62 protein-coding genes (1 of these 62 cut by a window edge) are annotated in these 54340 nt (G+C 64.0%); 36 read left to right on the top strand and 26 right to left on the bottom strand.

Annotated elements, in window-relative coordinates; translation table 11 throughout:
* Positions 1-210, top strand: the 3' end of a protein-coding gene (locus F3H41_RS08990; RefSeq protein ID WP_149738341.1) for a M48 family metallopeptidase. The gene continues 903 nt to the left of window position 1, outside the view; the window shows 210 of its 1113 coding nt (coding positions 904-1113); its start codon lies beyond the left edge, outside the window; the stop codon is at positions 208-210.
* Positions 211-313: 103 nt separating this feature from the next.
* Here F3H41_RS08990 and F3H41_RS08985 read toward each other — a convergent pair whose 3' ends face one another.
* Positions 314-1312, bottom strand: coding sequence for a Fe(3+) ABC transporter substrate-binding protein (locus F3H41_RS08985; protein ID WP_244616156.1), 999 nt, complete (start codon positions 1310-1312; stop codon positions 314-316).
* A gap of 218 nt (positions 1313-1530) precedes the next feature.
* On the opposite strand from F3H41_RS08985, the gene rirA reads away from it, so the two are divergent.
* Complete coding sequence (gene rirA, locus F3H41_RS08980) at positions 1531-1995, top strand: iron-responsive transcriptional regulator RirA (RefSeq protein ID WP_149738339.1); 465 nt, start codon at positions 1531-1533, stop codon at positions 1993-1995.
* Positions 1996-2033: 38 nt separating this feature from the next.
* On the opposite strand, the gene F3H41_RS08975 is transcribed toward rirA, so the two are convergent.
* Complete coding sequence (locus F3H41_RS08975; RefSeq protein WP_149738338.1) at positions 2034-2438, bottom strand: response regulator; 405 nt, start codon at positions 2436-2438, stop codon at positions 2034-2036.
* Positions 2439-2618: 180 nt separating this feature from the next.
* Positions 2619-3332 carry a helix-turn-helix transcriptional regulator gene (locus F3H41_RS08970; RefSeq protein WP_188129401.1) on the bottom strand — a complete coding sequence of 238 codons (714 nt, stop codon included), beginning with the start codon at positions 3330-3332 and terminating at the stop codon, positions 2619-2621.
* A 293-nt stretch (positions 3333-3625) separates the two neighbouring features.
* Here F3H41_RS08970 and F3H41_RS08965 point away from each other — a divergent pair, with 293 nt between their 5' ends.
* The 7 genes from F3H41_RS08965 to F3H41_RS08935 all read left to right on the top strand — a co-directional run bounded on the left by F3H41_RS08965 (position 3626) and on the right by F3H41_RS08935 (position 9833).
* The gene (locus F3H41_RS08965; protein ID WP_149738336.1) at positions 3626-5221 is read left to right on the top strand and encodes an ABC transporter substrate-binding protein; all 1596 of its coding nucleotides are present in this window, start codon (positions 3626-3628) and stop codon (positions 5219-5221) included.
* Positions 5222-5326: 105 nt separating this feature from the next.
* Positions 5327-6331, top strand: a complete 1005-nt coding sequence (locus F3H41_RS08960) for an ABC transporter permease subunit (RefSeq protein WP_149738335.1) — start codon at positions 5327-5329, stop codon at positions 6329-6331.
* A 10-nt stretch (positions 6332-6341) separates the two neighbouring features.
* Positions 6342-7229 carry an ABC transporter permease subunit gene (locus F3H41_RS08955; RefSeq protein ID WP_149738334.1) on the top strand — a complete coding sequence of 296 codons (888 nt, stop codon included), beginning with the start codon at positions 6342-6344 and terminating at the stop codon, positions 7227-7229.
* The gene (locus F3H41_RS08950; RefSeq protein ID WP_149738333.1) at positions 7229-7594 is read left to right on the top strand and encodes a hypothetical protein; all 366 of its coding nucleotides are present in this window, start codon (positions 7229-7231) and stop codon (positions 7592-7594) included. The genes F3H41_RS08955 and F3H41_RS08950 overlap by 1 nt, the downstream gene beginning before the upstream one ends.
* On the top strand, positions 7594-8448 hold the full coding sequence (locus tag F3H41_RS08945) for an ABC transporter ATP-binding protein (protein ID WP_149738332.1): 855 nt from the start codon (positions 7594-7596) through the stop codon (positions 8446-8448). The genes F3H41_RS08950 and F3H41_RS08945 overlap by 1 nt, the downstream gene beginning before the upstream one ends.
* Complete coding sequence (locus F3H41_RS08940) at positions 8445-9272, top strand: dipeptide ABC transporter ATP-binding protein (RefSeq protein ID WP_149738331.1); 828 nt, start codon at positions 8445-8447, stop codon at positions 9270-9272. The genes F3H41_RS08945 and F3H41_RS08940 overlap by 4 nt, the downstream gene beginning before the upstream one ends.
* Before the next feature lie 216 nt (positions 9273-9488).
* A complete protein-coding gene (locus F3H41_RS08935) occupies positions 9489-9833 on the top strand; it encodes a RidA family protein (RefSeq protein WP_149738330.1) in 345 nt (114 codons plus the stop codon).
* A 69-nt stretch (positions 9834-9902) separates the two neighbouring features.
* On the opposite strand, the gene F3H41_RS08930 is transcribed toward F3H41_RS08935, so the two are convergent.
* Positions 9903-10253, bottom strand: coding sequence for a hypothetical protein (locus F3H41_RS08930; protein ID WP_244616155.1), 351 nt, complete (start codon positions 10251-10253; stop codon positions 9903-9905).
* 266 nt (positions 10254-10519) lie between these two features.
* On the opposite strand from F3H41_RS08930, the gene F3H41_RS21235 reads away from it, so the two are divergent.
* Both F3H41_RS21235 and F3H41_RS08925 read left to right on the top strand, forming a co-directional pair.
* Complete coding sequence (locus tag F3H41_RS21235) at positions 10520-10693, top strand: hypothetical protein (RefSeq protein WP_188129400.1); 174 nt, start codon at positions 10520-10522, stop codon at positions 10691-10693.
* A 91-nt stretch (positions 10694-10784) separates the two neighbouring features.
* Positions 10785-11921, top strand: a complete 1137-nt coding sequence (locus F3H41_RS08925) for an AI-2E family transporter (RefSeq protein WP_149738328.1) — start codon at positions 10785-10787, stop codon at positions 11919-11921.
* 77 nt (positions 11922-11998) lie between these two features.
* Here F3H41_RS08925 and F3H41_RS08920 read toward each other — a convergent pair whose 3' ends face one another.
* Positions 11999-12796, bottom strand: a complete 798-nt coding sequence (locus tag F3H41_RS08920; RefSeq protein ID WP_149738327.1) for a response regulator — start codon at positions 12794-12796, stop codon at positions 11999-12001.
* A gap of 249 nt (positions 12797-13045) precedes the next feature.
* On the opposite strand from F3H41_RS08920, the gene F3H41_RS08915 reads away from it, so the two are divergent.
* Entirely contained in the window at positions 13046-13255 is a 210-nt protein-coding gene (locus F3H41_RS08915) for a NepR family anti-sigma factor (RefSeq protein ID WP_149738326.1), read from the top strand.
* Positions 13256-13333: 78 nt separating this feature from the next.
* On the opposite strand, the gene F3H41_RS08910 is transcribed toward F3H41_RS08915, so the two are convergent.
* Together F3H41_RS08910 and F3H41_RS08905 are read right to left on the bottom strand one after the other, a co-directional pair.
* On the bottom strand, positions 13334-13582 hold the full coding sequence (locus F3H41_RS08910; RefSeq protein ID WP_149738325.1) for a glycine zipper domain-containing protein: 249 nt from the start codon (positions 13580-13582) through the stop codon (positions 13334-13336).
* Positions 13583-13647: 65 nt separating this feature from the next.
* Complete coding sequence (locus F3H41_RS08905) at positions 13648-13800, bottom strand: DUF3309 family protein (RefSeq protein WP_149738324.1); 153 nt, start codon at positions 13798-13800, stop codon at positions 13648-13650.
* A 216-nt stretch (positions 13801-14016) separates the two neighbouring features.
* On the opposite strand from F3H41_RS08905, the gene F3H41_RS08900 reads away from it, so the two are divergent.
* Positions 14017-14346, top strand: a complete 330-nt coding sequence (locus tag F3H41_RS08900; RefSeq protein WP_149738323.1) for a hypothetical protein — start codon at positions 14017-14019, stop codon at positions 14344-14346.
* Positions 14347-14476: 130 nt separating this feature from the next.
* Here F3H41_RS08900 and F3H41_RS08895 read toward each other — a convergent pair whose 3' ends face one another.
* Positions 14477-14686, bottom strand: a complete 210-nt coding sequence (locus tag F3H41_RS08895; RefSeq protein WP_149738322.1) for a hypothetical protein — start codon at positions 14684-14686, stop codon at positions 14477-14479.
* Positions 14687-14966: 280 nt separating this feature from the next.
* Here F3H41_RS08895 and F3H41_RS08890 point away from each other — a divergent pair, with 280 nt between their 5' ends.
* From F3H41_RS08890 to F3H41_RS08880, 3 genes are all read left to right on the top strand, one after another.
* Positions 14967-15131 carry a DUF1328 domain-containing protein gene (locus tag F3H41_RS08890; RefSeq protein ID WP_149738321.1) on the top strand — a complete coding sequence of 55 codons (165 nt, stop codon included), beginning with the start codon at positions 14967-14969 and terminating at the stop codon, positions 15129-15131.
* 166 nt (positions 15132-15297) lie between these two features.
* Positions 15298-15804 (top strand): TIGR00645 family protein, encoded by a 507-nt coding sequence (locus F3H41_RS08885; RefSeq protein WP_149738320.1) that lies wholly within the window; start codon positions 15298-15300, stop codon positions 15802-15804.
* Positions 15805-15849: 45 nt separating this feature from the next.
* Positions 15850-17103, top strand: a complete 1254-nt coding sequence (locus F3H41_RS08880) for an FAD-binding oxidoreductase (protein ID WP_149738319.1) — start codon at positions 15850-15852, stop codon at positions 17101-17103.
* Between the two features lie 75 nt (positions 17104-17178).
* Here the strand turns inward: F3H41_RS08880 and F3H41_RS08875 are convergent, their stop codons facing one another.
* Positions 17179-17739, bottom strand: coding sequence for a hypothetical protein (locus F3H41_RS08875; protein ID WP_149738318.1), 561 nt, complete (start codon positions 17737-17739; stop codon positions 17179-17181).
* 200 nt (positions 17740-17939) lie between these two features.
* Between F3H41_RS08875 and F3H41_RS08870 the strand changes: the two genes are divergently transcribed.
* The gene (locus F3H41_RS08870) at positions 17940-19100 is read left to right on the top strand and encodes a fumarylacetoacetate hydrolase family protein (protein ID WP_149738317.1); all 1161 of its coding nucleotides are present in this window, start codon (positions 17940-17942) and stop codon (positions 19098-19100) included.
* Here F3H41_RS08870 and prmB read toward each other — a convergent pair.
* Positions 19097-20032, bottom strand: a complete 936-nt coding sequence (prmB, locus tag F3H41_RS08865) for a 50S ribosomal protein L3 N(5)-glutamine methyltransferase (protein ID WP_149738316.1) — start codon at positions 20030-20032, stop codon at positions 19097-19099. The two genes, F3H41_RS08870 and prmB, sit on opposite strands and share 4 nt — an antisense overlap.
* A 184-nt stretch (positions 20033-20216) precedes the next feature.
* Between prmB and F3H41_RS08860 the strand changes: the two genes are divergently transcribed.
* The gene (locus tag F3H41_RS08860; RefSeq protein WP_244616147.1) at positions 20217-20981 is read left to right on the top strand and encodes a pseudouridine synthase; all 765 of its coding nucleotides are present in this window, start codon (positions 20217-20219) and stop codon (positions 20979-20981) included.
* A 69-nt stretch (positions 20982-21050) separates the two neighbouring features.
* Here F3H41_RS08860 and F3H41_RS08855 read toward each other — a convergent pair whose 3' ends face one another.
* The 5 genes from F3H41_RS08855 to F3H41_RS08835 form a co-directional block, all read right to left on the bottom strand.
* Positions 21051-21341: a hypothetical protein gene (locus tag F3H41_RS08855; protein WP_149738314.1), complete on the bottom strand. Its 291-nt coding sequence runs from the start codon at positions 21339-21341 to the stop codon at positions 21051-21053.
* Positions 21342-21810: 469 nt separating this feature from the next.
* Entirely contained in the window at positions 21811-23403 is a 1593-nt protein-coding gene (locus tag F3H41_RS08850) for an ABC transporter ATP-binding protein (protein WP_244616146.1), read from the bottom strand.
* A gap of 31 nt (positions 23404-23434) precedes the next feature.
* Entirely contained in the window at positions 23435-24559 is a 1125-nt protein-coding gene (locus F3H41_RS08845) for an ABC transporter permease subunit (protein WP_149738312.1), read from the bottom strand.
* Complete coding sequence (gene oppB, locus F3H41_RS08840) at positions 24552-25475, bottom strand: oligopeptide ABC transporter permease OppB (RefSeq protein WP_149738311.1); 924 nt, start codon at positions 25473-25475, stop codon at positions 24552-24554. Before oppB ends, F3H41_RS08845 begins: the two co-directional genes overlap by 8 nt.
* A 165-nt stretch (positions 25476-25640) precedes the next feature.
* Positions 25641-27242, bottom strand: coding sequence for a peptide ABC transporter substrate-binding protein (locus F3H41_RS08835; protein ID WP_149738310.1), 1602 nt, complete (start codon positions 27240-27242; stop codon positions 25641-25643).
* 179 nt (positions 27243-27421) lie between these two features.
* On the opposite strand from F3H41_RS08835, the gene F3H41_RS08830 reads away from it, so the two are divergent.
* The 5 genes from F3H41_RS08830 to arsK are packed head-to-tail and all read left to right on the top strand — an operon-like array spanning position 27422 to position 30943.
* Positions 27422-27781, top strand: a complete 360-nt coding sequence (locus F3H41_RS08830) for a metalloregulator ArsR/SmtB family transcription factor (RefSeq protein WP_149738309.1) — start codon at positions 27422-27424, stop codon at positions 27779-27781.
* Positions 27782-27787: 6 nt separating this feature from the next.
* A complete protein-coding gene (locus tag F3H41_RS08825; protein WP_149738308.1) occupies positions 27788-28480 on the top strand; it encodes an MIP/aquaporin family protein in 693 nt (230 codons plus the stop codon).
* 17 nt (positions 28481-28497) lie between these two features.
* On the top strand, positions 28498-28923 hold the full coding sequence (gene arsC / locus F3H41_RS08820; protein WP_149738307.1) for an arsenate reductase (glutaredoxin): 426 nt from the start codon (positions 28498-28500) through the stop codon (positions 28921-28923).
* A 16-nt stretch (positions 28924-28939) separates the two neighbouring features.
* Positions 28940-29692: an arsenical resistance protein ArsH gene (arsH, locus tag F3H41_RS08815; protein ID WP_149738306.1), complete on the top strand. Its 753-nt coding sequence runs from the start codon at positions 28940-28942 to the stop codon at positions 29690-29692.
* Positions 29693-29710: 18 nt separating this feature from the next.
* Positions 29711-30943, top strand: coding sequence for an arsenite efflux MFS transporter ArsK (gene arsK / locus F3H41_RS08810; RefSeq protein WP_149738305.1), 1233 nt, complete (start codon positions 29711-29713; stop codon positions 30941-30943).
* 240 nt (positions 30944-31183) lie between these two features.
* Here arsK and F3H41_RS08805 read toward each other — a convergent pair whose 3' ends face one another.
* On the bottom strand, positions 31184-32698 hold the full coding sequence (locus F3H41_RS08805; RefSeq protein WP_149738304.1) for an aldehyde dehydrogenase (NADP(+)): 1515 nt from the start codon (positions 32696-32698) through the stop codon (positions 31184-31186).
* 216 nt (positions 32699-32914) lie between these two features.
* Here F3H41_RS08805 and F3H41_RS08800 point away from each other — a divergent pair, with 216 nt between their 5' ends.
* The 9 genes from F3H41_RS08800 to F3H41_RS08760 all read left to right on the top strand — a co-directional run bounded on the left by F3H41_RS08800 (position 32915) and on the right by F3H41_RS08760 (position 43618).
* Positions 32915-33820 (top strand): LysR family transcriptional regulator, encoded by a 906-nt coding sequence (locus F3H41_RS08800; protein ID WP_149738303.1) that lies wholly within the window; start codon positions 32915-32917, stop codon positions 33818-33820.
* A gap of 139 nt (positions 33821-33959) precedes the next feature.
* Complete coding sequence (gene mgrA / locus F3H41_RS08795; RefSeq protein WP_149738302.1) at positions 33960-34994, top strand: L-glyceraldehyde 3-phosphate reductase; 1035 nt, start codon at positions 33960-33962, stop codon at positions 34992-34994.
* Between the two features lie 61 nt (positions 34995-35055).
* Complete coding sequence (locus F3H41_RS08790; RefSeq protein ID WP_149738301.1) at positions 35056-36117, top strand: aldo/keto reductase; 1062 nt, start codon at positions 35056-35058, stop codon at positions 36115-36117.
* A 344-nt stretch (positions 36118-36461) separates the two neighbouring features.
* The gene (locus tag F3H41_RS21230; RefSeq protein WP_188129399.1) at positions 36462-36746 is read left to right on the top strand and encodes a hypothetical protein; all 285 of its coding nucleotides are present in this window, start codon (positions 36462-36464) and stop codon (positions 36744-36746) included.
* Between the two features lie 421 nt (positions 36747-37167).
* On the top strand, positions 37168-38919 hold the full coding sequence (locus F3H41_RS08780) for an MFS transporter (protein ID WP_149738619.1): 1752 nt from the start codon (positions 37168-37170) through the stop codon (positions 38917-38919).
* Between the two features lie 217 nt (positions 38920-39136).
* Positions 39137-39958 (top strand): bifunctional allantoicase/(S)-ureidoglycine aminohydrolase, encoded by an 822-nt coding sequence (locus F3H41_RS08775; RefSeq protein WP_149738300.1) that lies wholly within the window; start codon positions 39137-39139, stop codon positions 39956-39958.
* 561 nt (positions 39959-40519) lie between these two features.
* A complete protein-coding gene (gnd, locus tag F3H41_RS08770) occupies positions 40520-41524 on the top strand; it encodes a phosphogluconate dehydrogenase (NAD(+)-dependent, decarboxylating) (RefSeq protein ID WP_149738299.1) in 1005 nt (334 codons plus the stop codon).
* A 10-nt stretch (positions 41525-41534) separates the two neighbouring features.
* Positions 41535-42905 (top strand): glucose-6-phosphate dehydrogenase, encoded by a 1371-nt coding sequence (zwf, locus tag F3H41_RS08765; protein WP_149738298.1) that lies wholly within the window; start codon positions 41535-41537, stop codon positions 42903-42905.
* A gap of 17 nt (positions 42906-42922) precedes the next feature.
* On the top strand, positions 42923-43618 hold the full coding sequence (locus F3H41_RS08760) for an ROK family protein (protein ID WP_188129398.1): 696 nt from the start codon (positions 42923-42925) through the stop codon (positions 43616-43618).
* 23 nt (positions 43619-43641) lie between these two features.
* On the opposite strand, the gene F3H41_RS08755 is transcribed toward F3H41_RS08760, so the two are convergent.
* Positions 43642-44571, bottom strand: coding sequence for a LysR family transcriptional regulator (locus F3H41_RS08755; RefSeq protein ID WP_149738297.1), 930 nt, complete (start codon positions 44569-44571; stop codon positions 43642-43644).
* 139 nt (positions 44572-44710) lie between these two features.
* Between F3H41_RS08755 and F3H41_RS08750 the strand changes: the two genes are divergently transcribed.
* Together F3H41_RS08750 and F3H41_RS08745 are read left to right on the top strand one after the other, a co-directional pair.
* The gene (locus F3H41_RS08750; RefSeq protein ID WP_149738296.1) at positions 44711-45040 is read left to right on the top strand and encodes a nuclear transport factor 2 family protein; all 330 of its coding nucleotides are present in this window, start codon (positions 44711-44713) and stop codon (positions 45038-45040) included.
* A complete protein-coding gene (locus F3H41_RS08745) occupies positions 45037-45816 on the top strand; it encodes an SDR family oxidoreductase (RefSeq protein WP_149738295.1) in 780 nt (259 codons plus the stop codon). Before F3H41_RS08750 ends, F3H41_RS08745 begins: the two co-directional genes overlap by 4 nt.
* A gap of 60 nt (positions 45817-45876) precedes the next feature.
* On the opposite strand, the gene F3H41_RS08740 is transcribed toward F3H41_RS08745, so the two are convergent.
* Genes F3H41_RS08740 through F3H41_RS08705 form a run of 8 tightly spaced genes read right to left on the bottom strand, consistent with a single transcriptional unit; the run spans position 45877 to position 52735 of the window.
* On the bottom strand, positions 45877-45993 hold the full coding sequence (locus F3H41_RS08740) for a DUF2474 family protein (protein WP_149738294.1): 117 nt from the start codon (positions 45991-45993) through the stop codon (positions 45877-45879).
* Entirely contained in the window at positions 45993-46997 is a 1005-nt protein-coding gene (gene cydB, locus F3H41_RS08735; RefSeq protein ID WP_149738293.1) for a cytochrome d ubiquinol oxidase subunit II, read from the bottom strand. The genes F3H41_RS08740 and cydB overlap by 1 nt, the downstream gene beginning before the upstream one ends.
* Positions 46987-48390, bottom strand: coding sequence for a cytochrome ubiquinol oxidase subunit I (locus tag F3H41_RS08730; protein ID WP_149738292.1), 1404 nt, complete (start codon positions 48388-48390; stop codon positions 46987-46989). The genes cydB and F3H41_RS08730 overlap by 11 nt, the downstream gene beginning before the upstream one ends.
* A gap of 22 nt (positions 48391-48412) precedes the next feature.
* Complete coding sequence (locus F3H41_RS08725; RefSeq protein WP_149738291.1) at positions 48413-49204, bottom strand: sulfite exporter TauE/SafE family protein; 792 nt, start codon at positions 49202-49204, stop codon at positions 48413-48415.
* A gap of 21 nt (positions 49205-49225) precedes the next feature.
* Positions 49226-50902, bottom strand: a complete 1677-nt coding sequence (locus F3H41_RS08720) for a bifunctional protein tyrosine phosphatase family protein/NAD(P)/FAD-dependent oxidoreductase (protein WP_149738290.1) — start codon at positions 50900-50902, stop codon at positions 49226-49228.
* Between the two features lie 12 nt (positions 50903-50914).
* Positions 50915-51355, bottom strand: a complete 441-nt coding sequence (locus tag F3H41_RS08715; protein ID WP_149738289.1) for a YeeE/YedE family protein — start codon at positions 51353-51355, stop codon at positions 50915-50917.
* The gene (locus F3H41_RS08710) at positions 51355-51783 is read right to left on the bottom strand and encodes a YeeE/YedE thiosulfate transporter family protein (RefSeq protein ID WP_149738288.1); all 429 of its coding nucleotides are present in this window, start codon (positions 51781-51783) and stop codon (positions 51355-51357) included. Before F3H41_RS08710 ends, F3H41_RS08715 begins: the two co-directional genes overlap by 1 nt.
* A gap of 16 nt (positions 51784-51799) precedes the next feature.
* Complete coding sequence (locus tag F3H41_RS08705; RefSeq protein WP_149738287.1) at positions 51800-52735, bottom strand: MBL fold metallo-hydrolase; 936 nt, start codon at positions 52733-52735, stop codon at positions 51800-51802.
* A gap of 127 nt (positions 52736-52862) precedes the next feature.
* Here F3H41_RS08705 and F3H41_RS08700 point away from each other — a divergent pair, with 127 nt between their 5' ends.
* Positions 52863-53510 (top strand): peroxiredoxin, encoded by a 648-nt coding sequence (locus F3H41_RS08700; RefSeq protein WP_149738286.1) that lies wholly within the window; start codon positions 52863-52865, stop codon positions 53508-53510.
* Complete coding sequence (locus tag F3H41_RS08695) at positions 53507-53926, top strand: metalloregulator ArsR/SmtB family transcription factor (RefSeq protein ID WP_149738285.1); 420 nt, start codon at positions 53507-53509, stop codon at positions 53924-53926. The genes F3H41_RS08700 and F3H41_RS08695 overlap by 4 nt, the downstream gene beginning before the upstream one ends.
* 116 nt (positions 53927-54042) lie before the next feature.
* On the opposite strand, the gene F3H41_RS21420 is transcribed toward F3H41_RS08695, so the two are convergent.
* The coding region (locus tag F3H41_RS21420) for a hypothetical protein (protein ID WP_210246653.1) at positions 54043-54340 on the bottom strand (298 nt) is incomplete at its 5' end.

Here is a 54340-nt window from a genome sequence, read left to right as displayed (position 1 = left end):
TCGCGCGAGGCCGAAAGCGAGGCCGACCGCTATTCCGTCACCCTGATGCGGCAGGCCGGCAAGGACCCCGCAGCGCTCGCCCGCTTCTTCGTGGTGCTCTCGAGGAAACTCGGTGATACCGGAAACACCAGCATCCTCTCCACCCACCCCGGCAGTCCGGAACGCCGGAAGGCGATCGAGGATCTGGCGAAAGGGGCGACGGGATCGTGAGGGCTGGGGGGAGAGGCCTTTTCGAACTCGTCTGACAAAACAAAGGGGGCCCGGATCGTCCGATCCGGGCCCCCTTTTGCATCACGTCCTGGGAGGAGGTGTCTTACTGCGTCGGGCCGTCATTGTAGCCGACCTTGTCGACGAGTTCGGAGGCCTTCTTGCGGTTGGCGGCGATCTCGGAGAGCGGCAGCGCGTCCGGCTTGATCTGGCCGAAGGACTTCACGATCTCAGACGGTTCGGCGCCCGGCATGACCGGATATTCGAACACCTGCTCGGCATAGATCTTCTGCGCTTCGCCGGAGGCCAGGAATTCCATGAACTTCAGCGCATTGTCCTTGTTCGGGGCGTTCTTGGCGAGCGCCATGCCGGAAACGTTGACATGCGTGCCGCGATCGGCGGTGTTCGGGAAGAGAACCTTGATGGCGCCGGCCCAGTCCTTCTGCTCCGGTTCCTTCTCGTTGGTCATCATCAGGCCGACATAGTAGCTGTTGCCGAGAGCGATGTCGCATTCGCCGGCGAAGATCGCCTTGGCCTGGTCGCGGTCGCCGCCATCGGGCTTGCGGGCGAGGTTGTTCTTCAGACCCGTCAGCCACTTTTCGGTCTCGGCTTCGCCATGATGGGCGATCATCGAGGCGATGAGGCCGATATTGTAGGAGTGCTGGCCGTCACGCGTGCAGATCTTGCCCTTCCACTTCGGGTCGGCCAGTTCCTCATAGGTGATCTCGTTCTGGCCAACGCGCTCCTTGGAGGCGTAGACCACGCGGCCGCGGGTCGTCAGGCCGAACCAGTTGCCTTCGGGATCGCGATAGGCGGCGGGAATGTCCTTTTCGATTACGGCATCGCCGACGACCGGCTGGGTGACGCCGGCATCCTTGGCTTCCGTCAGGCGGCTGATATCGACGGTGAGGATGACGTCGGCGGGAGAATTCGCACCCTCGGCCTGTAGGCGCTCCACAAGGCCCTTGTCGAGGAACAGGACGTTCGTCTTGATGCCAGTGTCCTTGGTGAAAGCATCCAGCAGCGGCTGAATGAGGTCAGGCTGACGATAGGAATAGATGTTGATCTCTCCATCGGCAAAGGCCGGCGCGGCAACGCCGGCCATGAGTGCCGCCAGGCCGAATACCTTCAGTCCGCGCAGTGTGTCCCGCATGTCTCTCTCCGTTCAGTTAAAACCTAACTTTCGTGGTCACCTTTAAGCGGGGGCCATTCCGGGCGTCAACAGGAAAACTTGAGTTGAAGGAGAAGTGATTTCGATTTTGGAATTGTTCCAAACTGTAAGAGCGCCTATATCAGGAAACGAACACGGCCAAGGAGCGAGCGATGCGCCTCACCAAACAGACCAATTATGCGGTGCGCATGCTGATGTATTGCGCCGCCAATGGCGACAAGCTGAGCCGCGTGCCTGAGATCGCCAAGGCCTATGGTGTATCAGAACTTTTCCTGTTCAAGATCCTGCAGCCGCTCAACAAGGCCGGCCTGATCGAAACCGTGCGCGGTCGCAATGGCGGCGTGCGCCTGCCGCGCCCGGCTTCGGAGATCAGCCTGTTCCAGGTCGTCAAGGTGACCGAAGACAGCTTCGCCATGGCGGAATGCTTCGAATCGGGCGAGATCGATTGCCCGCTCGTCGATAGCTGCGGGCTCAATTCGGCGCTGCGCAAGGCGCTGAACGCCTTCTTCGAGGTGTTGCAGCAATATTCGATCGACGACCTCGTCAAGGCTCGCCCGCAGATCAACTTCCTGCTCGGCCTCGATGAGCCCGTCGTCAAGCAGACGACAGCCGCCTGATCACGGCAGCTTCCGTCCCGGCACAGCCTGGCCGCGGATCATTCCCGGATGACATATTCCCGGATCAGGAACTCGATGGCGGTGGCATCGAGCTCGGATTTGTCGATGCGGAAATCCACGCCATAATCCTCGAAGGCCTGGAAATAGGGATCGTCGAGCGACGAGGAAATCACGCCGATCGGGCCGATGAAGCCCGCCTGCCGCAGGGCGGGCACGGTCTCGCGAAAATCGACGGTCGGGTGCAGTCGGTTGTCCATGAGCACGAGGTGCAGGCCGTCCTGCGTGCGAATGAAGTCGAGCGCGTCGGCGATCGTCTGCCGGTAATGCAGCACGATCGAGATCGTCGAGACCTTTGCGGCCATGCGCCGCAGGATCACATCCTCGTTCGGATCGTCATCGACAAGCAGAAGACTGACGGTGGGGGCGGGGGCGGTTTCAGACATGGTCAATCTGCGCAATCATGTGAGTGTGAAAGGATGGATACGGTCCCTGGCGCAGATCTTTCCTGTTTTGCCTGGGAAAGGAATCCCTAAAATTGATATTCTGCAATTGTCGATCGTCAAGGAGAGGCGCGGTTCCGATCGACGTCGGCTTGGCCACGGCGCGCTTACACTTCAGCGCCATCATTGGATAATTCTTTCGCGGATTGCCTTGGCGACCATCTGTGTGCGGTTCACCACATTGAGCTTTTTCAGGATCGTCGCCGTGTGCGAGTTGACCGTATGTTCCGAGACAGAGACGATCAGCGCGATCTCGCTCGCCGTCTTGCCGTAGGAGATCCAGCGCAGGATCTCCGTCTCGCGCGGCGTCAGCCCCATGCCGGCCTTGCTGGCCAGCGCCACCCGATAGAAATAATCAAAGGCGCAGACCGTCTCGTAGCAAAGCTCCATGAAGGGCCCGCGCGCCAGCTCCTCCTGGTCCCCGAGATAAAGGACGCCGTAGCGACTGCCGGATGTCGGCGCAGCGACGGGAATGCAGACGAGCAGATCAAATCCAAGCTGGCGAAGCAGATTGCGTCCAGACGCCAACTCGATATCCGCCGGTGTCCAGACGGAGGGAATGGCAGAGGTGATCAGACTTTCGTAAACGGAGGATTCGCTGAAACGGTGCCGCTTGTCGTATTCTTCGGCCATGCCCGAAGGCAGGTCGTGCAGGATGAGGCGCCCCGACAGAAGGCTGGCATCGCCGTCATTGGTGAGATGCACGATGCCGAAATGATCGAATGCGTACCGCAATGCCATCGAGCGAAAGATGCGGAAAAAGTCGACACGATTGAGTGCCTTGTCCAGATCCCGCTCAAGCTCGTATCGGCGGTGGTTCTTTAAAAGTCCTGCCACGCTTGCCGCTCCCCCTGCCTCGAAGCGAGTGTATCCTGCCGATCCAGTAAGGCAACGGCTACGCATCAAAGAAGTTCAACTTTTCAGGGTCTTTGATCCCGTCTTTCCCTTCAGTTCCGGATCAGTTTGCCACAGGTCTCGGATTCACGAGAATTTTTTCCTTCTGGATAAATTTCGATTGGGCGCTTATTGCAAAGCGGCATCAAATGTCGTTCCATCCCCACCTGACTGGGCAGGGGGACCCTGTGCCGGCTCTGAACGAAAACAATCAAGAATAAACTGGGAAGCAATTCATGAAGAAGCTCACCACTCTGCTTGCCGCGACGGCACTCGCGGGACTGATGGCTGGCACGGCTTGGTCGAAGACGCTGGTCTACTGCTCCGAAGGCTCGCCCGAGGGCTTTGATTCGGCGCTGTACACCGCCGGCACGACCTTCGATGCATCCTCGCGCACCGTCTATAATCGTCTTGTCGAGTTCAAGAAGGGCTCGACCGAGCTGGAGCCGGGTCTGGCCGAAAGCTGGACGATTTCGCCCGATGGCCTTGAATACACCTTCAAGCTGCGCCCGGGTGTGAAGTTCCAGACCACCGATTTCTTTACGCCGACCCGCGAACTCAATGCCGATGACGTGATCTTCTCCTTCGAGCGCCAGTACAAGGCCGACAACGCCTGGAACAAGTACGTGACCGGCGCTTCCTGGGAGTATTTCGCCGGCATGGGCCTGCCGGAACTCCTGAAGTCGATCGAGAAGGTGGACGACCTCACCGTCAAGTTCGTGCTGAACAAGCCGGAAGCACCCTTCCTCGCCAATCTCGGCATGGACTTCGCCTCCATCGTTTCCAAGGAATATGCCGACAAGCTGCAGGCCGACGGCAAGATGGAACTGATGAACCAGCAGCCGCTGGGCACCGGCCCCTTCACCTTCGTCGCCTACCAGGCCGATGCCGTGATCCGCTACAAGGCCAACCCGGACTACTGGGCCGGCAAGCAGCCGATCGACGATCTCGTCTTCGCCATCACGCCGGATGCGGCAGTTCGCGCCCAGAAGCTGAAGGCCGGCGAATGCCACATCATGCCCTATCCGAATGCCGCTGACGTGCCGGAACTGAAGAAGGACCCGAACCTGACGGTTGCCGAGAAGGAAGGCCTCAACGTCGCCTATCTCGCCTACAACACGACGCAGGCTCCCTTCGACAAGCCGGAAGTGCGCAAGGCGCTGAACCAGGCGATCAACAAGCAGGCGATCGTCGACGCCGTGTTCCAGGGAGCCGCCAAGGTTGCCAAGAACCCGATCCCGCCGACCATGTGGTCCTATAACGACAAGATCGAAGACGACAAGTATGACCCCGAAGCCGCCAAGAAGGCGCTCGAGGCAGCCGGCGTCAAGGATCTGTCGATGAAGATCTGGGCCATGCCCGTGTCGCGCCCCTACATGCTGAACGCCCGCCGCGCGGCCGAACTCATGCAGGCAGACCTCGCCGCCATTGGCGTCAAGGTCGAGATCGTGACCCACGAATGGGCCGAATACCTGAAGCTTTCCAAGGAGAAGGACCGCGATGGCGCCGTCATTCTCGGCTGGACCGGCGACAATGGCGATCCGGACAACTTCCTCGACACCCTGCTCGGCTGCGATGCCGTGGGCGGCAACAACCGCGCCCAGTGGTGCAACAAGGAATTCGACGATCTCGTGACCAAGGCCAAGGAAACCTCCGACATGGCCGAACGCACCAAGCTCTATGAAGAGGCTCAGGTCGTCTTCAAGCGCGAAGCGCCGTGGAACACGATCGACCATTCCGTCGAAGCCGTTCCGATGAGCAAGAAGGTCTCGGGTTACCAGATGGACCCGGTCGGCGTTCACCGCTTCGACGGCGTCGATATCGCCGAATAACCGGCGGCTTTTCAAGAAACGCACGCCGCAAAGAGCGTGTCGAGCCGGCGGCCCGAAAGAACATCGGGCCGCCGGCTTTTCCCATAAAACAGGGATGTTGGCTTCATGTTTCGCTTTCTTCTCGGACGGCTCGCCGTCCTGATCCCGACCTTCATCGGGGTCTCCATCATTGCATTCTCCTTCATCCGCCTGCTGCCCGGCGATCCCGTCATGCTCATGTCCGGCGAGCGCGTCATGGCACCGGAGCGGCATGCGGAGATCATGCACGAGCTCGGCCTCGATCGGCCGCTCTACATCCAGTACTTCGATTATCTCGGCAATCTCGTCACCGGTGACTTCGGCAGCTCCATCGTCACCAAGCGCCCGGTGCTCGATGATTTCCTGCAGCTCTTCCCGGCGACGATCGAGCTGTCGCTCTGTGCGATCATCCTCGCCGTGGCGCTCGGCATTCCCGCCGGCGTTCTAGCGGCGGTCAAGCGCGGCACCTGGCTCGACCAGACCATCATGGGCGCCGCGCTCGTCGGCTATTCCATGCCGATCTTCTGGTGGGGCCTGCTTCTGATCATCTTCTTTTCTGGCTATCTCGGCTGGACGCCCGTTTCGGGCCGCATCTCGCTGATGTATTTCTTCCCGCCCGTCACCGGTTTCATGCTGATCGACAGCCTGCTGTCGGGCCAGTCCGGCGCCTTCCGCTCGGCGGTCAGCTATCTCATCCTGCCGACCATCGTGCTCGCCACCATCCCGCTCGCCGTCATCGCGCGCCAGACGCGCTCGGCCATGCTGGAGGTGCTGGGCGAAGACTATGTGCGCACGGCACGCGCCAAGGGCATGTCGCCCTTTCGCGTCATCGGCGTTCACGCCCTTCGTAATGCGATGATTCCGGTCATCACCACGATCGGCCTGCAGGTCGGCGTGCTGCTCGCCGGCGCCATCCTCACGGAAACCATCTTCTCCTGGCCGGGCATCGGCAAATGGATGGTCGATAGCGTCTTTAAGCGCGACTATGCCGTGGTGCAGGGTGGGCTGATGCTGATTGCCGCCGTCATCATGTTCGTCAATCTCGCGGTCGATCTGCTCTACGGGCTGATCAATCCGCGCATCCGCAACTAGGAGGCTCGCCATGGCCACTGTTGAAACCGGCACGGCGCCCTCCGGCTTTTCGGAGTTCTGGTACTATTTCTCGCGCAACACCGGCGCCGTCATCGGGCTCGCGATCTTTCTCGTCGTGCTTTTCGTCGCCGTCTTCGCCCCCGTCGTCGCCCCCCATGCGCCAAGCGCGCAGAACCGCGATATCCTGCTTCTGCCACCCGTCTTCATGGAAGGCGGCCAATGGGCTTTCCCGCTCGGCACGGATGCCGTCGGGCGCGACATCCTCTCGCGCCTGATCTACGGCGCCCGCTTCTCGCTCTTTATCGGCGTCGTGGTCGTCACGCTCTCGGTGCTCTCGGGCGTGCTGATCGGTCTCGTCGCCGGCTATTTCCGCGGCCGGGTCGATACGATCATCATGCGCGTCATGGACATCATCCTCGCCTTCCCGTCGCTGCTTCTCGCCCTCGTGCTGGTCGCGGTGCTCGGTCCCGGCCTCGTCAATGCCATGATCGCCATCGCGCTCGTCAACCAGCCGCATTTCGTGCGCCTGACGCGTGCGGCCGTGATGACGGAAAAGACCAAGGACTACGTCATCGCCTCGCAGGTCGCCGGCGCCGGCACGATGCGGCTGATGTTCCTGACCATCCTGCCGAACTGCCTCGCCCCGCTGATCGTGCAGGCGACGCTCGCCTTCTCCGCCGCCATCCTTGATGCCGCGGCCCTCGGCTTCCTCGGCATGGGCGCCCAGCCGCCGACGCCGGAATGGGGCACGATGCTCGCCGAAGCGCGTGAGTTCATCCAGCGGGCCTGGTGGGTCGTCACCTTCCCGGGCCTCGCCATTCTCATCACCGTTCTCGCCATCAACCTGATGGGCGACGGCCTGCGCGATGCGCTCGATCCCAAGCTGAAGAGGTCGTGATGCTCTGCACGCTGCTTCTTCAGAGCGGGGGAGGGGCCGTCGTCGCCGCGTTGATCGCGACGACGGTGGCTGCGGCCGGCTGGCTCGGCAAGACGCTGATCAGTGGGATGCTCCACTACCTGTCCGTCTGGGGGGCCGAACTCGAGCGGCTGATTGCGCTGCGGGCCGAGATCACCGGCGCCGGAAAGGCGCCTGTGGCAGATCATATCAGTGGCGGCAGAATGGGCGGTCGCATGGAAATATCTCCTGTTAGCCCGGATCGTATCGCATCTTATATCGTCATTGCGCCTGTCGCAATCAACTCCGTGGCCGAAACGCGCCGCGCATGGTTGGACGCTGCGCCATACACAGGGAGACACGCCTGATGTCCCTTCTCGAAATCAGAAATCTCGTCGTCGAGTTCGATACCGCCAGCGGCCCCTTCCGGGCCGTGGATGGCGTGTCGCTCTCGGTCAATGCGGGCGAAGTGCTGGCGATCGTCGGTGAATCCGGGTCCGGCAAGTCGGTTTCCATGCTCGCCGCCATGGGGCTTCTTCCCTGGACGGCAAAGGTCTCGGCCGATGTGCTCACCTTCGACGGCCGCGACATGCTCACCATGTCGGCCGCCGAGCGCCGCAAGATCATCGGCAAGGAGATCGCCATGATCTTCCAGGAGCCGGTGGCGAGCCTCAATCCCTGCTTCACCGTCGGCTTCCAGATCGAGGAGGTGCTGAAGCAGCACACCGATCTCAACAAGAAGGCGCGGCACGACCGGGCGATCGAGCTTTTCAAGCTGGTGGGCATTCCCAATCCGGAAGACCGCCTCTCGAGCTTCCCGCACCAGATGTCGGGCGGCCAGTGTCAGCGCGTGATGATCGCGACCGCCCTTGCCTGCAATCCGAAGCTCCTCATCGCCGACGAGCCGACGACGGCGCTCGATGTGACGATCCAGAAGCAGATCCTCGATCTCCTGATGAAGCTGCAGGCCGAAAACGGCATGGGCCTCATCATGATCACCCACAATATGGGCGTGGTGGCCGAAACCGCCGACCGCGTCATCGTGCAGTACAAGGGCCGTAAGATCGAGGAGGCGGACGTGCTCTCGCTCTTCGAAAACCCGAAAAGCGCCTATACCCGTGCGCTTCTCTCGGCCCTGCCGGACAATGCGACCGGCGACCGTCTGCCTACGATCGGCGAATTCCTGACCGACAAGGACATTTTCGAAGGAGCGGCGCGATGACCAAAGTGCTCGAAGCCAAGAACCTCGTCCGCGACTATCACGTGCCGGGAAGCCTCTTCAAACCCGCCCGCACGGTCCACGCCGTCAAGGGCGTGAGCTTCTCCGTGGAGCAGGGCAAGACGCTGGCCATCGTCGGCGAAAGCGGCTGCGGCAAGTCCACGCTTGCCCGCATGGTCACGATGATCGATGCGCCGACGGCGGGCGAGATGCTGATCGATGGCGAGACCGTGGACATCACCCGCCAGGCGATGACGCCGAAGCTGCGCCGCAAGGTGCAGATCGTCTTCCAGAACCCCTATGGCACGCTCAATCCGCGCAAGAAGATCGGCGACATCCTCGGCGAGCCGCTGATCATCAACACCTCCATGTCCGCGGCCGACCGCAAGGACAAGGCCATGGCCATGCTGAAAAAGGTGGGGCTGGAGGAGAAGCATTATGCGCGCTACCCGCATATGTTCTCCGGCGGCCAGCGCCAGCGCATCGCGATTGCCCGCGCCCTGATGCTCAATCCGCGCCTTCTGGTGCTGGACGAGCCGGTCTCGGCGCTCGATCTATCGGTGCAGGCGCAGGTGCTGAACCTTCTCGCCGATCTGCAGGACGAGTTCAGCCTGACCTATGTCTTCATCAGCCACGACCTTTCGGTGGTGCGCTACATCGCCGACGAGGTGATGGTGATGTATTACGGCGAGGCGGTGGAATACGGCACCCGCGATGCGGTCTTTTCCGATCCGCAGCATGCCTACACAAAGACGCTCTTTGCCGCGACGCCGCGTGCCGATGTCGAGAGCATCAAGGCAAGGCTCGCCCGCAAGTCGGCCGCCTGAAAGGGCGGCGGGTAGACTTGCCTGTGGGCAAGCTGTGGCCGGGCATGCGTGGTGGTTTGCACTGCCGGGGGAATGCGCTAGAGGAGCGGCAGCCGTGGCGTTTTGCCCGGCGCCGTCACCCGGTCAGGCCAGCGCAGATGCAGCCGGTCACCGCTCCTCAGCACCATTCGCGTGGCTCCGGTGCCAGCCGGTCCCGCGCCGAGCAGGGAAATCACCATGTCCATCACGCGCTATGAAGTCGGCCCCCGCATGAGCCAGGCCGTCGTCCACAACGGCATCGCCTATCTCGCTGGCCAGGTCGGCGAAGCCGGCCACGACGTCGCCACCCAGACCGAGCAGGCGCTGGCCGAAGTCGATCGTCTGCTGGCGCTCGCTGGCACGGACAAGACCAAGATCCTGACCGCCCAGATCTGGCTCGCCGACATCGCCGACTTCTCCAAGATGAACGCCGTGTGGGACAAGTGGGTGCCCGCTGGCCACACGCCCGCCCGCGCCACCGGCGAATCCAAGCTCGCCGCCCCGGAATACCTCGTGGAAGTCATCGTCGTCGCCGCCATCTGAGGCTACCTGACGACGCGCATGAAAAAGGGCTCGCCTTGCGGCGGGCCCTTTTGATGTTTGGTGGATGCGTCAGTTGCCGATCCGTGCCACGCCGGTCTGGCCGTTGTCTCTAACCCACTTGACCTTGCCGGGCTCGGTGCGGCTGAGTTCGAAGCACATGGGTGCACCATCGTACCAGACGTTGAACTGCTGGCAGAGACGATTGCCGTCGATCCACCATTTGCCCTTGTCCTTGGGCGCGATGAACTTGCCAAGACCGAGCGCCTCGCCGTCACCGTCAACGACGCCGTTGGTGCGGTAGTTCAGCGGAAACTCTCCGCCGATCGGAGCGGCCAGGTAAATCGTACGCCCCACGATGTCGCGGCGGATCTCGTCGGCATTGAGGCGTCCCGTATCGGCAAAGGCGGCCCCGGCGAGCATCGGAAGCGCGAGGCTGGCGGAAAGCAGGGCATGAAGCAGGGTCTTCTTCATCGGTGTTCTCCGTAAATCGCAAGGCAGCGCCGATCGCATGGCGCACCGAATTCTGTAAAGTTACGGCCAAGAACGTTCACGGATCACCGGAAGTTTCACCTATCGCACACTTTTTCGCGATGTTCGTCGCGGCTGACGCAATCGCTGCGGAACCAACGTCCGCGCCGTGCGTTTAAGGGCATCTTCATACATTCACGCCCTCAGGAGGATGCCCGATGCTCTACTGGATTCCCCGTGTCATGCTCGCTGTCGTCGCTGCCGCCATTCTGGTCTTCGGCCTGGTTCCGGAGACCGTCTCCGACGTGGCCAACATCCTTCTCGTCATGCTGGCCGGCGCAGGTGCCCTGTCGCTGACGCTTGCGGTGTTTCCGCCGGAAGAGCAGCGCTGATCGCTTCGCGGCGATCGTCAGAAAGGGGCAAGGCCCGAATACGGGCGAGGGGAGCGGGCAGCATGACGCTGTCGGACGCAAGGGGTTCGAGATGAACTTGATGAAGCGGTTGCGCGGCGGGCGGCCGGTGCCGGCAAATGGGCTTGAACCGGAGCCGGCGGCCGATCCTGCCCCGCGACGTCAGGTCACGATCCGGCGCGACGGCTTCGACTATGCGGTCATCTGGTCGATCATCGGCCTGTTCGTCCTCGCCGCGTCCGCAGCCATTTACACGATGAAGCCGGTGCTGATGCCGATTACGATGGCCATAGTGGTTGGTACGGTTCTTGGCGCCGGCGCCGACCGGCTCGGCCGCTTCGGCGTGCCCCCCGTGCTCGGTGGCCTCACGCTGGCGCTGCTGCTGGCCTCCGCTACACTCTTCCTCGTCAACCGTCTTGCAGACCCCGTTGCCAATCTCTTCGCGCAGGCCCCACAGATCCTCGAGGGTACGCTGGTGCGGTTGCAGCCGCTTCTCGGCCGCGTGCGCCTGTGGGAACTGACAGCCGGCGCTGGAACGGACGACAAGGTCATGACGGACATGGTGATGCAGCACGCCGGCACGGTGGTGAGCTTTGCGGCCAGCGGCCTGACGCCGGCCATCATCCAGATCCTCATCTTCATCGCCGCTCTCGGTCTCTTCCTCGTCGGACGGGTCGAACTGCGCAAGACGCTGATCATGGCAAGCGCACATCGCGAACGCCGGCTGGCCGCGATCCGCATCATGAACGCGATCGAAGCGGCACTGGGCTTTTACTTTTCCACGGCGAGCCTGATCTATGCCGCCCTTGGCGTCATCACCATGGGCATTGCCTTCATGGGCGGGCTGGCACTCGCGCCGATCTGGGGCTTCTTCGCCTTCCTGTCGAGCTTCGTGCCCTATCTCGGCGTGACCGTCATGACGCTGGCGCTGGCCGCGGGCGGACTGATGACCCATGACGCCCTGCTGATTGCGCTCTTTCCGGCCATTGCCTTCTTCGTCCTGCACCTTCTCATGGAAAACCTGCTGATGCCGTCGATCCTCGGCAGCCGGCTTGAGGTCAATCCCTTTATCATCTTTACCGCCATCATCTTCTGGACGTGGATGTGGGGTGCGGTTGGCGCGATGATCGCCATGCCGCTTTGCCTGATCGCCATGACCATCTTCGAAGAGGTGCGTCCCAAGGCACCGGAGCGCCACCTGCCCGGATGACCATCAATGGGCAGTCGTGCTCTACGAAAAAGCCGGCCTCTCGGGAGACCGGCTTTTTCGTCTTCTAAAGGCTGACGTCAGCCCTGTGCCGAACTGGCGGTTTCGTTGAAGAACAGCGCCTGGCTGATGAGGGCGCGCACCATGTCCGGGTTGAAGGGCTTGGTCACGAGGAAGGCGGGCTCAGGCTTTTCGCCCGTCAACAGCCGTTCCGGGAAGGCGGTGATGAAGATCACGGGAATGGTGGCGGATTTCAGGATGTCGTTCACCGCATCGATCCCGGACGAGCCGTCCGCCAGCTGGATGTCGGCGAGGACCAGCTTCGGCTGGGTGCGCGCGAAGAGATCGACGGCCTCCGCATGGGTGCGGGCAATGCCCGTCACCGTATGGCCGAGGCCCCGCACGAGATCTTCGAGATCCAGTGCGATCAGCGGTTCGTCCTCGATGATCATCACCTCGGTCGCCACCTGCTCCTTGATCGAGCGGGCCGCCGCGGCGAGCTGGGCATCCACCGCCTCGACGCTCTCGTCCAGGATAAGGGCGGCCTCCGCCGGCGAAAAGCCCTCGACGGAGACGAGCAGAAAGGCCTTGCGCGTTTCTGGCGCCATGCGGGCAAGGTTCACGGAGGCCTTCTGCTCCCAGCCGAAGGGCGAGCTTGCCGCCGTATCGGTGATGGAGAGCGTCGGGAAGATGCGGCAATAGAGCTGGAACGTATTGATCCTGTCGTCCGCATGGGCGGGGAACAGGCTGATATCGGCGATCAGCGCTTCCAGCACGCCGGCGACATAGGCGTCGCCAACCGTCTGTGAGCCCGTCAAAGCCCGCGAAAACCGCCTGAGATAGGGAAGATGGGCGGCAATACGCATCGAAAGTGACATTATGTCGGTCCTTGCCTAGACATTTTTACGGGATTCAAAACAATTCCCGTCATGATCCGACGTGGATCGATGAGATTTGTTTTGACCATGTTTTGGCGAGGAAGGAAAGTTCGTTGAAACGCACTTCCACGGCCACGACGCTGCAGGGCGACCATCGATGAATCGGACGATGCTTCCGCAAGCCGGGAACAACGAAAGCGTCCTGTGGTTGGCTGTCATGGTGTCGGCGCGGTGTGAGGAGATGGCGAGATGACGGAGAAGATGGGAAAAGATCGCGCAGTGTCGTCTGCAAGGAGTGGACCGGATGATGTGTTCGCGCCCGGCGACGCCAATCGCGATATCGCTCGCCGTCTGAAAAGCTTCTACGACGCGGTGGAGGCGGAGCCGATCCCTGCCATGCTGCTCGATTTGCTGGAAAAGCTCGATGCAGCCGAGGCCGCTGCCGGGCGCAAGGCCTGAGGTGAGTTGCCCCGATCATCAATGCAAAAGACCCCGGAAGCGAGAGCTTCCGGGGTCTTTTGTTACCTGTTGAAGTGATCAGCAGGCATCGACGTAACGACGGCCGTAGCGGTCACGGTAGTAGCAGCGGCCTGGCTCGTTGGCATTGCCGATGAGCGCGCCGGCCACGCCGCCGACGGCAGCCCCGACAGCCGCACCGCGCACATTGCCCGTCACCGCACCGCCAATGATGCCACCCGTTGCCGCGCCGATACCGGCACCGCGTTCCGTCTGGCTGCAGGCTGCCAGCGGCAGGATAAGGGCGGAGATGAGGAGAATCTTCTTCATGTAGGGTTCCTTTCGAGGACGCGACTGTGGTTGAGCAGGCACTTTCAAGGCATTCCTGTCCCGGCCTAGATGCGGCCCATGAGGATCAGGATGAGAAGGATAACGACCACGAGGCCGAGGCCTCCGGAAGGGCCGTAGCCCCAAGAGCGGCTGTGCCCCCACGTCGGCAGGGCGCCGATCAGCAAGAGAACGAGGATGACGAGGAGAATGGTGGACATGCAGTACGCTCCCGTTGCGCCGGCGTTTGACTTTGCTGCCGGTATGTTTCTTGCCGCATTAACGATGTGTCAGGGAAATTGTTCCAGACGCGGCGCTATCACGTCATTTTTGCGGTTCACCCTGTCACGGCCTGTTGAAGGGGTGCACCGCGCCGCCCGGAACCCTTTCGACAGCGCGACGTTGAGAATGGACATTGGTCCTGCGGGAGACGCGCCATGGAACACGTTGCTGCCATTCTTCTTCTCGTCGCCTGCGGGGATGGGCAAACGTCTTGCCGCGAACTGCCCGTGTCCGTCGAGGCTTACGAAACGACGGCGGACTGCCAGGCGGACCTGCCCGGTGCCAGCCGCCTCGCCGCCCGACAGGCCCCTCACATTTACGGTGCCTGCGTCGCCATTGATCCGGCGATGATTTATGACAATCTCGAGATCGTCTGGGACGTCACACCGCAAGGCAAGCTCGATGTCACCGTCAACGTCGATGCGCCCTCCATCGTCGCCCATGCCGGCGACATGACGTCGCCCGCCGCAGCTCTTTCAGAGTGATCTCTCCTCGGCCGCAGGGTCAAAGCCGAAAAAGCGCGCTTGAGACGGCGCGCTTTTTTTGATGAAGGTGATCTTTAGGATGCAAGCTGACCGGCAGGCAGCGCGATCGTTCAAGGGCCGGCGCGGCCCCTCAATGATCGCGCGGCTTTCGGCTACGGCCCTCGGCATCTGCAAGGCGACCGAGCAGGCCTTCGAAATCCACCACAGCCTGCTTATCCGTGCTCTCGGCCATCAGGTGGCGCATGGTCCGGGCTATCGGGGCCTCGCTGCTGTCCGCGCGCGACAGGGGTTTTCCCGCCTCGACGGCGGATTTCCATATCTGTTTGACGGGCAGTGCCATGATCATCGCCTCTACTACCTGCTACCGTTACGAACCGACTGCTGTTCATCATGTCTAGGTATTCGGTCAACGTCTGCTTGGGGGCGATGGTTCCCGCATGGCTGGCGTGCATGTGCCATCAAGGCGCAAATGCCGAAGATCATGGTTAAGGCATGGTTAAATATGCTGGGTTACGCAAATGAGGAGCTTCTTGGTAAAGAAAAACGAAAAGCTCCCCTTGGAACAAAATCCCGCAGCCGGAGTTTTGTGTTCATAAATTCAGGACCCCAAGGAGAAACCCATGCTTTACTACGCTCTCGTCTTCCTCGTCGTGGCCATTATTGCCGGTGTACTCGGCTTCGGTGGCATTGCGGGTGCCTCGGCCGGCATCGCTCAGATCCTCTTCTTCCTCTTCCTGGCCTTCCTTGTCATCTCGCTCGTCGTCGGTCTTTTCCGCCGGGCGTAAAGGCAGGACAAGGAGTTCCTTTCATCGAAAGGGCGGTGCGCAAGCGCCGCCCTTTTGCATGGCGTCGATTTTAGCAAGTCGGACCCATTCATCCGCTTGCGGGCTTTGACAGGCTTGGCTAATCATCTCGGCAGTCTTCGCACCTGCACAATGATGGCCCGGACCCATGAAGTCGCTCGAACTCCTCGTAGAACGCATCATTCTCTCCAGCCGCTGGCTGCTGGTGATCTTCTATCTCGGCCTCGTCGCCGCCCTCGGCATCTACGCCGTCTCCTTCCTGTACAAGCTCTGGAAGGTCGCCGCGCAGATCTTCGTCTATGACGAAGCCGATATGATTCTCGCCATGCTCGGCCTGATTGACGCGGCCCTCGTTGCCAGCCTCATCGTCATGGTGATGATTTCCGGCTACGAGAATTTCGTCAGCCGCTTCGACGAGGGCGAAAAGGATGGCGAAGTGTCTTTCCTCGGCAAACTGGATTCCGGCAGCCTGAAGATCAAGGTGGCCTCGTCCATCGTCGCCATCTCCTCCATCCACCTCTTGCAGATCTTCCTGAACACCCAGCAATATACGACCGACCGGCTGATGTGGGCGACGATCATCCACCTCGCCTTCGTGGCCTCGGCCGTGCTGCTCGGCTACCTCGAACAGATCATGGCGAAACTGAAGAAATAGCATTGGACCCCGGGGTACGCCTCGGGCTCGCAAGGAGAGAAGACGATGAAGACGGACGTGATCGTTCTCGGCGCGGGCATTGTGGGCCTGTCATCTGCCATCCATCTGGCGCGCCGCGGCAAGAGCGTGGTGCTGCTGGACCGGCGCGGCGCGGGGGAGGAAACGTCCTTCGGCAATGCCGGCCTCATCCAGCGCGAGGGCGTCTTCCCCTACGGCTTCCCGCATGATTTCGGCGCGCTGTTTCGCTATGCGCTGAACAACACGATCGACGCCCACTACCATTTCCGCGCGCTGCCGGGCCTTATCCCGTTCCTGGCGCGCTACTGGTGGCACTCCGGCTTCACCCAGCATCAGGCCATTGCGCGCTTTTATGCGCCCCTGATTGAAAACTCCGTCACGGAACACGCCGACCTCATCAATGCCGCCGGCGCCGGCGATCTGATCCGCAAGGACGGTTGGATGAAGGTGTTCCGCACCGAAAAGGCGCGCGATGCGGCCTATCTCGAAGCCGAGCGCCTGTCGTCCGGCTTCGGCGTCAGCCACCAGAAGCTCTCCAGCGCCGAGCTCGAGAGCATCGAACCCGGCATCCGCGCCGAACTCGTCGGCGGCCTGCGCTGGAGCGACCCTTGGTCGATCCGTGATCCCCACAGCCTCAACAAGGCCTATCTCGCCTATTTCGAATCCCTCGGCGGTCGTCTCGTCTCCGGCGATGCGGCAACGCTTGAGCACGTGCTGGAAGGCGCCGGCTGGCGCGTTGCGACGCCGGAAGGTCCGGTCGAAGCGCTGGATGTCGTCGTGGCGCTCGGCCCCTGGGCCGATACGGTGACCCGCAAGCTCGGCTACCGCTTCCCGCTCGCCGTCAAGCGCGGCTACCACATGCATTACGGCACGGCCGACAATGCGGTCCTCAACAATTGGGTGCTGGACGCCGAAAAGGGCTATTTCCTCGCGCCCATGCTGCGCGGCATTCGCCTGACGACGGGCGCGGAGTTCGCCACCCGCGATGCGCCGAAGACGCCGGTACAGCTCACCCGCGCCGAGCGGGTCGCGCGCGAATTCTTCCCGCTGGGTGAGCGGCGCGATGAGGAGCCGTGGATGGGCGCGCGCCCCTGCACGCCCGACATGATGCCGATCATCGGCAAGGCGCCGCGCCATCAGGGCCTGTGGTTCGCCTTCGGCCACGCCCATCACGGCATGACGCTCGGTCCCGTCACCGGCCGGGCCCTGGCGGAAGCCATGACAGGCGAGAAGACCGTCATCGACTTGACACCTTACCGTCCGGAGCGCTTCCTGGCGTAAGGCTTCTTCCATGGAAGCTCAGCACAAAAAGCCGCGCCCGATTGAGCGCGGCTTTCCCATGTCATTAACCGGGCCTTACTGGCCGTTGCTGAGCGGCTGACCCTGACCATTGGTGGTCGGGACGGTGTCCGACGGCGTGGTGCCCGTGGTGGACTCCGTGCCGGAAGCCGGCGGGGTGGTGGTCGTCGGAGCCGTATCCTGGGGCGTCGTGCCGGTGGTCGGCTGCGTCGCGTCATTGGTGGCCGGCGGCGTCGTGGTCGGCTGCTCGCCCGTGGACGGAACCGTGCCGTTGTCGGTGGAGGCCGATGGCGGGGGTGTCGTCGTCGTGGTATCGGTCTGCGTGTCCGTCGCGGCCGGCTGGGTTGCCGTGTCGCTCTGCGTCGCGACTTCGGCCGGGTACCAGGCGATCAGCGCCAGGATGAGACCGGCGGCAAGCACCACGAGGATCGGCCAGCCGCTGCGGCCGGGGCGCGTTTCGACGGCGTTATAAGTATTGTTTTCGATCGGGCGCTGCGCCGTTTCGCCCGGGATCGTACGGTCAACCGGCGCGCCGGTCGCCGGGTCGATGGTCGTGCGCGTATCCTCGGCGGCGAGGCGGTCACGACGGTCCTTGTCAGGCCTGACATGCTCGTTCATCGGATGTCTCCTCTGTTCATGGACGGCCTCATGCCGTTCCCTTTGAAACGGCCTCATGCCGTTCTCCTGTGACAGCCAACGTGCAATCGACGCCATTGTTCCCGATTTGCTGATGCAAAAAGCGGCAGTTCGGCATCTTTACAGGCCGCACATGCCCTGTCACACGACGGAAGCGAATGCCGTCACGGGAGGAAAAGACCATGGCCGACAGCACCACCGATCTCTTTGGAAAGGGCCATTTCGTCGGCCGCGTGTTCCGCCCGGACAGGGGCGGGCCATCGCTCGTCGCGGTCAGGGACGGGAAGGTCATCGACATCACCGCGCCAGCCCATCCCACCATGCGCGATCTTCTGGAAGCCGATGACCCCGTCGCCCTGGTTGAGGCCGCGGATGGCGAAACGCTGGGCAGCATCGACGCGCTCCTTGCCGCCGCGTTTGATGCTGCGGGCGACCCCGGCCGCCTGCATCTGCTTGCCCCTTGCGACCTCCAGGCCGTGAAGGCCTGCGGCGTCACCTTTGCGCGCTCCATGATCGAGCGCGTCATCGAGGAAAAGGCGGCCGGCAATGCCGCGCTTGCCGCCGCGATCCGCACCCGCGTCACCGCCATCGTCGGCGACAGCCTGCGCGACCTCAAGGCGGGGTCGGAGGAAGCTGTGCGTGTCAAGGCGACGCTGATCGAGGAAGGCGTCTGGTCGCAATATCTGGAGGTGGGGATCGGCCCGGACGCGGAGGTCTTCACCAAGGCGCCGGTTCTGTCCGCCGTCGGCCATGGCGCCAGCGTCGGCCTGCACCCGGTCTCGACCTGGAACAACCCCGAGCCGGAAATCGTGCTCGCCGTGGACAGCCGCGGCCGCGTCAAGGGCGCGACGCTCGGCAATGACGTCAACCTGCGCGATGTCGAGGGTCGCTCGGCGCTCCTGCTTGGCAAGGCGAAGGACAACAACGCGTCGGCCGCGATCGGCCCCTTCATCCGCCTGTTCGATACCGGCTACGGCATCGACGACGTGCGCCGTGCCGATCTGTCGTTGCGCGTCGAAGGCGAGGACGGCTTCGTGATGGATGGCACGAGCACGATGCGCGAGATCAGCCGCGATCCGCTCGACCTCGTCGCCCAGACCATCGGCGCGCACCACCAGTATCCGGATGGCTTCATGCTCTACATGGGCACGCTCTTTGCGCCCATTCAGGACCGCGACGTCAAGGGCCAGGGCTTCACCCACAAGCGCGGCGACCGCGTGACGATCAGCAATCTGGAGCTCGGCAGCCTCGTCAACATCGTCAGCCTCTCCACCGAATGCCCACCCTGGACCTTCGGCATCGCCGACCTCATGCGCAATCTTTCGGCGCGTGGACTTCTTTAATCCTCGACGCCGAGTTCCTCGGCCGAAATCCAGAACACCGCGTCCTGGGATTCGGCCGTCTCGATCCAGTGAAACTCGAGTTCGGGGAATTCCTCCTCGAGGATTTCCCGGCCGGAGCCAATTTCGCAGAGCAGGCCGCCGCCGGGATTGAGGTAATCGGCCGCCTCTTCGAGGATCCGCCGCACCAGATCCAGCCCGTCCTCACCGCCATCATGGGCCATGACCGGCTCGGCGCGGAACTCCGGCGGATAGCCGGCCAGCGCCTCATGGTCCACATAGGGCGGATTGGTGATGATGATGTCGTAGCGCCGGCCCTTCAGCGGGGCGAAGAGGTCGCCGGAGAGAAGCCGCACCTGCGCCTCCACCGCGTGCTCGGCGACATTGAGCTTGGCCACCTCAAGCGCATCGGCCGAAAGATCGACCGCATCCACCTCGGCTGCGGGGAAGAATTTCGCGGCCAGTACGGCCAGGCAGCCGGAACCGGTGCACAGATCGAGGGCGCTTTCCACCATCAGCGGGTCCGGCAGGAAACCGGAGCCGTCCTCGCCAAGATATTCGGTGAAGAGAATCTCGCCGATATGCGAGCGCGGCACGATCACCCGCTCATCCACATGGAAGCGCACGCCCTGAATATAGGCGCGGCCCGTGAGATAGGAGGTCGGCTTGCGGGTCGTCACGCGCGCCTCGATCCGCTCGGCGAGCAGCCGGCGCTCCTCCGGCAGCAGGCGGGCGTCGAGGAAGGGGTCGAGCACGTCGATCGGCAGGTCGAGCGAATCGAGCAGCAGGAAGGCCGCATCGTCGCTCGCCGTCGTGGTGCCGTGGCCGTAGCTGAGATCGGCGGCGTTGAAGCGGGAAATCGCGTAGCGCCAGAAGTCGCGCAGCGTCTGAAGCTCGCGCGTCACAGCATCGATCGTCGGGGAGGGGTGGGTCACGGGTCTCGTCTCGCTTCCAAATTTCGGCCGCGTCCCTTATTGCCGAGGGAAGGAAACGAGGCAAGCGCCGCGCGGCGGCCTTCGATGCACAAACCGGCGGGAGCAAAGGGCAGGGATGAAGGACAGCCGCAGACATCCGCCTGGAAAGGGCCGGAAGGTTCCGGGAGACAGAGGCTTGCGCGGCATGACCGCGAAACAGCATGCCGCCCCTGTCCCCGCCGCCGGCAAACGCGTCACGCTGCCTCGCGCGCTCTCCAAGCGCGGCTTCTGCTCGCGCACGCAGGCCGAAGCACTCATCCGTGCCGGCCGCGTCGCGGTCGATGGCCGCGTTGAGACGAATATCGAGGCGTGGGTCGATCTCGATACTGCCGTTCTGACGCTCGATGGCGCGGCGATCGCCGCCGAGGCCCCGGTCTACCTCATGCTCAACAAGCCGCGCGGCCTCGTCACCACCCGCCATGATCCCGAGGGACGCCCGACCGTCTATGACTGCCTGAAGGATGTCCCCGCCGCGCACCTCTCCCCTGTCGGCCGCCTCGACAAGGCGAGCGAGGGCCTGCTCATCTTCACCAATGACACGGTATTCGCGCAGGCGCTGCTCGACCCGCAAACCCATCTGCCGAAGACCTATCACGTCCAGATCGACCGCCACGCCGACGATGCCTTCCTCACGGCGCTGCGCGCCGGCGTCGTGCATGAGGGCGAGCGCCTCGCCGTCGTCCGCGCCAGCCTGCTGCGGGAGGGCGAGCGCAATGCCTGGCTGGAAATCGTGCTCGACGAGGGCCGCAACCGCCACATCCGGCGCATGCTGGAGGTTCTGGGCGCCGAGTGTTTGCGCCTCATCCGCATCGCCATCGGCACGCTGCCACTCGGCGATCTCGACAAGGGCGCGGTGCGGGCACTGACGGATGCGGAAGTGGCCATGCTGAAGCGGCAGATGCGGCGCTGAGCGTCTTTTGAAACGACAAAGCCCCCGGCGCATGCCGAGGGCTCTCGAAATTCCGTCGCGGTCGACGCGTCAGTGGATGGCGGCGCTGACCATGCGGTAGGGGTGGGTGGCGTTGAACTGCGAGATGATCGCCGTTGCCTCGGCCATGGCGCGGCCGGAATGTTCGGGGTCCTGGCGCGCCAGCTCGTCGGCATTGATGCGGATCGCATCCGCCATGCTCTTCGATAGCACCGCAAACTGTTCGTCGCCTTCGACATAGGCTTCGCGGGCGTTCCATTCGAGGGTCCGGGCCAGATTGACGAAGACCTCTTCGCGCTCTTCGATGCTCATCATGGCGATATGATCGGTGATCTGTTCCATCTCGTCACTCACTCCTGTTCAAGACGTGCGACACGGCTGGCCTCTCGAAGCGCCAACCTGATGAAGAGGTGGTGTCCTGATCCCGTCAAGTCAAGGGGCAGGGGATTTTACGTAATGTGGGCAGTGAGTTAGCTGGGGTATGCCCTACCTCCCCTTGAGGGAGAGGTCGCCGCGAAGCGGCGGGTGGGGTGACCTGCCACGACCTCAATAAAGGCATGAGCTGCGGTTGCGTGATTGCGGTCATATGATCTCGAAGCCCGCTGTAATCATTGCCCTGACCGTCGTCATGTATCGCTGTGTCTGTCCTGCCTCGACATCACCCCACCCCGGCGCAAGCGCCGACCCGCCCCCTCAAGGGGCGGGTGGGAGACCGCGGCACCTGCAACCGCCCTACCTCCCCTTGAGGGGGAGGTCGCCGCGGAGCGGCGGGTGGGGTGATCTCGGCGACCTCCGCTAAAGATAGGCGCCATCACCCCCCAAACGCCGCCTTCATCAAATCCCGCGTGTACTGCGCGGCCGGCTGGTGGATGACGTCTTCGGCTGGGCCTTCCTCCACCACCACGCCGTCCTTCATCACGATGATGCGGTCCGATAGCGCCTGCACGACGGCAAGGTCGTGGCTGATGAAGAGGTAGGACATGCCGTGGCGGGACTGGAGGTCGCGCAGGAGATCGACGATCTGGCGCTGTACGGAGCGGTCAAGCGCTGAGGTCGGTTCGTCCAGCACGATCAGCTTGGGTTTGAGGATGAGTGCGCGCGCAATGGCGAGACGCTGGCGCTGGCCGCCGGAAAACTCGTGCGGATAGCGGTTGCGGCTCGCCGGATCGAGGCCGACTTCGCTGAAGGCCTCGATGGTGCGGGTTTCCACCTCGCGCTTGCCAAGCTGCGGCTCGTGCACGGAAAGGCCCTCCGCCACAATCTGCCCGGCCGTCATGCGCGGCGAGAGCGAGCCGTAGGGGTCCTGGAAGACGATCTGCGCCTCGCGCCGCAGCGGCCGCATGCCGTCGCGGTCGAAGCCGCTCACATCCTTGCCGAGCAGCACGATGCGGCCCTCGGCCGGGGTGAGCTTCAGGAGCGCCCGTCCGAGCGTCGACTTGCCCGAACCGGACTCGCCGACAACACCCACCGTCTCGCCGCGTTTGATGGCGAGCGACACGCCCTTGACCGCATGGAACTTGCCGTCCGGCTTGAAGATCGATCCGGAATCGGTGCGGTAGAAGACATCGACGGACTGTGCCGACAGAAGGATCGGTGCATCCTCCGGCACCGGTGCCTTGCGCCCCGTCGGCTCGGCGGCGAGCAGCATCTTCGTGTAGTCGTGCTGCGGGTTGGTGAAGATCGCCTCGATCTCGCCTTCCTCCACCTTGTCACCCCGGCACATGACGGCGACCCGGTCGGAAAAGCGCCTGACGACGCCGAGATCGTGGCTGATGAAAATGATCGAGAGCCCGATCTTGCGCTTCAGTTCGGCGAGCAGATCGAGGATCTGCGCCTGGATCGTCACGTCGAGCGCCGTGGTCGGCTCGTCAGCGATCAGGAGGTCCGGATTGTTGGCAAGCGCCATGGCGATCATCACGCGCTGGCGCTGGCCGCCCGACATTTCATGCGGATAGGCGTCGATGCGCCGCTCCGGCTCGGGGATGCGCACGAGCTTCAGAAGCTCGATGGCGCGCGCCCGGGCTTCGGCCTTGCTGAGCCCGCGATGCGCCCGCATCGGCTCGGCCAGCTGGAAACCGATCGTGTAGAGCGGGTCGAGCGAGGTCATCGGCTCCTGGAAGATCATGGCGATGCGGCTACCGCGGATCGTGTTCAGCTCCGCCTCCTTCAGCCCCACCAGCTCCTGGCCCTGGAAGCGGGCCGAGCCCGTCACGCGGCCGTTGGACGCCAGCAGGCCCATGATCGCCATCATGGTCTGGCTCTTGCCGGAGCCGCTCTCACCCACGATGGCCAGCGTTTCGCCCTTCTTCAGCGTCAGGGAGAGATCCTTGACCGCCTTCACGTCGCCGTCGGGCGACGCAAAGGTTACGGACAGGTTTTTCACGTCGAGCAGGATGTCTGTCATGTCAGAAGTCTCCATGTCAGCGATTCCCATCCTAGCGATCTCTCGGGTCGAAGGCGTCGCGCAGGCCGTCGCCGAGATAGTTGAGCGCCATCAGCGTGACGACGAAGAAGATCGAGGGATAGAGCAGCAGCCAGGGGCTGGCCTGGATGGCGCTGGCGCCTTCCGAGATCAGGAAGCCCCAGCTCGTCATCGGCTCCTGCACGCCGAGCCCGAGGAAGGAGAGGAAGCTTTCGAGCAGGATCACCTGCGGCACCAGCAGCGTCACGAAGACGACGACCGGCCCGATCGTGTTGGGGATGATGTGGCGGCGGATGATCGCCCAGTCGGAAAGCCCCATGGCGGTCGCGGCACCCACGAATTCGCGGCGTTTGAGCGAGAGCGTCTGCCCGCGCACGATGCGCGCCATGTCCAGCCAGTTGATCGCCCCGATGCCGATGAAGATCAGCGCGATGTGCCGGCCGAAGAACACGACGAGCATGATGACGAAGAAGATGAAGGGCAGCGAATACATGATCTCGACGAAGCGCATCATGATGTTGTCGACGCGCCCGCCGAGATAGCCGGAGATCGCGCCATAGGTGACGCCGATCACCAGGGCCACGATGGTGGCGAGAATGCCGACCATCAGCGAGATCTGGCCGCCCACCATGATGCGGGCCAGCATGTCGCGGCCGTTGCGGTCGGTGCCGAGCAGGAAATATTCCCGGTTCACATGGCCTTCGACGGTGGCGCTGAGCTTGTCGGCGCTCGTCTCCTTGATGACGGCGCCGTCGAATTCGTCCGGCCGATCGAAATAGCGGATGATGCGCGGATCGATCTCCTTCTCCGACGAAATCGTCGCCGTATAGCTCTTGCCGGAGACCGAGAAGCTGTCGAGCTTGGCGCGTCCGCGCTCCACCGTCGCTTGCATCACAGCCTGAAGCGTATCGTCGGCCGGATAGGCCGACAGGCTCGGCGGCACAGACACATAGGACTGGTAGACGGTCGCGTAATTGTGCGGATTGAAGAACGGCCCGAGGAAGCAGATCAGCGAGACGATGACGAGCACGCCGATGGAGACGGTGGCGGCACGATTGCGCGCAAGCCGCGCCAGCGCCATCGCCGCCGGGCTGCGGCCCTTGAGGGGCGCGGGAGCGGAGGAAACGATATCAGTCATGGCGGATCCTCGGATCGACGAAGGCATAGATGATGTCAACGATGAGATTGAGGACGACGATGAAGACGGAGATCAGCACCACCGTTCCCATCACCAGCGTATAGTCGCGATTGAGCGCCCCGAGCACGAAATAGCGCCCGACCCCCGGCAGCGAAAACATCTGTTCAACGATGATCGAGCCCGTGAGAACGGAGGCCGCCACCGGTCCGAGATAGGAGATGACCGGCATCAGCCCGGCGCGCAGCGCATGCACGCCCACCACGCTGCGGGCCGGCAGGCCGTAGGCGCGGGCTGTGCGCACATGGTCGGCGCGGAGCGCCTCGATCATCGAGCCGCGGGTGAGGCGGGCGAAGACGGCGAGCTGCGGCAGCGAGAGCACGATGATTGGCAGCACCAGATGCCGGAAGTCGCCATTGCCCCAGCTTCCCGTGGGCAGCCAAGCGAGCGACACGGCGAAGATCAGCGTCAGGACGGGGCCGATGACGAAGTTCGGCACGGTATTGCCGAGCGCGGAAATGCCCATCAGCAGGTAGTCGGCCCAGCTGTTCTGGCGCAGCGCCGCATAGACGCCGAGTGCGATGCCGCCGAAGACGGCGATGAGAAGCGCCCAGGCGCCCAGAACCAGCGAATAGGGCAGGGCCTGCAGGATGAGTTCGGAAACCGTGTAGTCCTTGTAGACGAAGCTTGGCCCGAAATCGCCGTGCAGCACGTTCCAGAGGTAGAAGATGTACTGTTTCCAGACCGGCTGGTCGAGATGGTAGACGGCGTTGAGATTGGCCATGACCTCGGGCTGCAAGGGCCGCTCGAGGTTGAAGGGGCCGCCGGGCGCCAGCCGGATCATGAAGAAGGACAGCGTCATGACGATGAAGATCGTCGGCGCCGACGACAGAAGGCGCGATAGAATGAAACGTAGCATGGGCCACTCCCTCGCTCCGGCCGGCCGGCGCGCGATGGCGCTCTAGCCTTCCGGTTTGGAAATCGCTGCGGGACGGACGGCACGGCGTCAGCGCCGGCCGCATGAGCGGACGCCGCCCGCGCATCGCCCTTCAAGGGGACACGCGGGCGGAAGAACCGCAGACGATCACTCGATGGAGAGATACTTGGTCAGGTGCTCGTTCACGGCATTCTGGCTGAAGCCCTTCACCTTGCGGCTGACCAGCCACAGGTTGGCATTGTTCATGAAGGGCGTGACCGGATATTCGTTGAGCACCAGCGCTTCGGCCTCGGCCAGGATCGCCATGCGCTTGGCCTGGTCCTTTTCCTCGTAGGAAGCCTTCATCAACTCGTCAAACTTCGGATTGGAGTAGTGCCCGTAGTTGAAGGCCTTGTTGGTGGAGACGAGCAGGTTCAGGAAGTTTTCCGGATCCGCATAGTCTGCCGACCAGCCGGCACGCGCCACATCGAAGCTGCCGCCTTCCTGCAGATAGGCATAATGCGACTTCACATCGAGGTTCTGGATCGTCACCTCGGCGCCCAGCGCCTTCCACATGTCGGCGACGGCCACGGCCACCTTCTTGTGGTTCTCGTTGGTGTTGTAGCGAATGTCGATCTTCAGCGGCTTGCCGCCTTCACCGTAGCCGGCTTCCTTCAGCAGTTCCTTGGCCTCGTCTTCGCGGTCGAGCTGGTCCTTGTCGACATCGGCCGGCGTCGGCGAGGTGTAGCCTTCCATGCCCGGTGGCACGAAAGTGTAGGAGGGCAGCTGCGTGCCGCCATAGACCTTCTCCGACAGGAAGTCGCGATCAACAGCGATCGACAGCGCCTTGCGCACGCGCACGTCGTCGAAGGGCGGCTTGCGCGTGTCGAAGGCGTAGTAATAGGTCGCAAGCGCCGGAGAGGCCTGGACCTGGTCTTCGCCGAGCTTCTTCGTCAGGAAGTCGCGCTGGTCGGCCTGGAAGTTGTAGGCAACGTCGAGTTCGCCGGCCTCGAACGCGCGGGCGACTGCGGCCTGATCTTCGGAGGGGTTATAGATCACCTTGTCGATCTTCACATTCGCGGCGTCCCAGTAATCCGGATTCTTCACGGCGGTGATGTGGTCGTTGGCGACGTATTCCGTCAGCTCATAGGCGCCGTTCGAGACGAGATTGCCGGGCTTGGTGAAATCAGCGCCGAATTTCTCGATGTTCGCCTTGTTCACGGGAATGGCGGTGTAATGGGTCATCAGCTGGAGGAAGTAGGGCGTCGCGCGCTCCAGCGTGATTTCCAGCGTCTTGTCGTCGACGGCCTTCAGACCGAGGGCATCAGCCTGGCCCTTCGAGGTGTTGAAGGCTTCGGCCCCCTTGATGGGATAAAGGATAGTGGCGTAGCCGGCGGCGGTCGCCGGATCGAGCACGCGGGTCATGGAGTAGACGAAATCGCCGGCAACGACCGGGCTGCCATCGGACCACTTGGCGTTGTCTCGCAGCTTGAACGTATAGACCGTGCCATCGTCTGAAATCGTCCAGCTTTCGGCGACGCCCGGCGCCACCTTGCCGTTCGCGTCATAGACCGTCAGGCCTTCGAACAGGTCGCGAACGATGAAGCCTTCGATGTCGATGGAGATCTTGGCCTGGTCGAGCGTCTGCGGCTCGCCGCCATTGCCGCGTCGGATGACCGTCTCGGCGAAGGCTGTGGATGACAGCAGCGCGGCGAGGGCCGTGGTCGCGAAAATTTTGCCAACCTTGCGGGACGAGATTCTGTAAGTCATTGTAAAGTTCTCCTTTTTTATCCCCGGAGCTTGAGCTTATTCTGAGCAAATCGAAAAGAAAAGACGGAGATATGTGCAAATTTTAGCCCTTGATGAGACGATATGCCGGGTCTCGATGACGAAATGGCTATTACGTAAGCGTCGCTTGACAAGCTATAAACATCCATTATTCTGGATATATGGATGAAAAACGGACGATCGCGGCGCTCGCCGCCCTTGCCCAGCAGACCCGCTTGCAGACCTTTCGACTGCTCGTGCAGCAGGAGCCAGAAGGGGTGCCGGCCGGCGAGCTCGCGCGCCTTCTCGGCGTCCCGCAGAACACCATGTCGGCCCATCTGTCGATCCTGTCACAAGCAGGGCTTGTAACGAGTGAGCGCCAGGGCCGCTCCATTCTCTACCGTGCCGATTTCGAGGGCCTTCGCGCCATGACGCTCTACCTGCTGAAAGACTGCTGCGGCGGCCGCGCGGCGCTGTGCCAGCCCCTCATCGATGAACTCGCCTGTGGCTGCGCGCCGGGCGAGCCCGTACGGGAAAGCTGAGGGGCGATGATGACCGGATTGAGCCGCCGCCTGACCGCCGAAGCCTTGGGAACGGCCATTCTCGTCGCCACCGTCGTCGGTTCCGGCATCATGGCCGACCGCCTCAGTGACGACGTCGCCGTTTCGCTATTGGGCAACACGATCCCGACGGGCGCCATCCTCGTGGTGCTCATCACCATTCTTGGCCCGGTCTCCGGCGCGCATTTCAATCCCGTCGTCACGCTGGTTTTCGCGCTGCGCCGGGAGATCGAGGCAGCGCGGGTTCTTCCCTACATCCTCGCGCAGATTGCGGGCGGCATTGCCGGCACGCTTCTCGCTCACGCGATGTTCGATCTGCCGATCCTGCAGGTATCGCACACCGTGCGCAGCGGCACCGGCCAGTGGACGGCGGAGGTGGTGGCAACAGCCGGCCTGCTGCTCACCATCCTCGGCGGCCTGCGGTTCCGCGTCGAGACCATTCCCATGCTGGTCGGCCTCTACATCACCGCCGCCTACTGGTTCACCGCCTCGACATCTTTTGCCAACCCGGCCGTCGCCATTGCCCGTAGCCTGACCGATACCTTCTCCGGCATCCGCCCGGCTGACCTGCCGGGCTTCATCCTCGCCGAGATCGCCGGTGCGCTCGTCGGCGCCCTCATCGGCGGCTGGCTGTTTGCGCGTGAGCGCGAGGCCGCCCCGCTTCCTGTCCCCCAATCCTGATTGAGAGAATGTCTGCCATGGACGTCACCATCTACCACAATCCGAAATGCGGCACCTCGCGCAACACGCTGGCCCTCATCCGCCATGCAGGCATCGAGCCCATCGTAATCGACTACCTCGCCAATCCGCCGGCAAAGGACGTGCTGGCCGGCATGATCCGCGACGGCGGCCTTACCGTGCGTCAGGCGATCCGCGAAAAGGGCACGCCCTATGAAGAACTCGGCCTTGTCGATCCCGCGCTGACCGATGACCAGTTGCTGGATGCGATGATCGCGACCCCCATCCTCATCAATCGGCCCTTCGTCGTCACACCGCTCGGCACGCGCCTCTGCCGTCCCTCCGAAGCCGTGCTCGATATCCTGCCCGCCGACGCCTTTACCTCCGCCTTCGTCAAGGAAGACGGCGAAGCCGTGCTGGACGAGACCGGCAAGCGCATCGCCTGATTGAACGGATACCGCCATGACAGACCCCGTCGATCCCGCCACGCTCGGCCCCGTCATCCCCGCAGCCGACCTGCCGGCCGCCGACCCCGCCCACCTGCGTCTGCCGGACCGGGACGCGCTGCGCCCCGCCTTCTCCACCCATCCGCCGCGCATCCTGATCCTCTACGGGTCGCTGCGGCAGGTGTCCTACAGCCGCCTGCTGGCCGAGGAGGCGGGCCGTCTGCTGACGCATTTCGGCGCCGAGGTCCGCTTCTTCAATCCCTCCGGCCTGCCGCTCCCGGACGATGCGCCGGTCAGCCATCCAAAGGTCCGGGAGCTGCGCGCGCTTTCGGAATGGTCGGAAGGCCAGGTCTGGGTGAGCCCCGAGCGCCACGGCACCATCACCGGCATCATGAAGGCGCAGATCGACTGGATCCCCTTGTCCATCGGCGCTGTCAGACCGACCCAGGGCAAGACGCTGGCCGTCATGCAGGTCTCCGGCGGCTCGCAATCCTTCAATGCCGTCAATGCGATGCGGCTTCTGGGTCGCTGGATGCGGATGATCACCATCCCCAACCAGTCCTCCGTCGCCAAGGCCTTCCAGGAGTTCGATGCAAACGGTCGCATGAAGCCATCCTCCTATTACGAGCGCGTTGTTGACGTCTGCGAGGAATTGATGAAATTCACGCTGATGACCCGTGATTGTTCGGCCTATCTCACGGATCGCTACAGCGAGCGCCGCGAGGATGCGGCAAAGCTCGAAGCGCGAACCAGCCTGACATCGATCTGACGGCGAGGAGGCCGGCTGATGAGCGAACCCCGCATGCCGGTCGCCGCCGTCTTCGGCCTCGGCGCCACGCAGATCGTCGGCTATGGCACACTCTATTACGCCTTCAGCATCCTGGTGCCGGATATCGCCCGAGACATCGGCCGGTCCGAAAGCTGGGTCTTCGGCGCGTTCTCGGTGGCGCTGCTCATCGGGGGACTGGCGGCGCCCATCGCCGGCCGGCTCGCGGACCGCCATGGGGCAGGCCGTGTCCTGTCGGTCGGCTCGCTGGCCGCCGCGCTCAGCCTCGTCCTCGCCGCCGTCGTTCCCGGCGCCTTTGCCTTCGCGGCGGCGCTGGTGACCATCGAGGTCGTCTCGACCACCGTGCTTTACGCCACCGCTTTCACGGCCATCGTGCAGGCCGGCGGAGCCACCGCGCGGCGCTCCATCACCCATCTCACGCTGATTGCGGGCTTTGCCTCTTCCCTCTTCTGGCCGCTGACCGCCTGGCTGCACGGTTTTCTCGGCTGGCGGGAGGTCTATCTGGTCTTCGCGCTCCTGAACCTCGTCATCTGCCTGCCGATCCATCTCGCGCTGATGAAGCTGACGCGCCGCGTCGCGCAGCCGGAGCCGCAAATGAAAGCGAGCGGTGTTGCTGAGCCCGTTCTTGCGCCGGGGCCGCTGGTCTTCACCCTCATGCTCGCCGGCTTTGCCATCGAGGGCTATGCGCTCTCCGCCATGCTCGTGCACATGGTGCCGCTCACGCAGGCGCTCGGCCTTGGCGGGGCGGGGCTGGTGATTGCCGCGCTCTTCGGTCCCGCGCAGGTGGCCAGCCGCCTCATCAACCTCGTCTTCGGGCGGGATCTGCGGCAGGTGTGGCTGGCGGTCATCGCCGCCGCGCTCCTGCCGGTCGGTATCGCCGTGCTGCTCGCCGCAACCGGCGCACCATCCGGTCCCTGGCTGCCGGGCGCCGTACTCTTCGCGATCTGCATGGGCCTCGGCTCCGGCCTCACCAGCATCGTCGGCGGCACGCTGCCGCTCGAACTGTTCGGGGCGAAGGGCTATGGCCGGCTGATGGGCTGGTCCACGGCCGCCAAGCAGGTGGCGGCGGCACTTGCCCCGCTCGGCATGTCGCTCTCGCTGGAACGGTTCGGCACCACGCCGTCCCTCCTCATCATCGCCGCAACCGGCCTTGTCGGCACGCTCGCCTTCGCGGCCATTCCGCTCGTGGCAGAGCCGCGGATCCGCCACCGCACGATGGGCGCATCCGGTTAAGACGAACTCTCCAACCGTCATGCCGGACGCGATCCGGCATCCAGCGCGATCACGTCCGTGATCGCAAAAGACTCAACGCACGGCGCGGACGCGCCGTGGCTGGATACCGGCTCGGCGGCCGGTATGACGAGGGTGCAGCGCTGACGGAGGAAGCCGGCAACCGTCGCACAAGCACCAAGGCACCCACAAAAAAGCCGCAGCAACCCTTCGATCGCTGCGGCTTAATAGGTCAGTCAGTTCTTACTGAAAGTCTTCCGGCAGGAGGCCGGCCGGCATGTTCTGGTAGGAGACCGGGCGCAGGAAGCGGCGGATCGACATGGTGCCGACGCTGGTGGCGCCGAAGTTGGTGGAGGCCGGGTAGGGGCCGCCATGCACCATGGAATCGACCACTTCGACGCCCGTCGGGAAGCCGTTGACGAGCACGCGGCCGGCCTTGCGCTCGAGGATCGGGCGCAGGCGTTTGGCCTCGTCCAGATCACCCTCATCCATGTGGATCGTCGCCGTCAGCTGACCCTCGAAGTTGCGGGCAAGCTTTTCCATCTCGGCGGTGGAGCCGACGCGCACGACGAGGCCGAGCGGGCCGAAGACTTCTTCGGAAAGCGCGTGATCGGCCATGAACTGGTCGCCGGAGATTTCGAAGAGGTTCGGCGAAGCTTGCCGTTCCGCCGAGTCCGTCGTCAGCAGCGGCTTGACCGAATTGCGGCTCTGGAAACGCTCCTGCCCGTCACGATAGGCCTTGGCAATGCCGTCCGTCAGCATGGTCTGGGCCTGCACCTTCTCCAGCGCCTCGACGGTCGCCTTGGTGAAGCGGTCGGCGTCCGGCCCGTCGGTAACGATGGCGATGCCGGGATTGGTGCAGAACTGGCCGGCACCCATGGTCAGCGAGCCCGCCCAGCCCTGGCCGAGCGTTTCGGCGCGCGCCTTCATGGCTTCCGGCAGCAGGAACATCGGGTTGACCGAGCCGAGTTCGCCGAAGAAGGGGATCGGCTCGGGGCGGGCGGCGCACAGGTTGAAGAGCGCGCGGCCCCCGGCGAGCGAACCGGTGAAGCCGACGGCCTTGATCAGCGGATGCTGGACCACGGCCTCGCCCACCTGGCGGTTGCCGCCCTGGATCAGCGAGAAGACGCCCGGATGCACGCCGGTCTTCTTGATGGCGGCGAGGATGGCATCGGCGATGATCTCGCCCGTGCCCGGATGGGCCGAGTGACCCTTGACGACGACGGGGCAACCGGCGGCGAGCGCGGCCGCCGTGTCACCGCCGGCGGTGGAGAAGGCGAGCGGGAAGTTCGACGCGCCGAAAACGGCGACCGGGCCGATGGGGCGCTGGATCAGGCGGATTTCCGGGCGCGGCAGCGGCTGGCGGTCGGGGAGCGCCGCATCGACGCGGCGGTCGAGATAGTCACCCTTCTCGATGTGATCGGCAAAAAGCCGGAGCTGACCGGTGGTGCGGCCGCGCTCGCCCTGCAGGCGGGCGACGGGCAGGCCGGTTTCCTGCGTGCCGATCTCGGTGATGGTGTCCGCACGGGCCTCGATCTCGTCGGCAATGGCGCGGATGAAGGCGGCGCGGTCCGCCCGCGATGAGTAGCCGTAGGACAGGAACGCCTCTTCGGCCGCTTCCGCCGCCTTGTTGACGATCTCGACGGTGCCGACGGCAAAATCGTGCGAGGGGCCGTGGGCGGGCGTCGAGGCAAAGGTGCCGTTGCCCTCAAGCCATTCGCCGGCCACGAGGTGTTTGCCATTGGGGGTGAAGCTCATTGCATGTATCTCCGTGTCGCAAGGGTGCGGTCGAATCGGTCGGTCTTGCCGGGCTGGGGTCTCAAGGGCTCCGGCATGGCGCCGTGCGAAGCGGCGGTGCCGAACAGTCCGCGATGCCGGATGGTTTCCGGTCCCGCACGACATCCGCTCCTCCCGCTCCGTCTCCGGCGCGGATAGGGTTTCCCACGTTTCGCGGCGAAAGAGAATGGGTTTGCGATGATCTCCATGAGGAATGAGCTGTCCGACCTCTCGGTCTTCCTGCTGATCGTGCGCCACCGCTCGTTCCGCAAGGCCGCCGATCAGTTGGGTCTTTCCGTCTCGGCCCTCAGCCACCGCATGAAGGCGCTGGAGGCGCGCCTCGGCGTCAGGCTTCTCAATCGCACCAGCCGCAGCGTCGCCCCCACGGCCGCCGGCGCGGCGCTCGCCGAAAAGGTCGCCGCCGGCCTCGACATCATCCATGAGGGCATCGAGGAATTGCAGGGCCGTTTCGGCGGCATTTCCGGCAGCGTGCGCATCAATGTGCTGCGCGATGCGGTGCCGCTGCTGCTCGCGCCGGTGCTGCCGGTGTTTCGCGAGCGCTATCCGACGATAGAGCTCGAGATTGCTGCCGACGACCACTTCCTCGACGTCACCGCGGAAGGCTTCGATGCCGGCCTTCGGTATGCCGGCTCCATCCCCGAAGACATGATCGCCGTCACCGTCACCGAACCGCTGATGTGGGTCGCCGTCGCTTCTCCGGCCTATCTGGAGCGCATGGGCCGGCCGCAGCACCCGAGCGATCTGCTGCGCCACAATTGCGTTCGGCTGCGCACCGGCCGCGGCCAGATCGTGCGCTGGGATTTCGACCGCGGCGAGGAGCATCTGGAAATCGACGCGCCGGGCTCGCTCATTTCCGGCTCCACCGACATCGCGCTCTCGGCGGCGCTCTCCGGCACGGCCGTCGTCTATTGCCTGGAGCGGCTGGCCCGTCCGCATGTCGAGGCCGGCCGGCTGGAAATCCTCTTGCCGGATTGGGCCTCGCCCGGCCCGCCGCTTGCCTTCTACTATTCCAGCCGTCGGCAGTTGCCGCATGGCCTGCAGGTGCTGATCAAGACGATCCGCGAACTGCGCCCCACGGCGTGAGCGATCGTTGAGCCTGGCGAAACGATCCATTGAGTTGCCCGCGATTGCCGAAACCATGCCGCTCGCCTACTCATAGGCAAAGGGCAGGCTGCCAAGGGCCGGCCGGCGCCGCCATGGCGCACAGCAAGGGAGACACCCAATGCAGACACAATATGTTCCCGCGGCCGATCGTTACGAGAACAGGGACTACCGCCCCGTCGGCAAGTGGGGCCTGCGCCTGCCGCCGATCTCGCTCGGCCTGTGGCACAATTTTGGCGGCACCGATGTGTTCGAGACCGGCCGCGCCGTGGTCCGCCGCGCCTTCGACCGCGGCGTGACCCATTTCGATCTCGCCAACAATTACGGCCCGCCCTACGGCTCGGCGGAAGAAAACTTCGGCCAGATTCTCAGCAAGGATTTCGCAAACCTGCGCGATGAGCTGGTCATTTCCTCCAAGGCCGGCTGGGACATGTGGCCGGGTCCCTATGGCATCGGCGGTTCGCGCAAGTATCTGATGGCCTCGCTCGACCAGAGCCTGAAGCGCATGGGCCTCGATTACGTCGATATCTTCTATTCGCACCGTCCGACTGCCGATGTGCCGCTGGAAGAGACCATGGGCGCGCTGGTGCAGATGGTGCGCCAGGGCAAAGCGCTCTATGTCGGCATTTCCTCCTACGGCGCCGAGCGCACCCGCCAGGCCGAAGCGATCCTGCGCGCCGAAGGCGTGCCGCTCCTCATCCACCAGCCCTCCTACTCCATGCTGAACCGTTGGGTGGAGGAGGAGCTTCTGGGCACGCTCGATGCGCTCGGCACGGGCTGCATCGCCTTTTCGCCGCTGGCGCAGGGGCTGCTCACGAACAAGTACCTGAACGGCGTTTCCGCCGACAGCCGTGCGGCCCGCGCCGGCTCCTTCGATGAAAGCCTCCTGACGGACGACAACATCGCCCGCGTGCGGGCGCTGAACGACATCGCCGCTCGTCGCGGCCAGTCGCTGGCGCAGATGGCCATTGCCTGGGTCCTGCGCGACCGGCGCATCACCTCCGCCCTGATCGGCGCGCGCAATGTCCAGCAGCTCGACGACAGCCTCGATGCGCTGAACAACCTCGCTTTCACCGATGAGGAGCTGAAGGAGATCGATCGCCACGCCAGCGACGGCGGCATCGACCTGTGGCGCAACGTGATGCAGGAAAACTAAAGATCGATCGGCCCGTCTGCTTCAAGAGGCGGGCCGTCGTGCTTCCAGGGAGGAGAAAACGATGGAATACAGACTGCTCGGCCGTTCCGGCCTCAAGGTTTCCACCATCACCATGGGCACCATGACCTTCGGCGGCGTGGGCTGGGCCAAGACCGTGGGCGATCTCGGCGTTGCCGATGCCCGCCGCATGGTGGACCTTTGCCTCGACCACGGCGTCAATCTCATCGACACGGCGGACGCCTATTCCGCCGGCGTCTGCGAGGAGATCATTGGCGAGATCCTCGGCGGCACCAGCAAGAGCGGCGTGCTGATCGCCACCAAGGCGCGTTTCCCGATGGGCGAGGGACCGAACGATCGCGGCCTGTCGCGCCAGCATCTCATCGCCGCCTGCGAGGCCAGCCTGAAGCGCATGAAGACCGATGTCATCGACCTCTACCAGGTGCATGAATGGGACGGCCTGACCCCGGTCGAAGAGACCATGGAGGCCCTCGACACGCTCGTGCGCCAGGGCAAGGTACGCTATATCGGCTGCTCCAACTTCTCCGGCTGGCACATCATGAAGGCGCTCGGCGTCGCCGAACGCGACCGTTACCAGCGCTTCGTCAGCCAGCAGATCCACTATACGCTGGAAAGCCGCGACGCCGAAAACGAGCTGGTGCCCATCAGCGTTGACCAGGGCCTCGGCATCCTCGTCTGGAGCCCGCTCGCCGGCGGTCTTCTGTCCGGCAAGCACCGCCGCAATCAGGCCGCGCCCGAAGGGACCCGTCAGTTCGCCGGCTGGACCGAGCCGCCGATCCGCGATGAAAACCGCCTCTGGGACATTGTCGATACGCTGGTTGCCGTTGCCGAAGAACGCGGCGTTTCGGCCGCGCAGGTGGCGCTCGCCTGGCTTCTCGGCCGCAAGGGCGTCACCTCCGTCATCGTCGGCGGCCGCACCGAGGCCCAGTTCCGCGACAACCTCGCCGCTGCCGATCTCAAGCTGTCGGACGAGGAGCGCCGCCGCCTCGATCAGGTCAGCCAGCCCTGGCTGCAATATCCCTACTGGCACCAGCGCAACACCGCCAATGACCGCCTCGGCGAAGCCGACCTCAGCCTGATCGCCCCCTATCTTCCGGAGGCGTGAACGGGGGACCCCTGAGACGGGTGGATGGTAACGCCGCGCTTGCTCCATCCCGTGCAGTGTGGAACGATGCCCAAACGGTGATATGCGACGTTACGGATTGTTGGCTTCGCACCCCCTCATCTGACCCTTCGGGCCACCTTCTCCCCGCCGGGGAGAAGGGTCTTCAGCGCGGCGTCTCGCCATGAAAAGCCGCGAATGGCTCGTTGGGTCGCTGGGTGGCGCGGTGCTCGCATCTTGGTCTCTTCTCCCCCTCGGGGAGAAGGTGCCGGCAGGCGGATGAGGGGGGAAGCCAGCGATGTCTTGGCATCGTCCGCACGATCCGCCACTTCAGGAGGAGCGCTAATATGTTGGAACTGTTGATCTCTCAACTCACGGACCCGTTCCGCATCGGGCTTGTCGTCTTCCTGCTCGTCACCGCCATCCGCACCCGTGCTGCGACGGGCCTCTGGGCTCCGCTGGCCGTTGGCATCCTCTTCGTGGCAGTGCTGATCCCGCTGACGACCGGCGCCGCCGCGGCGCCTGACAACGCCACGCGCCTCACCGCCATGGCGGTCGGTGTGCTGGCCAATGCCATGCTGCTCGCCGTGCTTCTCGCCGGCTGGTTCGGCTGGCAGAAGGCGCGGCGCTAGAGGCGCTTCATTGCCTGTTTCCCGCCGGCGGTGAGCGGTTCGGCAAAAGGAAAGTACTGGCTTACTTTCTGGATCGCGAGCCCCGCATCTTTTCCCCAGCTCACCCGTCGTCTTCAACCAAAGTCGTCCTGAACCGCGCCTTCGGCCCGTGTTACAAAGCATCATGACGCCTGATGAAGTCTTGTCTGACTTCTATCAGGCGGCAGCCCCGCCGCGGGAACGGCGCGGGTCTTTCGCTTTGCCGGTCCCTCAAGGGGGCGGGTCTTGCCACGGGAGGTTTGTGGCAGGTTCGTCAGGGGTCGGCGCGATGAACACATGGGAACCCATGGGGCCGGCCTTGAAAGGCGCGGCCCACACTGGAGGAGGACTTTTTAAAATGGCAGCGACGGATATCAGCAACGCCGGGGATCGTTCGCGTCCCATGACGGCGGAGGAAAAGAAGGTCATTCTGGCCTCCTCCGCGGGCACGGTCTTCGAGTGGTACGACTTCTACCTTTACGGCTCACTGGCGGCGATCATCGGCGCGCAGTTCTTCACGGCCTTCCCGGAAGCGACGCGCAACGTGTTCGCGCTGCTGGCCTTTGCCGCCGGCTTTATCGTGCGCCCCTTCGGCGCCCTGGTGTTCGGTGCGCTCGGCGACCTCGTCGGCCGCAAATACACCTTCCTGATGACCATTCTCATCATGGGCTTTTCCACCTTCCTCGTCGGTCTTCTGCCGACCTACAACAGCTGGGGTGCAGCCGCGCCGATCATCCTCATCATCCTGCGCATGCTGCAGGGCCTGGCGCTCGGCGGTGAATATGGCGGCGCCGCGGTCTATGTGGCCGAACATGCGCCCGCCAACCAGCGCGGCTATTTCACGGCCTTCATCCAGACGACGGCAACGCTCGGGCTCCTGCTCTCGCTCGTCGTCATCCTCTCGGTGCAGAGCTACGTGAACGGCAACTGGGATCCGACCCCGGTTCTCGATGCGGCCGGTGCCGCCGTCATGAACCCCGACGGCACGCCGAAGATGATCAAGGCTTTCGATCTGTGGGGCTGGCGCATCCCGTTCCTCGGCTCGATCATCCTGCTGCTCGTCTCGCTCTACATCCGCATGCAGATGCATGAATCCCCCGCCTTCAAGAAGATGAAGGCCGAGGGCACTGCATCGAAGGCGCCGCTGCGCGAAGCCTTCGGCACCTGGAAGAACGGCAAGTTCGCGCTGATCGCCCTCTTCGGCCTCGTCGCCGGCCAGGCCGTGGTCTGGTATTCCGGTCAGTTCTACGCCCTGTTCTTCATCCAGAACGTCGTCAAGGTCGACAGCTTCACCGCCAACGTCATGGTGGCCTGGTCGCTGATCCTCGGCACCGGCGGCTTCCTGTTCTTCGGCTCGCTGTCCGACCGCATCGGCCGCAAGCCGATCATCCTTGCCGGCTGCCTGATCGCCGCGCTCACCTACCACTTCGTCTTCCCGCTTCTGACGAAGACGGCGAACCCGGCGCTCTACGCTGCTCACCAGACCCCGGTCATCGTCACCGCGGCACCCGGCGACTGCTCGTTCCAGTTCAACCCGACGGGCACCGCCAAGTTCACCTCGTCCTGCGACATCGCAAAGTCGACGCTCGCCAAGACCTCGGTGAACTATGAGACGGTCGAAGATGCCGCGGCCACGACGGCGCAGGTCAAGATCGGCGACACCGTTATCCCCGCCTACAATGCCGCTGCCCTGACGGGCGACGAGGTCAAGGCAACGCCGGCCGCCTTTACGAAGTCGGTCAACGATGCCCTGACGGCTGCCGGTTATCCGCTGAATGCGGAAGCCAATACCAGCGTCATCAAGGCCAGCAACTTCTTCGACATCTTCACCGGCCAGAAGATCATGGTCATCCTGATCCTGACCTACCTCATCCTGCTGGTAACGATGGTCTACGGCCCGATTGCCGCCATGCTGGTCGAGCTCTTCCCGACCCGCATCCGCTACTCTGGCCTGTCGCTGCCCTACCATATCGGCAACGGCTGGTTCGGCGGCTTGATGCCGGCCACCGCCTTCGCCATCTCCGCGCAGACCGGCAACGTCTATGGCGGCCTGTGGTATCCGATCATCATCGCAGCCGCGACCGTGGTCATCGGCGTGCTCTTCGTGCCCGGCGGCACCCACAAGAAGGACATCTTCGCCGACGACGCGCGGTAAGGATCACCGACACGGCGGGCCGGCAGCGGCCCGCCGGAAACCTCGACAGAAAGCCCGGCTGGCGCCAAGCGTGTCCGCCGGGCTTTTCGTTTCAGCGCGCCCCTTTGCTGTGCATTCCCGGCCGCCCTCCGACCCCTCCTGCGCGATCGGTTTGACATCGGGTGAGAGACGCCGCAGGAATGGACCGGTCAAGAGTGGCCGGGACGGCGGGAAGAAAATGAGCAGCACTTCGTATTTTTCAGATGTCGGCGGCCTTCCGCCGCAGACGCAGACCCTCTCCAGCAAGGCGGTCTTCAAGACGGCCTATGCGGTGATCCCGAAGACGGTGATGAGCGACATCGTCACCAGCGTCCTGCCCCACTGGACCGAGACGCGCGCCTGGATCATCGCCCGTCCCATGACCGGTTTTTCCGAAACCTTCGCCCAGTACATCATGGAGGTGAAGCCGGGCGGTGGCAGCGAGAAGCCCGAGCCCGATGCCCGCGCATCGGCGGCAATTTTCGTCGTCGAAGGCGAGGGGACCATCACCCATGCGGGCAAGGATCATGCCTTGCGCGCCGGCTCCTTCGCGTACCTGCCCGCGGGTAGCATGTGGTCCCTGCGCAACGACAGCGCCGCCCCGATCCGCTTTCACTGGGTGCGCAAGGCCTTCAAGGTCGTGGATGGCCTCGCGCCGCCGCCGGCCATCTTCACCCATGAAGATGACTGCGCCATGCACGCCATGCCCGATACGGACGGCCGCTGGGCGACCACCCGCTTCATCGACCCCGCCGACGTGCGCTACGACATGCACCTCAACATCGTCACCTTCCAGCCGGGCGCCATCATTCCCTTCATGGAAACCCACATCATGGAGCACGGCCTCTATGTGCTGGAGGGCAAGGCCGTCTACCGTCTCAACGAGGATTGGGTGGAGGTCGAGGCGGGCGACTATATGTGGCTGCGCGCCTTCTGCCCGCAGGCCTGCTATGCGGGCGGCCCGGGGCGCTTCCGCTACCTGCTCTACAAGGACGTCAACCGCCATCCGGCGCTCTGGTAGAGCGCAGCCGTCGATCGCCCCCTGAAAGGAGAACGGCCATGCCAGCCCGGCGTGGCCGTTCCTGTACGCTCGTCATGAGCGGCTGCAAAAGCGACAGGCGCGGCCGCCGGACCGCAGGACCGCCTGGCCGGGATGCCGGACCCACTGTCGCGCCCCGCCCTTCTGCAGGCGACGCGGACCTATAGAGATGAGCGCGGCGCGCCTGCTTCTTCCCGCTCAAGAAATTACCAAATCGTAAGTTGCCGACGGGGCTACGTGGCCTAGCTTGTACAGCAAGCCTGTATGATCGGCGGTCCTGAAGCATCAGTCTTTGCAAGACTTTGGTTTCGCCGCCCGTCGATGGCCGGCCAGACGATTGCCAAGGTCTACGCAATGCCCCACCTGAACCCCGCCCCGATTGCCGTCCCGTGCTTTCCCCAACACGCAGAGATCGTCAGGTCAGGAGGATCCGCGGCGTGACGCCAGCAGCGCGGGCCTCCACCGTGCGCCCCGCAAACCCGTTTCACCGTTCGCCCCGGCGAATGACGCGATCTCGGAGATCGCCAGACAAGGAGTGATGAGATGCAGATTGCGATGGTTGGACTGGGACGCATGGGCGCCAACATGGTGCGGCGGCTTTTGAAATACGGCCACGACTGCGTCGTCTTCGACGTCAATCCGGCCAATGTCGAGGCGCTCGTGCGGGAAGGCGCGACGGGCGCGAACTCGCCGGAAGACCTCGTGGCGAAGCTGACGCCGCCGCGTGCCGTCTGGCTGATGCTGCCGGCCGCCATCACGCCGAAGATCGCTCGCGACTTCGCCGCCCTTTTGGAGAGCGGCGACGCCATCATCGACGGCGGCAATTCCTTCTACCGCGAGGCGATCGATCTGGCGGCGGAGTTTTCGCCCCGCGGCATCGACGTCATCGACACCGGCACCTCCGGGGGCGTGTGGGGCCTCGATCGCGGTTATTCGCTGATGATCGGCGGCCCAAAACCCGCCGTCGAGCGGCTGGACCCTATCTTTGCGTCTCTGGCGCCGGGCGCCGGGCAGGATATCGCGAGCGACCCCGCAACCGGCACGGCCCCGCGCGGCTATCTGCATTGCGGTCCCTCCGGTGCCGGCCACTTCGTCAAGATGGTGCACAACGGCATCGAATACGGCGTGATGGCCGCCTATGCCGAGGGCCTCAACATCCTGAAGGCCGCCAATCTCGGAACGCAGCCGCGCACGGCAGATGCCGAGACCGCGCCGCTGACCCATCCGCAATACTACCAGTTCGACATCGACCTTCCTGCCGTCACCGAAGTCTGGCGGCATGGTTCCGTCATCGGTTCCTGGCTTCTGGACCTGACGGCCGAGGCGCTGAAGCAGGATCAGCATCTGGAGCGCTATGACGGGCGCGTTTCGGATTCCGGCGAGGGACGCTGGACACTGCAGGCGGCCGTCGAGACCGGCGTGCCGGCCCCGGTGCTCGCCTCGGCGCTGTTCGAGCGGTTTTCCTCGCGCGGCGAAGCGGAGTTTGCCGGCAAGGTTCTCTCGGCCATGCGCTTTGCCTTTGGCGGCCATCTGGAAAAGGCACGGTAAGGGAAGGGCGATGGCAAAACAGCGATCCGATGTGCTGGTGGTGTTCGGCGCCACGGGCGATCTTGCCCACAAGATGATCTTTCCCTCCCTCTACGCGATGGTCAAACGCGGCACCCTCACCACGCCGATCATCGGCGTCGCCTTCGAGGACTGGACGCGCGAGCAACTGATCGCCCGGGCCCGCGATGCCGTCGTGACCCATGTCAAGGCGATCGACGAGGCCGTTTTCGGGCGGCTCGCGGCCCAGCTCGACTACGTCTCCGGCGACTACCGCAGCCAGGCGACCTTCGACCGGTTGCGGGTTGCGCTCGGTGAGCACACCCACCCCCTCTACTACCTCGCCATCCCGCCCTCGCTGTTCCAGACGGTCGTATCGGGGCTCGAAACGGCCGACATCGCCGCAACGGCCCGGCTGATGGTCGAAAAGCCCTTCGGCCACGACCTCGCTTCCGCCAAGGCGCTGAACACGGCGCTGCATGGCGTGTTCGATGAGGATGCCATCTTCCGGATCGACCATTTCCTCGGCAAGGAAGCGATTCAGAACATTCTCTATTTCCGCTTCGCCAACGCCTTTCTCGAGCCGGTCTGGAACCGCAATCACATCGACAGCGTGCAGATCACCATGGCGGAGGATTTCGGCATCAAGGGGCGCGGCAAATTCTATGATGAGGTCGGCTGCATCCGCGATGTCATCCAGAACCATCTCGTCAACGTGCTCCTGTTGCTCGCCATGGAGCCGCCGGCAACCAGCGCCTCGGACGATCTGGTCGACGAAAAGGTGCAGATCCTCAAGGCCATGCCGCCATTGACGCGCGACGACGTGGTGCGTGGCCAGTTCGATGGCTATCTCGACGAGCCGGGCGTCGCACCGGGCTCGACGCGCGAGACCTTCGCCGCCGTGCGCTTTCGCATCACGACCTGGCGCTGGAACGGCGTTCCCTTCTTCATCCGGGCCGGAAAGAACCTGCCGGCCCATGCCACCGAGGTGGTGGTGCGCTTCAAGCAGCCACCGGTCGCGCTCTTCGACGACATGAAGACCGCCGCGCCGAACTATGTTCGCTTCCGCCTCGGCCCTGACATCGCCATCGGCCTTGGCGCCCGGCGCAAGGCGGCCGGCGACGGCATGCAGGGCGAGGCGGTGGAACTTTCCGCCCTCGACGACGGCGTCGGCGACATGGCCCCCTACGAGCGGCTGATCGGCGATGCGATGGCCGGAGAGCGCCAGCTCTTCACCCGTCAGGATGCGGCGGAACTTGCCTGGAAGATTGTGGAGCCCATCCTCGATGATCCCTCAACGCCGCCACTCTACCGGCCCGGCACCTGGGGGCCTGACGAAATGGCCGGTTTTGCACCGCCCGGGGGCTGGGTCGATCCGGCCTGAACGACATGGAGAGCGCAATGACTGACCCGATGCCGGACAAGAGCGACCGCGCCGTCCTCTCGATCGATATTGGCGGGAGCCACGTGAAGATCCGCTCCAGCGCAGGCGGGGAGGAAAAGAAGGTCGAAAGTGGCAAGGCGATGACCGGGGAGGGGATGGTCGAGGCCGTCAAGGCCATGGCGGCCGGTCTCTCCTATGACGTGATCGCCATGGGCTATCCCGGCCCCGTCGTTCACAACAGGCCGCTGCGCGAGCCCGTCAATCTCGGCGAAGGCTGGGTCGGCTTCGACTATGCCGGCGCCTTCGGCTGCCCCGTCCGCATTGTCAATGATGCGCTGATGCAGGCCATCGGCTCTTATAATGGTGGCCGCATGCTCTTCCTCGGTCTCGGCACCGGGCTTGGTGCCGCCATGATCGTGGAAAACGTCGCGCAGCCCATGGAGATCGCCCATCTGCCCTACCGCAAGGGCAAGACCTACGAGCACTATGTCGGCGAGGCCTACCGCGAAAAGAAGGGCAACAAGGTCTGGCGAAAGCGCGTCTTCGATGTGGTCGAGCGCCTGACGGCGGCCCTTCAACCCGATGAGGTGGTCATCGGTGGCGGCAATGTCGAAAAGCTCGACACGCTTCCCGAAAAATGCCGGCGCGGCGACAATGCCCTCGCCTTCGAGGGTGGCTTTCGCCTGTGGAAGGACGCCGCCCTCGTGGTGTAAGCGCGCGCACCCGGCCCGCACCCTTATCCCGCCTGTACAGGGCCGGCATCGATCGCACGGCCCGCCGTGACATCGCGGACCGCCTGCATGAAGGCCGTGAAGGCGGCGGGCGGGTTTTTCCGGCCGGGATAGTAGAGCGCGAGCGGCGGAAGGGTCGGCGTCCAGTCCTCAAGTACCCGCACCAGCCGCCCGGCGGCAATATCCCCGCGCACATCCGCCTCCATCACATAGCCAAGGCCGAGGCCGCTGCGCGCGGCGATGCTGACAAGGCTCGATTCGTCGAGGGTGATCGACCCCTGAACATCGATCTGCACGGCCTCCCCATCCTTTTCGAACTGCCAGCGAAACAGGGCGTTGTTCGGAAGCCGCGCCCGGATGCAGCGGAAGCGGTAGAGGTCGGCGGGAACGATCGGGACGCCGTGGGCGGCCAGAAATGCGGGCGAGGCGACGACCGCATTGCTGCGCGCCCGGCCAAGCGGCACGGCGATCATGTCGTTCGGCACCAGATGGGCTGGCCTTAGGCCCAGATCGAAGCCCGCCGCGACGATATCGACGATCCGGCCCTCCGTGACGAGGTCGATATGCACCTGCGGATAGCGCTGCAGGAAAGGCAGGATGATCGGCTCCATGACCTCGCGTGCCGCCGAGGCAAAGGCGTTGATCCGCAGCGTGCCGGTCGGCACCGCCTGCAGCGATTGCACGGCGAGCAGCGCGTCGTGAATGTCGGTCATCGCCGGCCCCACCCGCTCGACGAAGGTTCGGCCCGCATCGGTGAGCGAGACACTGCGCGTCGTGCGGTTGAACAGCCGGATGCCGAGGCGCTGTTCCAGCTTGGCCACGGCATTGCTGAGCGCCGTCGTGGAGAGGCCAAGCTCCACCGCCGCCGCGCGAAACGAGCCGAGGCGCGCAATGGTCAGAACGGCATCCAGATCGACAAGAACAGATCGCGTCATTATCCCGTTTTCCGAAATTCCTTATCCTTGTTTGTCCCGCTTATCGTGTCAACCGTCCGGCCTTAGATTGCACCTATCGACCTTCACGACGAAGGCGAGGCCGCCAGACGCCAAGCCTGGAAACGGACGGAGAACCGCCATGACCATCCAACTTCCCAAGGCCATCGAAGCCTTTTTCGCCGCTGACCGGATCGCCGACCCCGACGCGATCGCCGAAGCCTTCATCGAGACTGGCATTATGAAGGATCGGGGCGAGACCCACCGGGGGCGCGCCGCCATCCGCGCCTTCATGGCCGCGGAACTGAAGCAGTACAGCTACACGACGGAGCCGTTCTTCATCGCCAGCGAGAACGGCCGGACACAGGTGACCTGCCACGTCGTCGGCACCTTCCCGGGCAGCCCGATCGATCTTCGGTATATGTTCGTTCTCGAAGGCGACAAGGTTGCCGAACTGGAGGTCACGGTATGACGCCCTTCCTCACGCTGGAGGGCCGCCGCGCCCTCATCACCGGCGGCACGTCCGGCGCCGGCGCCGCCACCGTTTCGCTCTTCAAGGCGCTCGGCGCGCGGGTGATGACGACGGCGCGCACCCGGCCTGCCGGTTTTTCCGGCGCGGCCTTCGTCGAGGCCGACCTGACCACGAAGGCTGGCGTTGAGACCGTGGCAGAGGCGGTGCGACGCGACTTCGGCGGTCTCGACATCCTCGTCAACATGCTGGGCGGCTCCTCGGCGCCTTCGGGCGGCTTTGCCGCCCTCACGGACGAGGAGTGGGAGAAGGAGTTCAACCTCAACCTCTTCCCCGCGATCCGGCTCGACCGGGCCCTGATCCCCGGCATGATCGCTGAAGGCAAGGGCGTCGTCATCCACGTCACCTCGATCCAGAGAAGCCTGCCGCTGCCGGAAGCAACGACCGGCTATGCTGCGGCAAAGGCGGCGCTCAACACCTACAGCAAGAGCATCTCCAAGGAAGTGTCTCCGAAGGGCGTGCGGGTGGTGAGGGTCTCTCCGGGCTGGATCGCCGATCGCACCTCGAACGGCCTTGCCCTGCGGATCGCGAAGGAGGCCGGCATCAGCTACGAGGCGGCGCTGGAGGTCATCATGAATTCGCTCGGCGGCATACCGCTCGGCCGCCCCGCCGCGCCGGGGGAGGTGGCGGACCTCATCGCCTTCCTCGCCTCGGACCGTGCCTCCTCCATCACCGGCACGGAGCACATCATTGACGGAGGAACGGTCCCGACCGCCTGAGGTCGGGATGGAGCGGGGCGCTCTTTGCTGTTCCGGGCCGAGAGGAGCGCTGGGCTTTTCTCACGCCCGCAGCCAGATCCGGATGCCGAAGGCGACCGCACCGGTTGCGAGCACCCCGAGTGCCCAGAGCGCCACGAACCAGGCCAGACGTTTTGCCCAGGTCGTCTTGGCGGTCATCAGTGATATCCTTCCCCGTGCCGGACCTTGCCGCGAAAGACCCAGTAGGAATAGGCGGTATAGGCAAGAATGATCGGTACAAGGACGACGGCGCCGACCAGAAGGAAGGAGAGGCTCTCCGGCGGCGCTGCGGCGTCCCAGATGGTCAGCGATGTCGGCACGATATAGGGATAGAAGCTGATGCCGATGCCGATATAGCCGAGCACGAACAGCCCGAGCGAGGCGAGGAAGGGCAGCGCATCGCGGCCGGTCCTCAGCCCCTTGACGATCAGGTAAAGGCAGCCGAGCACCAGCAGCGGCACGATGACGCTGAAGATGGCGGTCGGGAAACCGAACCAGCGGTCGAGGTAGAGGGGCCGAAGCCAGGGCGTCCAGAGACTGAAGACGCCCATGGCCAGAACGGTTGCGACGGCGAAGGGCAGAGCCAGCCGGCGTGCGCGCAGGGCGAGGTCACCCTCCGTCTTCATCACCAGCCAGGTCGCGCCGAGCAGGCCATAGCCGATGACGAGCGCAAGGCCGGTGGCGATCGAAAACGGCGTCAGCCAGTCCCACCAGCCGCCCGCATAGGCGCGATCGACGACGGTGATGCCCTGCACCAGCGCACCGAGCGCGATGCCCTGGCAGAAGGCCGCGACCAGCGAGCCGCCCGCAAAGGCCACATCCCAGACGCGCTCCCAGCGTTTCGTGCGCCAGCGATATTCGAAGGCAACGCCCCGGAAGATCAGCCCGAGCAGCATGAGGATGAGCGGCATGTAAAGGGCCGGCAGGATCGTTGCATAGGCGAGCGGGAAGACGGCCAGAAGGCCGCCACCGCCCAGCACCAGCCAGGTCTCGTTGCCGTCCCAGACGGGCGCGACGGAATTCATCATCACGTCGCGGTCGTGCTTTGCCCGGAAGAGGGGAAAGAGGATGCCGACGCCAAGGTCGAAGCCGTCCATCACGACATAGGCGAGCACGCCGAAGGCAATGATGGCGGCCCAGATGAAGGCGAGATCAATGGGCATGCGAGCCTCCAAGGCTTGGACCGGGCGTGATGCCCTGGGTGCGGATCGGACCCTCCTGCAGGTCAGGCGTCGGATCACGCGGCAGCCGCGCCATCAGCCGGAGGATATAGAAGGTGCCGGCACCGAAGACGAAGAAATAGACGATGATGAAGGCGATCAGCGAGGCCGCCACCGCAGGTGCGGCAATGGGCGAATGCGACTGTGCCGTCAAAAGATGGCCATAGACCGTATAGGGCTGGCGTCCGACCTCGGTGGTGATCCAGCCGGCGAGAACCGCCAGGAAACCGGCCGGTCCCATGGCGACGGCGGTGCGGTGCAGCCAGACGCTCTTGGTCAGCGTGCCACGCCAGCGGCAGACCAGCGACCACAGGCCGATGCCGAGCATGGCAAAGCCAATGGCGACCATGACGCGGAACGACCAGAAGACGATCGCCACCGGCGGCTCCTTGTCGTCGTCGATCGTATCGAGACCCGCGAGCGGTTCGTTGAGACCATGCTTCAGGATCAGGCTGGAGAGCTTGGGAATTTCGATGGCGTAGTCGACGCGCTTTTCGGCCTCGTTCGGCAGCCCGAAGAGGATGAGCGGTGCGCCGTCGGGGTGGCTGTCGAAATGCCCTTCCATCGCCATCACCTTGGCGGGCTGGTGTTCCAGCGTGTTGAGGCCGTGGGCGTCGCCGGCAAGGATCTGGATCGGCGCGACGATGGCGGCCATCCACATGGCCATCGAGAACATGGTGGAGGCGCGCAGCGGCGCCGTGCGCTTCAGCAGGTGCCAGGCCCCGACCGCACCGACCACGAAGGCGGTGGTGAGGTAGGCGGCCAGAACCATGTGGACGAGCCGATAGGGGAAGGACGGGTTGAAGATCACCGCCCACCAGTCGAGCGGGATGAACTGGCCCTGGTCATTGAAGCCGAAGCCGGCCGGCGTCTGCATCCAGGAATTGACGGCGAGGATCCACGTCGCGGATATCAGCGTGCCGAACGCCACCATGCCGGTGGCGAGGAAATGCAGGCCGGGACCGACCCGCTCGCGCCCGAACAGCATGACGCCGAGGAAGCCGGCTTCGAGGAAGAAGGCGGTCAGGACCTCATAGCCCATCAGCGGGCCGATGACCGGCCCCGCCTTGTCGGAGAAGACCGCCCAGTTGGTGCCGAACTGGTAGGACATGACGATGCCCGACACGACGCCCATGCCGAAGGCGACGGCGAAGATTGTCTTCCAGAAATTGAAGAGTTCCAGATAGACCACGCGTTTGGTCTTCAGGTGCAGCGCTTCGAGCACGAAGAGGTAGCTCGCCAGGCCGATCGAGAAAGCCGGAAAGATGATATGGGCCGAGACCGTAAAGGCAAACTGGATACGGGCAAGGACGACCGCGTCGAAATTCTCGAACATGGGACCCTCATGTGTCGGACGATCAGGCGTGCGAAGCCTGACCAAGGCTACGATACAGCATATAGGCTGCGACGGCGAAGATCAGTGTGGCAAAAAGGCTGTTCAGCGTGCCCTTGCGCGCCGACAGGTGCTTGGCAAGAGCCGAACCTGCAAAACCGCCAAATGTGCCACCGGCGATGAAGATTGCCGCCAGCAGCCAGTCGACATAGCCGGAAAAGGCGTAGTTGAGGGCCGTGGTCAGCCCGAAGGCCGTGACCGCAACGAGCGAGGAGCCGATCGCAAAGAGGATCGGCATGTTGGTCGAGGCAATGAGGCCCGGCACGATCAGGAAGCCGCCGCCGATGCCGAAAAAGCCGGAGAAGACGCCGGTCAGCCCGCCGAAGCCGGCCACCTTGTGAACGTTCTCGCGCGAACACTGGGCGCCGGGATTGCCCTGCGCGCCGCGGCCACGCAGCATGAGAACCCCGACGAGCAGCATGAGCAGGGCAAAGAGGATCAGCAGCTTCTGCCCGTCGATCATCTTTCCGAAGGTGGAGCCGATAAAGGCGCCGACGATACCCGCGACGCTATAGATGCCGGCGCAGCGCCACTTGACGTTCCCGAGCCGCGCATGGCCGACGAGATTGGTAAAGGCATTGGCCGCGACGGCAAAGGCGCTTGTCCCGATCGCCATGTGCGGGCTCGGCACGCCCACCAGATACACCATCAACGGCACGGCCAGGATCGAACCGCCACCGCCGAAGAGACCGAGCGTGAAACCCACCAGTCCTCCGGAGACGGCGCCAAGGCCATATTGCAGCGGTTCGAGCATCATGATCATCGCCTCCTGTCGCGTTCACGCGGCCGTTTTCTTGAGGTCGGGGCTGACCAGCCATTCACGGCCCTTCAGCATGGCGTGCCAGTAGATCGGCGGCAGGGCTTCGGCCTTCAGGTACCATGCAAGGCTGGAGGGCTTCGTGCCGTCGATGACCCAGGTCGGAAAGGTCGGCATCAGCTTTCCGCCATAGCCGAATTCGGCAAGCACGATCTTGCCGCGCTCCACGGTCAGCGGGCATGAACCATAACCGTCGTAGGCTGCCGGCATGTCCCGGCCGTCGAGCACAGAAAGAACGTTCTCGGCGACGATCGGCGCCTGCTTGCGGGCGGCTGCGGCCGTCTTGGCGTTGGATGTCGCGGCGGCATCGCCGAGCGAAAACACGTTCGGATAGCGCTTGTGCTGGAGGGTCGCCTCGTCGACATCGATCCACCCGCCCTGGTTCGCGAGTGGGCTGTTGCGAACGAAGTCGGGCGCGATCTGCGGCGGGCAGACATGGATCATGTCAAAGCCGAGCGTCTCCTCCGTGACGGTGCCGTCGGCCGCCGTCCGGGCAAAACGGGCCTCCTTTTTCTGTCCGTCGACGGCCAGCAGTCGGGAGCCGAAATTCAGGTTCGCCCGGTATTTCTTCACATATTCCATCAGCGCCGGCACATAGTCCTTCACGCCGAACAGCACGGGTCCGGCGGTGTGGAATTCGATATCGATGTCGTTGATCCGGCCCTGCCGGTACCAGTGGTCCCCCGACAGGTACATGGCCTTCTGCGGCGCGCCGGCGCATTTGATGGGCATTGGCGGCTGGGTAAAAAGCGCGCGCCCGCCTTTCAGGTTCTGGACGAGGGACCAGGTGTAGGGCGCCGTATCGAACCGGTAGTTCGAGGTGACCCCGTTGCGCCCGAGTGCGTCTTCGAGACCTTCGATCGCCGACCAGTTGAGCATGACGCCGGGTGCCGCAACGAGCATCCGGTAACCGATACGCCGGCCATCGGTCAGGACAACGCGGTCATGATCGGGCTCGAATGCGGCGACAGACGCCCTTTCCCATTTTGCGCCCTGCGGTATGAGGTCACGCATGGGACGAACCGTGTCCTCCGGCTTGAAAATACCGCCGCCAACCATGGTCCAGCCGGGCTGATAGGCGTGGCGTTCTGCCGGGTCTACCAGGATGATGTTGAGGCAGCGGCGACGCTTTAGAAGACTTGCCGCCGTGGCGATGCCGGCCGCGCCGGCCCCGACGATCAGGACGTCGCAGGCTGCGCTGGAGGGTGCATCCGACGTATGGCTGCGCTCGGCAAGGCGGGGTCGCAGGTTCGAGAGATCATATCCGGCTTGCTGCGTCGCCTTCAGCGCGGCGTCCGCGCCAAGCTCCGGGGCCTGCGACAATGCCCAGAGCATCGCCACCCGCGTTCCGGACCGGCAGAATGCCAGAATCGGCTTGGGCAGGTCTTCAACCGCCTTCTGGAAGAGCACGACATCGCGCTCGGAAATGCTGGACGCGACGACGGGCACGTGCCGGAATTCAAGGCCTGCCCCTTCCGCGGCAAGACAGACGCTGTCCGCAGACGGCTGGGCCTCCTCTTCGCCATCGGGCCGTGCTGACAGGATCGACCGGAAGCCGAGGCGGGCAAATTCATTGATGTCGTCGAGCCCGATCTGGGGCGAGACGCTGATGCTGGTATCAAGCCTTCTGATGTCCATGGCAGTTCCTCCTCAAGATGCCTGGGCCCGGGCGCTCCCGCGCGACGTGGCCATCCGGTAGGCAGCCATGCCGGCGAGCATGGCGGCCGTGAACAGGACCGCCTCCCAGCGGCCTGTAGCGAGAGATGCAATCGCGGGGCCGGGGCAGAGGCCCACAAGCCCCCAGCCAAGACCGAAAAGGATGGCGCCGCCAACCAGCGGGCGGTCAATGACGCGGCTGGTCGGAACGTGAAAGGTGGTGTCGAAGACCGGACGGGTCCGGTTGCGCTTGATCGCATAGGCAATGGATGAGGGAATGAGCGCTCCCCCCATCACGAAAGCCAGCGATGGATCCCAGGCGCCGGTCACGTCGAGAAAGGCAAGGACGCGGGCCGGATTGACCATATCGGAGATGACGAGGCCGGCGCCGAACAGGAGGCCGGAGAGGATCGATGCGAGAAGCCGGGGCACCATCACGCACCGCCTGCCAGATGGCGCATGACAGTGACCGTCACAGCCGCAACGGCCATGAAGGTGAGCGTCGAAACGATCGAGCGGGGCGACAGGCGTGCCAGTCCGCAGACACCGTGGCCGCTGGTGCATCCCGATCCGAGCCGCGTTCCAAAACCGACCAGCAATCCGCCGGCGACCAGAAGAAGCGGTGACGCCGTGATGGTCAGGTTCGGTTCCCGGATGAAGGCAAACGCCGCTGCCGCGCCTGCAAGGATGCCGCCGAGGAACCCGAGGCCGAGAAGGCCTGGGCGCCCGCCGGACAGGCCGACCGCGCTTGCGGTCAGGCCGGATATGCCGGCAACGCGCCCGTTCAGCAGCAGGTAGAGCGCCGCCGACAGGCCGATGAGAAGGCCCCCGGCGAGCGGCCACAGAAAATTGAAACTGGACATGGCTAAGACCGGGTCGTTAGAGGGCGTTGACGGGAATCTTCAGGTACTGGACACCGTTTTCTTCCGCCGGGGGCATTTGCCCGCCCCGCATGTTCACCTGCACCGACGGCAGGATCAGTTTGGGCATGGCAAGCGTCGCGTCGCGTGCCGTGCGCATCGCGACGAATTCGTCTTCGCTGACGCCGTCATGCGTATGGATATTGCCAGTGCGCTCGGCGCCGACGGTCGTTTCCCAGGCATAGGTATCGCGGCCGGGTGCCTTGTAGTCGTGGCACATGAACATGCGGCCCTCGTCCGGCAATTGCGTCAGCCGTTTGATCGAACGGTAAAGCGTGCGGGCGTCGCCCCCCGGAAAGTCACAGCGCGCCGTGCCGAAATCCGGCATGAACAGCGTGTCGCCGGGGAACACCGCGTCGCCGATGACATAGGCAAGGCAGGCCGGGGTATGGCCGGGCACATGCAGGACCGTGGCGTCGAGGTTTCCGATCTTGAAGCGGTCGCCATCCTGGAACAACTGGTCGAACTGGCTGCCGTCGCGCTGGAACTCGGTGCCGGCGTTGAAAATCTTGCCGAACACTTCCTGCACGCGGATGATCTCACGCCCAATCGCCAATTGGCCGCCGATCTCCTTCTGAAGGAAGGGCGCGGCCGACAGATGGTCGGCATGGGCATGCGTCTCCAGAAGCCACTGGACCTCGAGACTTTCGGATTTGACGTAATCAATGAGGGATTGCGCGGAGGCGCTCACCGTCCTTCCGGATGCAGCATCATAGTCGAGGACGCTGTCGATGATCGCGCAGGCCTTCGACTGCGGATCGCGAACGACGTGGCTGACGGTGAATGTCGCGGGGTCAAAGAAGGATTCGACGTGCGGACGCTTGGCGGCCTCGGCCAGCGCCTCCCGGACGATCTGCGATGCATGGGTGAGATGGATATCTGCGCTCTCGGTCATTGATTTCACTCCTGTCCATGTGCAAATAATGCATAGTTATATTAATAATGCAATAGTGAATTTCTGATGACAAATGGAGGGGATGGCGCTAAGCCATGCAGGCACGCGTCAATGAGGTATTTCGAACATGGATGGATCGGGCTCGAACCAGCATTCGCCATCGCCGGCACTGCGCCTTCACGACAGGGCGCCAGGTTTCAGGGCGCGCTCCACCGCCGGCGACATCGCGCTGTCGGACTATCGCGGACGCTGGCTGGTGTTTTTCTCGCATCCAGCAGACTTTACCTCCGTCTGCACGAGCGAATTCATCGCCTTTGCGAAGGCGCAGCCGGATTTTGCAAGACTTGATTGCGATCTGCTCGGCCTGTCCGTCGACAGCCTCTACGCGCACGTCGCCTGGCTTCGCGACATCGAGCGCAGCTTCGGTGTGAAGGTCGGCTTTCCGCTGATCGAGGATTCCGCGATGATCATCGCGCGCGCCTACGGAATGCTGGATGCGGCCGCGCAAAACAGCGGGACGGTGCGGGCCACCTACGTCATCGACCCCGAGGGCGTGATCCGTGCCATTGCCTGGTACCCGATGAATGTCGGGCGGTCGGTTGCAGAACTGTTGCGCCTCGTGGCCGCCCTTCAGGCATCGCAAGCCGCACAGGCCCTGACGCCGGAAGGATGGCAGCCTGGCGACGCGCTGATCGAGCCCGCAGCCACCTCGATACAGGAGGCGGATGAGAGGGATGGTGGGCCGTCGTGGTATTACCGGGAGCGCAAGGCATGACACAAAAGCCCCCATCCCTTGACGCGATGCAGGAAAAAGCGGCTGAGGCCGCCGATTTCATGCGCCTCTTCAGCACGCCAAGCCGGCTCATTCTGCTGTGCCATATCGCCGACAAGGAGCGCTCCGTCGGGGAAATACAGGAAGCGCTCGATTTCAAGCAGCCGGCCCTGTCGCAGCAACTCGCCGAACTGCGCCAGGCCGGCGTCGTGCAGACCCGTCGCGCCTCGCGGCAAATCTACTACTCGATCGCCGATGATCGCGTTCTGGCGGTCATGAAGATGTTGATGCAGGTATTTTGCGCCGCCGATGCCGATGCGGCGGCGTCAGAGGCCAAACCCGCAGCGCCACGGCAGGGGACGTCAGCCACGCTGGACTACCCCGGCGAAATGTCGCTCTGGGCGCGTCTGGAAGGCTAGCCGAAGCGTCATCGCATCACCTTCTCAAACAGAAATCTTTGATTAGGCTGGAATAAGGGCTCTGACTCATTCTCGATGATGTTTCGGATTCTACTGGCCTGGCTCTTGAAGGAGAATCAGCGCCATGCGAGCCTATTTTCAGCCTTCCGATTTAAACCGAGTTGAACGTGGAGGCAGTGTATCACAGACCCGATGTGATCGTCGTCACCGCACATGGTCAGTCCCGAGGTTGCAGGTGTCCCGAATGCGGCACGACCCGTATTCATAGTCGCTATTCTCGGATTATCGAATTGCACCTGACCTTCCGACGCTTTGTCTGTGACCTTGCCCCGCTGAACTAATCCATTTTGAAGTAAGCTCTGGCCCATCGAGAGGACCAGAGAATGAAGCGCAACCGTTTTACGGACGAACAGA

It is taken from the genome of Rhizobium sp. RU20A, from assembly GCF_900155885.1.
Lineage (GTDB): Bacteria > Pseudomonadota > Alphaproteobacteria > Rhizobiales > Rhizobiaceae > RU20A.
Note: the sequence above shows the minus strand (reverse complement) of the source record. Positions and strands in the feature narration are given on the sequence as shown.

Coding starts and splice junctions, on each gene's coding strand:
- F3H41_RS08695 (WP_149738285.1), top strand. CDS start 53,507: ATGACACAAAAGCCCCCATCCCTTGACGCGATGCAGGAAAAAGCGGCT.
- F3H41_RS08725 (WP_149738291.1), bottom strand. CDS start 49,204: ATGATGCTCGAACCGCTGCAATATGGCCTTGGCGCCGTCTCCGGAGGA.
- F3H41_RS08825 (WP_149738308.1), top strand. CDS start 27,788: ATGATGACCGGATTGAGCCGCCGCCTGACCGCCGAAGCCTTGGGAACG.
- F3H41_RS08805 (WP_149738304.1), bottom strand. CDS start 32,698: ATGAGCTTCACCCCCAATGGCAAACACCTCGTGGCCGGCGAATGGCTT.
- F3H41_RS08955 (WP_149738334.1), top strand. CDS start 6,342: ATGGCCACTGTTGAAACCGGCACGGCGCCCTCCGGCTTTTCGGAGTTC.
- F3H41_RS08780 (WP_149738619.1), top strand. CDS start 37,168: ATGACGGCGGAGGAAAAGAAGGTCATTCTGGCCTCCTCCGCGGGCACG.
- F3H41_RS08975 (WP_149738338.1), bottom strand. CDS start 2,438: ATGTCTGAAACCGCCCCCGCCCCCACCGTCAGTCTTCTGCTTGTCGAT.
- zwf (WP_149738298.1), top strand. CDS start 41,535: ATGGCAAAACAGCGATCCGATGTGCTGGTGGTGTTCGGCGCCACGGGC.
- F3H41_RS08745 (WP_149738295.1), top strand. CDS start 45,037: ATGACGCCCTTCCTCACGCTGGAGGGCCGCCGCGCCCTCATCACCGGC.
- F3H41_RS08880 (WP_149738319.1), top strand. CDS start 15,850: ATGAAGACGGACGTGATCGTTCTCGGCGCGGGCATTGTGGGCCTGTCA.
- F3H41_RS08930 (WP_244616155.1), bottom strand. CDS start 10,253: ATGCTCGCCGGGGCCGCCTTTGCCGATACGGGACGCCTCAATGCCGAC.
- F3H41_RS08925 (WP_149738328.1), top strand. CDS start 10,785: ATGAACTTGATGAAGCGGTTGCGCGGCGGGCGGCCGGTGCCGGCAAAT.
- F3H41_RS08875 (WP_149738318.1), bottom strand. CDS start 17,739: ATGAACGAGCATGTCAGGCCTGACAAGGACCGTCGTGACCGCCTCGCC.
- F3H41_RS08855 (WP_149738314.1), bottom strand. CDS start 21,341: ATGGAACAGATCACCGATCATATCGCCATGATGAGCATCGAAGAGCGC.
- mgrA (WP_149738302.1), top strand. CDS start 33,960: ATGCAGACACAATATGTTCCCGCGGCCGATCGTTACGAGAACAGGGAC.
- F3H41_RS08985 (WP_244616156.1), bottom strand. CDS start 1,312: ATGGCCGGCGTTGCCGCGCCGGCCTTTGCCGATGGAGAGATCAACATC.
- F3H41_RS08850 (WP_244616146.1), bottom strand. CDS start 23,403: ATGACAGACATCCTGCTCGACGTGAAAAACCTGTCCGTAACCTTTGCG.
- F3H41_RS08915 (WP_149738326.1), top strand. CDS start 13,046: ATGACGGAGAAGATGGGAAAAGATCGCGCAGTGTCGTCTGCAAGGAGT.
- F3H41_RS08760 (WP_188129398.1), top strand. CDS start 42,923: ATGACTGACCCGATGCCGGACAAGAGCGACCGCGCCGTCCTCTCGATC.
- F3H41_RS08870 (WP_149738317.1), top strand. CDS start 17,940: ATGGCCGACAGCACCACCGATCTCTTTGGAAAGGGCCATTTCGTCGGC.
- F3H41_RS08750 (WP_149738296.1), top strand. CDS start 44,711: ATGACCATCCAACTTCCCAAGGCCATCGAAGCCTTTTTCGCCGCTGAC.
- rirA (WP_149738339.1), top strand. CDS start 1,531: ATGCGCCTCACCAAACAGACCAATTATGCGGTGCGCATGCTGATGTAT.
- F3H41_RS08740 (WP_149738294.1), bottom strand. CDS start 45,993: ATGACCGCCAAGACGACCTGGGCAAAACGTCTGGCCTGGTTCGTGGCG.
- F3H41_RS08800 (WP_149738303.1), top strand. CDS start 32,915: ATGATCTCCATGAGGAATGAGCTGTCCGACCTCTCGGTCTTCCTGCTG.
- arsK (WP_149738305.1), top strand. CDS start 29,711: ATGAGCGAACCCCGCATGCCGGTCGCCGCCGTCTTCGGCCTCGGCGCC.
- F3H41_RS08710 (WP_149738288.1), bottom strand. CDS start 51,783: ATGTCCAGTTTCAATTTTCTGTGGCCGCTCGCCGGGGGCCTTCTCATC.
- F3H41_RS21235 (WP_188129400.1), top strand. CDS start 10,520: ATGCTCTACTGGATTCCCCGTGTCATGCTCGCTGTCGTCGCTGCCGCC.
- F3H41_RS08940 (WP_149738331.1), top strand. CDS start 8,445: ATGACCAAAGTGCTCGAAGCCAAGAACCTCGTCCGCGACTATCACGTG.
- oppB (WP_149738311.1), bottom strand. CDS start 25,475: ATGCTACGTTTCATTCTATCGCGCCTTCTGTCGTCGGCGCCGACGATC.
- F3H41_RS08910 (WP_149738325.1), bottom strand. CDS start 13,582: ATGAAGAAGATTCTCCTCATCTCCGCCCTTATCCTGCCGCTGGCAGCC.
- F3H41_RS08885 (WP_149738320.1), top strand. CDS start 15,298: ATGAAGTCGCTCGAACTCCTCGTAGAACGCATCATTCTCTCCAGCCGC.
- F3H41_RS08945 (WP_149738332.1), top strand. CDS start 7,594: ATGTCCCTTCTCGAAATCAGAAATCTCGTCGTCGAGTTCGATACCGCC.
- F3H41_RS08905 (WP_149738324.1), bottom strand. CDS start 13,800: ATGTCCACCATTCTCCTCGTCATCCTCGTTCTCTTGCTGATCGGCGCC.
- F3H41_RS08830 (WP_149738309.1), top strand. CDS start 27,422: ATGGATGAAAAACGGACGATCGCGGCGCTCGCCGCCCTTGCCCAGCAG.
- F3H41_RS21230 (WP_188129399.1), top strand. CDS start 36,462: ATGTTGGAACTGTTGATCTCTCAACTCACGGACCCGTTCCGCATCGGG.
- F3H41_RS08965 (WP_149738336.1), top strand. CDS start 3,626: ATGAAGAAGCTCACCACTCTGCTTGCCGCGACGGCACTCGCGGGACTG.
- F3H41_RS08700 (WP_149738286.1), top strand. CDS start 52,863: ATGGATGGATCGGGCTCGAACCAGCATTCGCCATCGCCGGCACTGCGC.
- F3H41_RS08920 (WP_149738327.1), bottom strand. CDS start 12,796: ATGTCACTTTCGATGCGTATTGCCGCCCATCTTCCCTATCTCAGGCGG.
- F3H41_RS08900 (WP_149738323.1), top strand. CDS start 14,017: ATGGAACACGTTGCTGCCATTCTTCTTCTCGTCGCCTGCGGGGATGGG.
- F3H41_RS08935 (WP_149738330.1), top strand. CDS start 9,489: ATGTCCATCACGCGCTATGAAGTCGGCCCCCGCATGAGCCAGGCCGTC.
- arsH (WP_149738306.1), top strand. CDS start 28,940: ATGACAGACCCCGTCGATCCCGCCACGCTCGGCCCCGTCATCCCCGCA.
- F3H41_RS08890 (WP_149738321.1), top strand. CDS start 14,967: ATGCTTTACTACGCTCTCGTCTTCCTCGTCGTGGCCATTATTGCCGGT.
- F3H41_RS08730 (WP_149738292.1), bottom strand. CDS start 48,390: ATGTTCGAGAATTTCGACGCGGTCGTCCTTGCCCGTATCCAGTTTGCC.
- F3H41_RS08895 (WP_149738322.1), bottom strand. CDS start 14,686: ATGGCACTGCCCGTCAAACAGATATGGAAATCCGCCGTCGAGGCGGGA.
- arsC (WP_149738307.1), top strand. CDS start 28,498: ATGGACGTCACCATCTACCACAATCCGAAATGCGGCACCTCGCGCAAC.
- F3H41_RS08860 (WP_244616147.1), top strand. CDS start 20,217: ATGACCGCGAAACAGCATGCCGCCCCTGTCCCCGCCGCCGGCAAACGC.
- F3H41_RS08845 (WP_149738312.1), bottom strand. CDS start 24,559: ATGACTGATATCGTTTCCTCCGCTCCCGCGCCCCTCAAGGGCCGCAGC.
- F3H41_RS08755 (WP_149738297.1), bottom strand. CDS start 44,571: ATGACGCGATCTGTTCTTGTCGATCTGGATGCCGTTCTGACCATTGCG.
- F3H41_RS08950 (WP_149738333.1), top strand. CDS start 7,229: ATGCTCTGCACGCTGCTTCTTCAGAGCGGGGGAGGGGCCGTCGTCGCC.
- gnd (WP_149738299.1), top strand. CDS start 40,520: ATGCAGATTGCGATGGTTGGACTGGGACGCATGGGCGCCAACATGGTG.
- F3H41_RS08960 (WP_149738335.1), top strand. CDS start 5,327: ATGTTTCGCTTTCTTCTCGGACGGCTCGCCGTCCTGATCCCGACCTTC.
- F3H41_RS08705 (WP_149738287.1), bottom strand. CDS start 52,735: ATGACCGAGAGCGCAGATATCCATCTCACCCATGCATCGCAGATCGTC.
- F3H41_RS08790 (WP_149738301.1), top strand. CDS start 35,056: ATGGAATACAGACTGCTCGGCCGTTCCGGCCTCAAGGTTTCCACCATC.
- F3H41_RS08835 (WP_149738310.1), bottom strand. CDS start 27,242: ATGACTTACAGAATCTCGTCCCGCAAGGTTGGCAAAATTTTCGCGACC.
- F3H41_RS08715 (WP_149738289.1), bottom strand. CDS start 51,355: ATGGTGCCCCGGCTTCTCGCATCGATCCTCTCCGGCCTCCTGTTCGGC.
- cydB (WP_149738293.1), bottom strand. CDS start 46,997: ATGCCCATTGATCTCGCCTTCATCTGGGCCGCCATCATTGCCTTCGGC.
- F3H41_RS08775 (WP_149738300.1), top strand. CDS start 39,137: ATGAGCAGCACTTCGTATTTTTCAGATGTCGGCGGCCTTCCGCCGCAG.
- F3H41_RS08720 (WP_149738290.1), bottom strand. CDS start 50,902: ATGGACATCAGAAGGCTTGATACCAGCATCAGCGTCTCGCCCCAGATC.